General features: G+C 61.9%; 53 protein-coding genes and 1 riboswitch (1 of these 54 cut by a window edge). Of the genes, 26 read left to right on the top strand and 27 right to left on the bottom strand.

What is annotated here, in order from left to right; all coding sequences use genetic code 11:
- The 6 genes from Q4577_RS18550 to repA form a co-directional block, all read right to left on the bottom strand.
- Positions 1–301: transposase (locus Q4577_RS18550; protein ID WP_303567641.1), on the bottom strand; the 301-nt coding region annotated here is incomplete at its 3' end.
- A gap of 58 nt (positions 302–359) precedes the next feature.
- On the bottom strand, positions 360–1,811 hold the full coding sequence (locus Q4577_RS18555; RefSeq protein WP_303471667.1) for an NAD-dependent succinate-semialdehyde dehydrogenase: 1,452 nt from the start codon (positions 1,809–1,811) through the stop codon (positions 360–362).
- Positions 1,812–1,828: 17 nt separating this feature from the next.
- Entirely contained in the window at positions 1,829–2,611 is a 783-nt protein-coding gene (locus Q4577_RS18560) for a 2-keto-4-pentenoate hydratase (RefSeq protein ID WP_303471670.1), read from the bottom strand.
- 369 nt (positions 2,612–2,980) lie between these two features.
- The gene (gene repC, locus Q4577_RS18565) at positions 2,981–4,273 is read right to left on the bottom strand and encodes a plasmid replication protein RepC (RefSeq protein ID WP_303471672.1); all 1,293 of its coding nucleotides are present in this window, start codon (positions 4,271–4,273) and stop codon (positions 2,981–2,983) included.
- Positions 4,274–4,432: 159 nt separating this feature from the next.
- A complete protein-coding gene (gene repB / locus Q4577_RS18570; protein WP_303471674.1) occupies positions 4,433–5,428 on the bottom strand; it encodes a plasmid partitioning protein RepB in 996 nt (331 codons plus the stop codon).
- 103 nt (positions 5,429–5,531) lie between these two features.
- Positions 5,532–6,743, bottom strand: coding sequence for a plasmid partitioning protein RepA (gene repA / locus Q4577_RS18575; protein WP_303471677.1), 1,212 nt, complete (start codon positions 6,741–6,743; stop codon positions 5,532–5,534).
- A 620-nt stretch (positions 6,744–7,363) separates the two neighbouring features.
- On the opposite strand from repA, the gene Q4577_RS18580 reads away from it, so the two are divergent.
- From Q4577_RS18580 to Q4577_RS18590, 3 genes are read left to right on the top strand one after another with little or no spacing between them, the layout of a single operon-like run.
- Complete coding sequence (locus Q4577_RS18580; RefSeq protein WP_303471679.1) at positions 7,364–8,068, top strand: ABC transporter permease; 705 nt, start codon at positions 7,364–7,366, stop codon at positions 8,066–8,068.
- Positions 8,062–8,775, top strand: a complete 714-nt coding sequence (locus tag Q4577_RS18585; RefSeq protein ID WP_303471790.1) for an ATP-binding cassette domain-containing protein — start codon at positions 8,062–8,064, stop codon at positions 8,773–8,775. The genes Q4577_RS18580 and Q4577_RS18585 overlap by 7 nt, the downstream gene beginning before the upstream one ends.
- Positions 8,772–9,608: a substrate-binding domain-containing protein gene (locus Q4577_RS18590; protein ID WP_303471681.1), complete on the top strand. Its 837-nt coding sequence runs from the start codon at positions 8,772–8,774 to the stop codon at positions 9,606–9,608. The genes Q4577_RS18585 and Q4577_RS18590 overlap by 4 nt, the downstream gene beginning before the upstream one ends.
- A gap of 30 nt (positions 9,609–9,638) precedes the next feature.
- Here the strand turns inward: Q4577_RS18590 and Q4577_RS18595 are convergent, their stop codons facing one another.
- Positions 9,639–10,526: a LysR family transcriptional regulator gene (locus Q4577_RS18595; RefSeq protein WP_303471683.1), complete on the bottom strand. Its 888-nt coding sequence runs from the start codon at positions 10,524–10,526 to the stop codon at positions 9,639–9,641.
- 135 nt (positions 10,527–10,661) lie between these two features.
- Here Q4577_RS18595 and Q4577_RS18600 point away from each other — a divergent pair, with 135 nt between their 5' ends.
- From Q4577_RS18600 to uxuA, 7 genes are all read left to right on the top strand, one after another.
- Positions 10,662–11,417 (top strand): HAD hydrolase-like protein, encoded by a 756-nt coding sequence (locus Q4577_RS18600; protein WP_303471685.1) that lies wholly within the window; start codon positions 10,662–10,664, stop codon positions 11,415–11,417.
- Complete coding sequence (locus tag Q4577_RS18605) at positions 11,414–12,340, top strand: ABC transporter permease (RefSeq protein WP_303471688.1); 927 nt, start codon at positions 11,414–11,416, stop codon at positions 12,338–12,340. Before Q4577_RS18600 ends, Q4577_RS18605 begins: the two co-directional genes overlap by 4 nt.
- Positions 12,341–12,351: 11 nt before the next feature.
- Positions 12,352–13,227, top strand: coding sequence for an ABC transporter permease (locus tag Q4577_RS18610; protein ID WP_244691190.1), 876 nt, complete (start codon positions 12,352–12,354; stop codon positions 13,225–13,227).
- Between the two features lie 74 nt (positions 13,228–13,301).
- Positions 13,302–14,855 carry an ABC transporter substrate-binding protein gene (locus Q4577_RS18615; RefSeq protein WP_303471689.1) on the top strand — a complete coding sequence of 518 codons (1,554 nt, stop codon included), beginning with the start codon at positions 13,302–13,304 and terminating at the stop codon, positions 14,853–14,855.
- Positions 14,856–14,921: 66 nt separating this feature from the next.
- A complete protein-coding gene (locus Q4577_RS18620) occupies positions 14,922–15,767 on the top strand; it encodes a metallophosphoesterase (RefSeq protein ID WP_303471691.1) in 846 nt (281 codons plus the stop codon).
- 2 nt (positions 15,768–15,769) lie between these two features.
- Positions 15,770–17,437, top strand: coding sequence for an ABC transporter ATP-binding protein (locus tag Q4577_RS18625; protein WP_303471693.1), 1,668 nt, complete (start codon positions 15,770–15,772; stop codon positions 17,435–17,437).
- Positions 17,438–17,536: 99 nt separating this feature from the next.
- Positions 17,537–18,742: a mannonate dehydratase gene (uxuA, locus tag Q4577_RS18630; protein ID WP_303471695.1), complete on the top strand. Its 1,206-nt coding sequence runs from the start codon at positions 17,537–17,539 to the stop codon at positions 18,740–18,742.
- A 73-nt stretch (positions 18,743–18,815) separates the two neighbouring features.
- Here uxuA and Q4577_RS18635 read toward each other — a convergent pair whose 3' ends face one another.
- The 6 genes from Q4577_RS18635 to chvE all read right to left on the bottom strand — a co-directional run bounded on the left by Q4577_RS18635 (position 18,816) and on the right by chvE (position 26,404).
- Positions 18,816–19,733, bottom strand: a complete 918-nt coding sequence (locus tag Q4577_RS18635) for a dihydrodipicolinate synthase family protein (protein ID WP_244691185.1) — start codon at positions 19,731–19,733, stop codon at positions 18,816–18,818.
- A 25-nt stretch (positions 19,734–19,758) separates the two neighbouring features.
- A complete protein-coding gene (locus tag Q4577_RS18640; protein ID WP_303471698.1) occupies positions 19,759–20,688 on the bottom strand; it encodes a Gfo/Idh/MocA family protein in 930 nt (309 codons plus the stop codon).
- On the bottom strand, positions 20,688–22,430 hold the full coding sequence (gene araD, locus Q4577_RS18645; RefSeq protein ID WP_303471701.1) for an L-arabinonate dehydratase: 1,743 nt from the start codon (positions 22,428–22,430) through the stop codon (positions 20,688–20,690). Before araD ends, Q4577_RS18640 begins: the two co-directional genes overlap by 1 nt.
- 99 nt (positions 22,431–22,529) lie before the next feature.
- Positions 22,530–23,732 carry a multiple monosaccharide ABC transporter permease gene (gene mmsB, locus Q4577_RS18650; protein ID WP_303471703.1) on the bottom strand — a complete coding sequence of 401 codons (1,203 nt, stop codon included), beginning with the start codon at positions 23,730–23,732 and terminating at the stop codon, positions 22,530–22,532.
- 12 nt (positions 23,733–23,744) lie between these two features.
- Entirely contained in the window at positions 23,745–25,265 is a 1,521-nt protein-coding gene (gene mmsA, locus Q4577_RS18655; protein WP_303471706.1) for a multiple monosaccharide ABC transporter ATP-binding protein, read from the bottom strand.
- Positions 25,266–25,339: 74 nt separating this feature from the next.
- Entirely contained in the window at positions 25,340–26,404 is a 1,065-nt protein-coding gene (gene chvE / locus Q4577_RS18660) for a multiple monosaccharide ABC transporter substrate-binding protein (protein WP_303471709.1), read from the bottom strand.
- A 151-nt stretch (positions 26,405–26,555) separates the two neighbouring features.
- Between chvE and Q4577_RS18665 the strand changes: the two genes are divergently transcribed.
- Positions 26,556–27,485: a LysR substrate-binding domain-containing protein gene (locus Q4577_RS18665; RefSeq protein ID WP_303471711.1), complete on the top strand. Its 930-nt coding sequence runs from the start codon at positions 26,556–26,558 to the stop codon at positions 27,483–27,485.
- A gap of 78 nt (positions 27,486–27,563) precedes the next feature.
- On the opposite strand, the gene Q4577_RS18670 is transcribed toward Q4577_RS18665, so the two are convergent.
- A complete protein-coding gene (locus tag Q4577_RS18670; RefSeq protein WP_303471713.1) occupies positions 27,564–28,277 on the bottom strand; it encodes a hydratase in 714 nt (237 codons plus the stop codon).
- Between the two features lie 225 nt (positions 28,278–28,502).
- Between Q4577_RS18670 and Q4577_RS18675 the strand changes: the two genes are divergently transcribed.
- Positions 28,503–28,763, top strand: a complete 261-nt coding sequence (locus Q4577_RS18675) for a type II toxin-antitoxin system Phd/YefM family antitoxin (protein WP_303471715.1) — start codon at positions 28,503–28,505, stop codon at positions 28,761–28,763.
- Positions 28,760–29,167: a type II toxin-antitoxin system VapC family toxin gene (locus Q4577_RS18680; RefSeq protein WP_303471718.1), complete on the top strand. Its 408-nt coding sequence runs from the start codon at positions 28,760–28,762 to the stop codon at positions 29,165–29,167. Before Q4577_RS18675 ends, Q4577_RS18680 begins: the two co-directional genes overlap by 4 nt.
- Before the next feature lie 2 nt (positions 29,168–29,169).
- On the opposite strand, the gene Q4577_RS18685 is transcribed toward Q4577_RS18680, so the two are convergent.
- The 7 genes from Q4577_RS18685 to tpiA form a co-directional block, all read right to left on the bottom strand.
- Positions 29,170–30,225 carry an ABC transporter permease gene (locus Q4577_RS18685; protein WP_244691177.1) on the bottom strand — a complete coding sequence of 352 codons (1,056 nt, stop codon included), beginning with the start codon at positions 30,223–30,225 and terminating at the stop codon, positions 29,170–29,172.
- Complete coding sequence (locus tag Q4577_RS18690) at positions 30,222–31,814, bottom strand: sugar ABC transporter ATP-binding protein (RefSeq protein ID WP_303471721.1); 1,593 nt, start codon at positions 31,812–31,814, stop codon at positions 30,222–30,224. Before Q4577_RS18690 ends, Q4577_RS18685 begins: the two co-directional genes overlap by 4 nt.
- Complete coding sequence (locus tag Q4577_RS18695) at positions 31,814–32,458, bottom strand: DUF2291 family protein (protein WP_303471723.1); 645 nt, start codon at positions 32,456–32,458, stop codon at positions 31,814–31,816. Before Q4577_RS18695 ends, Q4577_RS18690 begins: the two co-directional genes overlap by 1 nt.
- Before the next feature lie 75 nt (positions 32,459–32,533).
- Positions 32,534–33,481, bottom strand: coding sequence for a D-ribose ABC transporter substrate-binding protein (locus Q4577_RS18700; RefSeq protein WP_244691174.1), 948 nt, complete (start codon positions 33,479–33,481; stop codon positions 32,534–32,536).
- Positions 33,482–34,226: 745 nt separating this feature from the next.
- Entirely contained in the window at positions 34,227–34,721 is a 495-nt protein-coding gene (locus Q4577_RS18705) for an FCD domain-containing protein (protein ID WP_303471727.1), read from the bottom strand.
- 292 nt (positions 34,722–35,013) lie between these two features.
- The gene (gene tal, locus Q4577_RS18710; protein WP_303471730.1) at positions 35,014–35,958 is read right to left on the bottom strand and encodes a transaldolase; all 945 of its coding nucleotides are present in this window, start codon (positions 35,956–35,958) and stop codon (positions 35,014–35,016) included.
- A 179-nt stretch (positions 35,959–36,137) separates the two neighbouring features.
- The gene (gene tpiA / locus Q4577_RS18715; RefSeq protein WP_303471732.1) at positions 36,138–36,887 is read right to left on the bottom strand and encodes a triose-phosphate isomerase; all 750 of its coding nucleotides are present in this window, start codon (positions 36,885–36,887) and stop codon (positions 36,138–36,140) included.
- Between the two features lie 179 nt (positions 36,888–37,066).
- Between tpiA and Q4577_RS18720 the strand changes: the two genes are divergently transcribed.
- Positions 37,067–39,442 (top strand): Tex family protein, encoded by a 2,376-nt coding sequence (locus Q4577_RS18720; RefSeq protein WP_303471735.1) that lies wholly within the window; start codon positions 37,067–37,069, stop codon positions 39,440–39,442.
- A 53-nt stretch (positions 39,443–39,495) separates the two neighbouring features.
- Here Q4577_RS18720 and cobS read toward each other — a convergent pair whose 3' ends face one another.
- The 3 genes from cobS to cobU are packed head-to-tail and all read right to left on the bottom strand — an operon-like array spanning position 39,496 to position 41,771.
- Complete coding sequence (gene cobS / locus Q4577_RS18725; RefSeq protein WP_303471737.1) at positions 39,496–40,263, bottom strand: adenosylcobinamide-GDP ribazoletransferase; 768 nt, start codon at positions 40,261–40,263, stop codon at positions 39,496–39,498.
- Positions 40,260–41,264 carry a nicotinate-nucleotide--dimethylbenzimidazole phosphoribosyltransferase gene (gene cobT, locus Q4577_RS18730; protein WP_303471739.1) on the bottom strand — a complete coding sequence of 335 codons (1,005 nt, stop codon included), beginning with the start codon at positions 41,262–41,264 and terminating at the stop codon, positions 40,260–40,262. The genes cobS and cobT overlap by 4 nt, the downstream gene beginning before the upstream one ends.
- 3 nt (positions 41,265–41,267) lie before the next feature.
- Positions 41,268–41,771 carry a bifunctional adenosylcobinamide kinase/adenosylcobinamide-phosphate guanylyltransferase gene (gene cobU / locus Q4577_RS18735; RefSeq protein WP_303471742.1) on the bottom strand — a complete coding sequence of 168 codons (504 nt, stop codon included), beginning with the start codon at positions 41,769–41,771 and terminating at the stop codon, positions 41,268–41,270.
- 80 nt (positions 41,772–41,851) lie between these two features.
- Here cobU and Q4577_RS18740 point away from each other — a divergent pair, with 80 nt between their 5' ends.
- From Q4577_RS18740 to cobD, 4 genes are read left to right on the top strand one after another with little or no spacing between them, the layout of a single operon-like run.
- Complete coding sequence (locus Q4577_RS18740; RefSeq protein WP_303471792.1) at positions 41,852–42,448, top strand: histidine phosphatase family protein; 597 nt, start codon at positions 41,852–41,854, stop codon at positions 42,446–42,448.
- Complete coding sequence (locus Q4577_RS18745) at positions 42,445–43,239, top strand: propanediol utilization protein (RefSeq protein WP_303471744.1); 795 nt, start codon at positions 42,445–42,447, stop codon at positions 43,237–43,239. Before Q4577_RS18740 ends, Q4577_RS18745 begins: the two co-directional genes overlap by 4 nt.
- Positions 43,239–44,213, top strand: coding sequence for an adenosylcobinamide-phosphate synthase CbiB (cbiB, locus tag Q4577_RS18750; RefSeq protein WP_303471747.1), 975 nt, complete (start codon positions 43,239–43,241; stop codon positions 44,211–44,213). The genes Q4577_RS18745 and cbiB overlap by 1 nt, the downstream gene beginning before the upstream one ends.
- Positions 44,213–45,196 carry a threonine-phosphate decarboxylase CobD gene (gene cobD / locus Q4577_RS18755; RefSeq protein WP_303471749.1) on the top strand — a complete coding sequence of 328 codons (984 nt, stop codon included), beginning with the start codon at positions 44,213–44,215 and terminating at the stop codon, positions 45,194–45,196. The genes cbiB and cobD overlap by 1 nt, the downstream gene beginning before the upstream one ends.
- A gap of 24 nt (positions 45,197–45,220) precedes the next feature.
- Here the strand turns inward: cobD and Q4577_RS18760 are convergent, their stop codons facing one another.
- Positions 45,221–46,666 carry a cobyric acid synthase gene (locus Q4577_RS18760; protein ID WP_303471752.1) on the bottom strand — a complete coding sequence of 482 codons (1,446 nt, stop codon included), beginning with the start codon at positions 46,664–46,666 and terminating at the stop codon, positions 45,221–45,223.
- 265 nt (positions 46,667–46,931) lie between these two features.
- Positions 46,932–47,558 carry a cob(I)yrinic acid a,c-diamide adenosyltransferase gene (gene cobO, locus Q4577_RS18765; RefSeq protein WP_244691161.1) on the bottom strand — a complete coding sequence of 209 codons (627 nt, stop codon included), beginning with the start codon at positions 47,556–47,558 and terminating at the stop codon, positions 46,932–46,934.
- A gap of 40 nt (positions 47,559–47,598) precedes the next feature.
- Positions 47,599–47,822, top strand: a riboswitch (cobalamin riboswitch).
- A 107-nt stretch (positions 47,823–47,929) separates the two neighbouring features.
- Between cobO and Q4577_RS18770 the strand changes: the two genes are divergently transcribed.
- From Q4577_RS18770 to cobJ, 7 genes are read left to right on the top strand one after another with little or no spacing between them, the layout of a single operon-like run.
- The gene (locus tag Q4577_RS18770; protein ID WP_303471756.1) at positions 47,930–48,304 is read left to right on the top strand and encodes a DUF1636 domain-containing protein; all 375 of its coding nucleotides are present in this window, start codon (positions 47,930–47,932) and stop codon (positions 48,302–48,304) included.
- Positions 48,305–48,307: 3 nt separating this feature from the next.
- The gene (cobW, locus tag Q4577_RS18775; RefSeq protein WP_303471759.1) at positions 48,308–49,354 is read left to right on the top strand and encodes a cobalamin biosynthesis protein CobW; all 1,047 of its coding nucleotides are present in this window, start codon (positions 48,308–48,310) and stop codon (positions 49,352–49,354) included.
- The gene (gene cobN, locus Q4577_RS18780; protein ID WP_303471762.1) at positions 49,354–52,617 is read left to right on the top strand and encodes a cobaltochelatase subunit CobN; all 3,264 of its coding nucleotides are present in this window, start codon (positions 49,354–49,356) and stop codon (positions 52,615–52,617) included. Before cobW ends, cobN begins: the two co-directional genes overlap by 1 nt.
- Positions 52,614–53,777: a precorrin-3B synthase gene (gene cobG, locus Q4577_RS18785; RefSeq protein WP_303471765.1), complete on the top strand. Its 1,164-nt coding sequence runs from the start codon at positions 52,614–52,616 to the stop codon at positions 53,775–53,777. Before cobN ends, cobG begins: the two co-directional genes overlap by 4 nt.
- Positions 53,777–54,406 carry a precorrin-8X methylmutase gene (locus tag Q4577_RS18790; RefSeq protein WP_303471767.1) on the top strand — a complete coding sequence of 210 codons (630 nt, stop codon included), beginning with the start codon at positions 53,777–53,779 and terminating at the stop codon, positions 54,404–54,406. Before cobG ends, Q4577_RS18790 begins: the two co-directional genes overlap by 1 nt.
- Before the next feature lie 5 nt (positions 54,407–54,411).
- On the top strand, positions 54,412–55,152 hold the full coding sequence (locus Q4577_RS18795; protein WP_303471769.1) for a precorrin-2 C(20)-methyltransferase: 741 nt from the start codon (positions 54,412–54,414) through the stop codon (positions 55,150–55,152).
- The gene (gene cobJ / locus Q4577_RS18800) at positions 55,149–55,901 is read left to right on the top strand and encodes a precorrin-3B C(17)-methyltransferase (RefSeq protein ID WP_303471771.1); all 753 of its coding nucleotides are present in this window, start codon (positions 55,149–55,151) and stop codon (positions 55,899–55,901) included. Before Q4577_RS18795 ends, cobJ begins: the two co-directional genes overlap by 4 nt.
- Here cobJ and Q4577_RS18805 read toward each other — a convergent pair.
- Positions 55,859–56,641, bottom strand: coding sequence for a cobalt-precorrin-6A reductase (locus tag Q4577_RS18805; protein WP_303471773.1), 783 nt, complete (start codon positions 56,639–56,641; stop codon positions 55,859–55,861). The genes cobJ and Q4577_RS18805 overlap by 43 nt on opposite strands.
- Between Q4577_RS18805 and cbiE the strand changes: the two genes are divergently transcribed.
- A protein-coding gene (gene cbiE, locus Q4577_RS18810) for a precorrin-6y C5,15-methyltransferase (decarboxylating) subunit CbiE (protein WP_303471775.1) crosses the window boundary here: on the top strand, positions 56,640–57,223 show its 5' portion. The gene runs 610 nt beyond the window's last position; 584 of the gene's 1,194 nt are visible here — the first part of the coding sequence; its start codon is at positions 56,640–56,642; its stop codon lies off the right edge, out of view. The two genes, Q4577_RS18805 and cbiE, sit on opposite strands and share 2 nt — an antisense overlap.

Here is a 57,223-nt window from a genome sequence, read left to right on the forward strand (position 1 = left end):
CATCCACCGCACGCCATAACCACTGCTTCACGCCGTTGATCGGAACGACGACTTCGTCTAGATGCCATTTGTCTGCAACGGTGGGACGGTCACGCTTTATGCAATCGGCGAAATGCCGGCCAAATCGATTCACCCATTTGCGCACGGTTTCCCGGCTGACGGTTACACCGCGTTCAGCTAGCAGGTCCTCGACGTCCGCCGTGCTGAGCGCGAAGCGATGATAGACCCATACGGCATAAGCCACGACTTCACGGGGGAAACGGTAGCCCTTCAGGCGCGGCATCTCAGCTGGTATCCTCATGATAGAACGCTAGACGTACCAAGATGCGGCAGCAAGTTGGCAATGCCCCCGAAACGGATCAGGCGGCAGGCACTTCGAATTCGGCGTGCGTCGTTTTGAACGTCAGATATTCGTTGATCACCATCTGCCCGCCTTCGATGCCAACACCAGAGTGTTTGACGCCGCTGAAAGGCGCCTCGTAATGCGACAGCAGGAAATTGTTGATCCCCACCATGCCCGACTGCAACTCAGCCGAGATCCGCCGCGCAACCACTTCGGACCGGGTAAAGGCATAGGCCGCAAGACCGTATTGCGTGCTGTTGGCCCGCGTGATGGCATCCCCAAGATCGGAATAGGTGGTCAGTGACGCGACCGGACCAAAGGGTTCTTCTGACATGATCTCGGCGTCATCCGTGACGTTTTCCAGAACCGTGGGCGCAAAGAAGAAGCCCTTGTTCTGTTCCCGTGCCCGCGTGCCGCCAAGCAACAGCGTTGCGCCGCGCTCTACCGCGTCGGATACCAACCGTTCCAGTTTGTCCAGCTGCGCCGGGCTGGCCATCGGACCCATGGTTGTTGCCGCGGACATCGGATCGCCCATCTGCACCTTTTCGGCCTCGGCCATGAAGACATCGGTGAATTCGTTTGCCACGGCCTCATGCAGGAAGAACCGGCTGGGCGATCCGCAAATCTGGCCGGTGTTCATGAATTTGAACTTCGCCGCCAGTTTCGCCGCCGCAGGCACGTCAGCATCGGGACAGATGATCAGCGGCGCATGACCGCCCAATTCCATCGACACCCGTTTCACTGTCTTTGCCGATTGCGCCATCAACAACCGCCCGACACGCGTCGAGCCGGTAAAAGAGATTTTGCGCACCGCATCCGAGTCCATCAATGCCGGCGAAACCCCCTGTGGATCACCTTGCAGGATCTGAACCACCCCCGTGGGCAGCCCCGCCGCCTGACAACATTCGCCAAGGATGGTGCCGACCAGCGGCGTCTGTTCCGACGGGCGCAGGATGACCACGCACCCGGCCGCAAGCGCCGGTGCCAGCTTGCGCGCGGGCAGGCCAAGCGGGAAGTTCCACGGGCTGAACGCGGCGACGATTCCCACAGGCTCCGGCGTGATGCTGAGATGCCCGCCAAACCGCGAGGTGATGGTCTGGCCGAAAATCCGCTCTGCCTCGCCTGCCATCCAGACAAATTGCTCGGCTGCGGAATCGGCTTCGCCGACGGCCATGGAATGCACCCGCCCCATTTCGGTGGCGATGGCACGGCCGAAATCTTCGCGGCGTTTGACAATCTCTTCGGCAATGCGTCGCAGATATTGCGCACGCTTCCAACCGGGCAATGCCGACCATTCGGCAAAGCCGGCCTCGGCATAGGCCAGCGCCTGCGCCACGTGATCGGGGCTGCAGCACGGCACATCATAAAGGGTTTCTTCGGTCGCAGGGTTGACCACGGCCATCGGCGGCAAATCCGAGGCCGTGCCCCAAGTGTCACCAATAAGATATTTGGGTTGTTGTGCGGACATTATATGCTCCTGAAAGGTCAAGAAAAGGAAAGAGAAACGGTGCCAAGCGGACCAAAATCCGCCTCAAGCCGGTCGCCGGGATCGGCCCAGACCGGACGGGTAAAGGAGCCCGAAAGCACCATATGCCCGGCGTCCAGCCCGCCGTCGTAAGTCGCCAGCTTGTTGCCCAGCCATGCAACGGCATTGGCCGGATGATCCATGACACCGGCGGCAATACCGGTTTCTTCGATCTCGCCATTGCGGCGGAACAACGCGCCGGCCCAGCGCCAATCAATCTCGTCCGGGCGGAACCGCTTGGTTCCCAAAACCAATCCCGCCGCCGCGCCATTGTCGGCAACGGTGTCAAAGATGCGCCGGGGCTCGGTCACCCTTGCGTCAATGATCTCGATCGAGGGCACAACAAATTCGGTCGCCGCCAGCACATCGTCCAGCGTCAGACCCGGCCCGCGCAACGGCGATTTCAGGATGAAGGTCAATTCCGGCTCGACCCGGGGCACGCAGAAATCGGAATGCGCCACCGTGGCATCGTCTTCGATCAGCATGCTGGCAAAGACATGGCCATAATCCGGCTCGTCGATTTTCGAAGCCGCGCGCATGGCTTTGGACGTCAGCCCCACTTTGTGGCCGATCAAGCGATCACCTGATTTGGCGCGGTTGGCGGCCACTTCGCGGCTGATGGCATAGGCGTCTTCGATTTCTATTTGGGGATAGGTCGCGGATAGCCGTTCGGCCTGAACCCGGGTTTGTTCGGCCTGAAACAGCGCTTTTGCCGCTTGTGATCTCTGGCTTTGGGATAACATCGGTAATCTCCTCTTTTACCGATATTCTTACCTCAGACGCAAACATAATATCAATAGGAATTTCTCGTGCCCCAAGTTTTGCTTCTGGGTGAGGTGCCCACCCGGGCCGATATTCCTGGCGCGCGGCCTTGCTGAATGGGCGCATGCGCGGGTGCGCCAGCCACCCGACCAAAACGCCACACTGGCCGGAGTTTCTGTTGAAACAGAAGTGACCGAGCTTGGGACTTGGGTTAGGTTCGGGGCATCGTCGGATCAGTAGCGATCAAAGCCCAGATCGCCGCGGCGCTTTCACCCCAGAATTCCCTGATAAAGCGCCCCATCTCGGCGGCCACATTTACGTCCGATAACCTTCCCCCAAACAGAATCTGATCAGGCGGCTTTTCTGTTCAGCCTGCCATAGAAACTACGCTCCAGATGCAGCTCCCCTACCCCGGCTTTCCTGACAATTCCGCGCAGGTATCCGCTTGGCGAGGTGACCTCTCCGGCGTTGTGTTTTTCGAAGACCAGCGCAAAGGCGGTTGTGGCCAATTGGGGGCCCAGCCGGTCTTTGGCAAGGTTCCAGACACGTTCCGAAACCCCGATCATCGGGGCCAATTGGCTGGCAACGCGGTTGTAATCGGTCCAGTCGCGTAGGAACCCGCCGATATTTCGCGCCCAGGATGCAAATTCCGGACAGGCCTGCAAGATCGTTGCCAGATCCATGGCCTTGGGCGTTTTTTGAGTTTGGCCAAGCGAAACGCATTCTTCGCTGGCCGCTTGCTTCTCAGGAATTGTATAAACGTCAATCGAAGCGTGATTGATGTTTTCCAAGCGATTACCGATTACTGATTTAGGTTGATTTGTAGTTTGTATGTGGGGGCCGGAAATGACCCGCTTGGGGGCCATTTCTTGGGGATTTTTAGACAGTTGTCCCGAAGTTGTCCCGAGGGTCCTTTCAGTGTTTTCTTCAGCTTCGATCACGGTTGTCGCGCCAAGATAGGCGGCTTCGACCTGCGCCTGTAGATCGGTGAACCGATGGAGGATCTTTGCCAGGTGGTCCGACGCGATTTTGCGTTTCGGGAGCTGGGCAAGCAGACCTTCAAACAGCTGGTTCAACTGTGCCCAAGGGCCGCTGAGCGCGCCGGTGACGGCGGTTTCGATCCGCGTACGGATCATGCGGCGTGCAATGGTGATCCGGCGTTTCAACTGCTGGCAAAGCTCACGTTCGGCCCGCAATTCGGCTTGCAACTGTTCGAACTCTTCGACGCGGGCGGACAGGGGCGAGAGGTCGAAACCATAGGCCTCGACAATGATGCCGTCGGCATTCCTGCGCCCCCAGCGTTTGCCATTTGGACTGTCTTTGAAACAGATGACACCGATTTCTGCCAAACGCCGGGCATGACGTTTGAGCGCAGACAAGGAAAACCCGGTCTGTTCCATAAGATAGGCGTTTGACGCCCAGACAATCGGCCGCCGCCCCTCTTCCCAGTCCTGCGTCTGGGTGAAGGCCGCCAGCGTGTCCAGCAACAGCATATCGCCCGGCTTAAGACCGATATGCGCCCCAACCCGTTTGACGGCCACAAAGGCCTTTGTTTTGGGTACACCTACCCGTTCACCGGCTTGGGCATGCTGCTCTGCAACCCCAAGACCCGGTGTCGGCTTGCGCCAACCTGTATGTTTCATGCCTGTATCTCACCTCCGGTTATGTGGAGGCAAAAGAAAGCCGTTCGCTCAGAAGCGTTCATCGTTGACAGTGCATGCTGCGAGACTTATATTAAAGGCGACCAAACCATTAGATCAGCTCTCAGGCCACACCGCTTGGGGGCTTTTCTTTTGCCTAAATCATTGGCCCGACTGCTCCTCTTTTGTTGCGAGGAAATCGCTGTAAAGCTTGTCCAGCTGCCCAGAGATAAAATCCCCGAAGGCGGCTGAATCCTGTGCTGTCAGCGAAATATTATATGCTTTTCCCGACCGGCCAACGACGCCCTTGATGCGGCCCTTGCCAGCGGTCCATGTCCGTTTCTTGGGCTGGGCGCGGGCTTTCTTGCGTTTGGGCGCTCTGCCCGCCTCGGCCAGTTTGCTGTGCAGAAACTCGAACCGTGCATCGCTGTCGAGGTCTTGAAATTCCTCGGATGCCAAAGCGCCATCCAGCACGGTTTCATTTGCCGGTTCCGCGGCCAGCTTCTTGAAATCTTCCCAACGGTCGCGGCCAATTTGTTTGGCCGGTCCGATCCGTTCAATCACGGGACGCGGGACATTTTGCGCGACCGACAGCATGCGCGACAAAAGCGTGCCATCGATGGTCAGCGCGGATTGGATCACATCCTTGGCCTGCCCGATGTCCAACAGGTTCTTGGCGAACAGCGCCTTTTCAATAAACGAAAGATCGGCCCGCGCGGTGTTTTCCTGACCCTGCGCCAGAATATGTGCGACGTCATCCATGGGTTTGACAACGGCACGAACCTTGCGGTCCAGTGCTGCGGCGACCCGAACGCGCCGGTGCCCAAACACGATCATATAGCGACCGTTCACGGTGGGATGCGGACGCAGCAAAACCGGCGTGTCCTGGCGCCCGGCGGCAATGGTTTCCTTCAGCTCATCAAAGGCGGCATCATCATCGCTGAGGCGATCCGACACAAAGGATACGTCGATCAATTGCGGGTCGATTTCGACGATGGTTTCCCCTTCGAGCAGCCGCTTCGAATTCTCGGCGAGACTGTCGATCGACACCTTCATCGACTTCGATGCGCCCCGCATGGCATAGCCAGAGCGCCCAGCATCCTTTGGCTGGTCCGAAGAGCCGGCCATCACATTTTTCAAAAGGTCTTTGCGCGCCATCAAACCGTCTCCTTCTGGGTGATCCTGGCGGTCAAGTCATGGGGCAAACAGCGCTTTGCACGGCTGTCAAACCCGGCAATCTGCACGGCTGTCAAAGCGGTCCTCATTCCCGCCCCCATGCCTTGTGGATCAGATCGGCGATCTCGTCGTTGACGTCGTTCAAGGAGCCGATTGCCCGGTCATAGGTCGTGCGTACAAACTGCGACCGCTCGACCTCATAAAGGGTCTGCTTGGTAATCCCGGCGTCGGAAATCGCCGTTGATTTCAGAACCGGCGCGGTCAGCATCTGATTTGGAAACATCGCTTGCAGGAAACCGACCATCTGCTTCTGGGGGCCGTCGGTGGGTTCGAACCGGGTGACGAGGTATCGAAACCATTTAAGCCGCATATCGGCCCCGGCGTCGCGTATCGTTTTCATGATGCCGCCAAGCATGAGCAAAAACTGACTCATCGACATGACGTCCAGCATCTGTGGGTGAACCGTAACAATGACCGAGGACGAGGCGGTCAATGCGGTGAGCGTCAGATAGCCGAGCTGCGGCGGGCAATCGATCACCACCACATCATAACGATCATCGATCTCTTCGAGCGCGCGGGAAATCCGGGTAAAGAACAACCGCCCTTCGTGGGGATCGGCGCTCGTCAGGGCGACGGGGGTGTCGTATTCATATTCCTGCAATTCCAGACTGGCCGGCACGATGTCCAGATTGGGGAAATTGGTGGGGCGGATGACATCGGCGATGGGTTTGCGGTGTTCGTCATAACGCAGCGTTTCATAGAGCGACGGCACATTGTCGAGCTCTGGTTGAATGCCATGCAGCGCGGTCAACGAAGCCTGAGGGTCGAGATCTATTGCCAGAACGCGATGCCCTTTCAGCGCAAGGTGCTGCGCCAAATGGGCGGCGGTTGTGGTTTTCCCCGAGCCGCCTTTGAAGTTCACGACCGACACAACATGCAGCTCTTCGCCTTCGCGCCGGTCGGGCACATAGCGCCGCTTTCCCGGGCGGCCATGTTTGTCCAGATAGGCGCGCAATTCCAGCATCTGCTCGGCGGAATAGCTGCGCCGGCCCGACGAAGAGGTTTCCGGTTCGGGCCCCTTGCCTTCGAGATGCAGTTTCTTGATCGTCGATTGCGTGACCCCAAGATAATAGGCGACCTCGGCCAGTGAAAACTGGCGTAGACCTTTTTGGGCGTTCGGGGGATATTGTTCCTGCCGCAACATATTGAGTCGATCCGAGATCAGCTCTCCTTGCTGGAGGATGATCTCATCGAAGGATAGATCCTTCGTGTCGGCCTCAAAAGACCTGTCCTGCATGTGCCGCCCTCTAAATATCGCTTTTTCAGCGAATTCGCTTGTTAAAGTGTTATCTACACGGAAAAATGAGTCTTAACAACGATTATTGCTCTTGCCATTTGCCGACGGAGTTCGCGGGCCAGAGTGGGTGTTGGCGCAATGGATAGCGAAAGATCAAAGCCAATGCGCAAGATCTAGGGCCATTTGCGGTGTCCTGACAATCTGGAACGGCATCGTTTATTTCGGGATCTCATGTAAGGCATTGAAATCAAGTAGATTTACAGGTTTGCACGGCTGTCAAAGTTGCTGATCGCATCTTGCGGGTTTTATCCTCGCGCGCGCAAATTGGGTGGGGCAGGGGTGTTGCTTGGCCAGTGATAGCAGTCGGGGCTAAACACATACACCTAGGAAAGCGGCGCGTATTGATGGCTTCGATCACGGGCCATGCGGCGCGCCGCGTCCTGCGGATGGATCGGGCGGAGGCAAGGCGGGCCTGCCGATTCTCGGCTCAGATCTCGGGCCGGAAACTGCTCATGGGCCAATATTGGACCCTTGCGGCGGTTTTCAAACCGGGACCGCGTTGATAGACCTCCGGTATTCGCCGCGCCGGGACGGTCTGGGCGCAATCGGATGGGGGCAGAATGGACACTCTCTGGGGCGGGCTGACCAAGGCCTTTTGGCTGGTGGTGACACGCGACAGCGACCTGTTGGAAATTGCCCTGCGCTCTTTGCAGGTGACCGGGATCGCGCTGGCCATTGCTTCGATGATCGCCTTGCCGCTGGCCGCATTTCTGGCGGTGCGCCGCTTTCGCTATCGCCGCGCGGTGATAGCGCTGCTCAATGCCTTGATGGGATTGCCGCCGGTGGTGGTTGGGCTGATCGTCTACCTTCTGCTTTCGCGCTCCGGGCCGTTGGGGGTGCTGGGGTTGTTGTTCACGCCGACCGCGATGGTGATTGCTCAGGTCATTATCATTGTGCCGTTGATCGCCTCGATTGCCCATCAATCCATCCGCGACCTTTGGCAGGAATATCATGACCTGCTGATTTCCATGAACGTCACCCAGGGCCAGAAAATCCGCACGCTGTTGTGGGATTGTCGGCGGGCGTTGTTGACCGCATCATTGGCCGGATTTGGCCGCGCCATTGGCGAGGTCGGGGCGATCATGATTGTGGGGGGCAATATTGACCATGCAACCCGGGTGCTGACCACGGCGATTGCGCTGGAAACGGGCAAAGGCGACTTTGCCCTGGCGCTGGCACTGGGCTTTGTGCTGATCGCCTTGGCCATTCTGATCAACCTGGCCATTCATGTCCTTAGCCGCACAGAGCGCGAGGGCCGCTGGTGACCCTTTTCCCCGTCACGCTGACTGCGGCGCGCGCACAGCGCCATGGCAAGACGCTGGTCGGGCCCATCGACCTTGGTCTGGATGGGGCTGGCGTGACGGCGGTGATCGGGCCCAATGGCGCGGGCAAGACAACGTTCCTGCGGTTGCTGCACGGCACAGAGCGGCTCTGCTCTGGTACGATCCGCTGGCATTGCAGCACCGAAGAGGCCCGCCACCATCAGGCTTTTGTGTTCCAGCATCCGGTGATGTTGCGCCGCACGGTCTTGCAGAACCTTTGCTATCCATTGACCCTGCGGGGCACCCCCCGACGTGCGGCCGAGGATCAGGCGCGGGATTGGGCGGCGCGCATTGGTCTGGGGGATATGCTGGACCGTCCGGCGCCGATGTTGTCCGGCGGCGAGCGCCAGAAACTGGCGCTGGCGCGGGCGATGATCACCGATCCGGCGCTGTTGTTCCTGGACGAGCCCTGCGCCGCGCTGGATGGTCGCGCCACGCGCGAGATCGAAGAAATTCTGCACACCGCCAAGTCAAAGGGCATGCGGCTGATCCTTGCCACCCATAACATGGGCCAGGCCCGGCGTCTGGCCGATGATGTCGTTTTTCTGCTGCGGGGCAGGGTGCATGAAACCGGCACCGCGACGGATTTTTTCAACCAACCAGCCACGCCGCAGGCGAAGGCATTTCTAGAAGGGGATATTGTCGAATGAAACGACATTTGGTGTTGGGGTTTGCGTTCACCCTGTTGGGCGGCGGCGCGTTTGCGGCAGAAGATATGAAGATGGCGGTCACAACCTCCTTTCACAACTCCGGGTTGGCAGAGGTTCTGCTGCCAGAGATCAAGGCCGATCTGGATCTGGATGTGCATCTGCTTGTTGTGGGCACCGGACAGGCGATCCGCCTGGGCGAGGCGGGGGATGTTGATGCGATCCTTGTGCATTCCCGTGCCGCAGAAGAGGGTTTTGTCGCCGAGGGCTATGGCACCCATCGTCGCGAAATCATGTACAACGATTTCATCTTTGTGGGTCCGGCGGATGATCCGGCGGCCATTGGCACCGCCCTTTCCGCCACTGCGGCCCTACGGCGAATTGCAGAAACCGAGGCGGTTTTTGTGTCACGTGGCGACGACAGCGGCACCCATAAAAAAGAGCAAAACCTGTGGTCCAATGCCGGGCTTGATCCCGAGGAATTTGGCGATTGGTATCGGGCGGTGGGCGCGGGCATGGGGGCTGCGCTGAACACTGCGGTCGGGTTGAATGGCTACATTCTGTCGGACCGGGCAAGCTGGCTCAACTTTGGCAACAAGGGCGACATGGCGCTGGCCTATGCCGGCGATCCGGTGCTGTTCAACCAATATGCCTATCTGCCGGTGAACCCGGACCGGCATGCGCATGTCAAACATGACCTGGCTGAACAGCTGGAGCAATGGTTGGTGTCGGACCGGGCAAAGGCGCTGATCGACGGTTATCAGATCAACGGCGAGGCGCTGTTCGTGTTCAACGCCGATGCAGAAGCGGAGGCAGAGGCGGCACCGGCGCAATAGCCCGATCCCGAATGCAAACACCGCCCCGCGCTACTGCGCGTCGCGTGGCATGTCGAACCCCATGGCGGTGGCAAAAAAGGCCTCGATGATCGGGTTTTGGTTGTCCTTCAGGCTGAACACCGTTTCATGGGTGGCAATGCCCTGCATTTCGACGATCGGCAGCCGCGCAACGCCGTCTGTGCGGCTGGTGCTGGCGCGCCACATGAAACCGATGCCAAGGCCGTTCACCACCGCCTCGTACAGGCCATCGCGCGCATCAAGGGTCAGGAACGGCTGAGGGGTCAGCCGCGCCTGGGCAAACATCTTTTCCACCGCACGTTGGGTTGATGACCCGGACGACCGAAAGATCAGCGGCTCTTGCGCCAGGTCGGCGGCGGTGACCATGGATTTCTGCGCCAAGGGATGCGCGGCCGGGGCGATGGCGATCACCTCGGACCGGGTCAGATGTTCGCGGCGAAACCGTGGATCATTCGGCACATCCGGCAGCACCCCGATTTCACATTCATGGGTGCGGACCGCGCGGGCGATTTTTTGATGTGACCCGGTTTCCACGTCCAATGTGACACCGGGATAGGCGCGGTGAAAGGCGGCGATCACCGCCATGCCGGGCATCGCATTGCCAAGCCCGATGGCAATCCGCCCCTCGCGCAGCGACGACCGACTGCGCAACAGCCGCTCCGCCTCGCCCTGGGCCTCGGCGGCGCGTTCCGCCAGATCACAGATTTTCAGGCACAGCGCCGTCGGCAAAAGCTGGCCGGCTTCGCGCAGGAACAGCCGGACCGCAAAATCGGCCTCCAGCGCGCGCACCTGACCGGACACATTGGGTTGCGTCACCCCCAGGGCACGGGCCGCCGCGGAATAAGATCCGGTCTCTGCCACCGCACGAATGGCGGCCAATCGGGTGGAGCTCAGGGTCATTTTGACAGATTCCAAAGTCTGACTTTGCTTCTCTCCAAGTCTAGCTTTGCTTTGTAGCAGGAACATTACAAAGCGCCGTCAGATGTCACCGCAAGAAGCGGGGTCGTTGCCCTGCACCCGTCAGGAGACAATGACTTGGACGATGTAACGACGCTTGTTCCGTTGACGGAACGCTATCCGGTGCTGGATGCCAATGCGGTGGCGCAGGCGGATCTGGTTCTATGTGATCTGGATGGCTGCTTGATTTCAGAAGGGCGTCGTTTCGCGGATACCGCGGATTTTGTCGCGGCCTGCGGCGCGCGGCTGTGGATCGTGTCGAATGCATCGGACACCACGGCGGTCGCATTGTCGCAACGGCTGGGCGACATCGGCATAGCGGTGCCCCCCGCGCGCATTCTTTTGGCGGGGGAAACCGCGCTGGATTACCTCGCGCGGGTGGAAGAGATCAAAAGCATTGCGCTGTTTGCGGATAATGCATTGATAGATTTGGCAAAATCTCTTGGTATTGACCCGGATGCGCAAGACCCGGATGCGATTTTGCTGTGTCGCCACACCAGTGTGACGGTCGACACCATGGGGCCGATCCTGGCGCTTGTTGCGCGCGGCGTGCCGCTTTGGGTGGCGAACGAAGATCTGTCCCATCCCGGACAGGACAATCAACCAGTGGCCGAAACCGGGGCCCTGCTGGCGGCGCTGCGCGCGATCAAGCCGGATTTGACATGGCGCAGCCTGGGCAAGCCCGATCCGATGATGCTGACCATGGCATTGGCGCGCAGCGGTCTGACCGCCGACGACGCGGTGTTTGTCGGTGACAATGCCCTGACCGATGGCCGCGCCGCCGCGCGGCTTGGGATGAAATTCATTCACATCGAAAGGAGGCCCCGCCGATGATCCCCTATGTGACGCGTATTCTGGTGAAATCCGTGGTGACGCTGTTTGCCATTGCCACGGTGACCTTCATCGCGACCCGTTTGTCGGGCAATCCGATTGACACCTTTCTGGGCGACGGGCTGACCACCGAAGGGCGGGCGGAGCTGATCCGATACTTCCAGCTGGATGGCAGCCTGTGGCAACAATATCTGGCGTTCCTGCGCGGGGCGTTGTCGGGGGAATTCGGTCTCAGCTTTGTGGATCGCCGCCCCGTGACCGAGGTTGTCGGCGACCGGCTTTGGGCGTCGGGGCAACTGTTGCTGGCCTCGGTCGGGCTGACGGTGGCGCTGTCGATCCCGCTGGGCATTCTGGCGGCGCTTTATCGCAAAAGCTGGGTCGGATCGGCGGTGATGATGCTGGCCTTTACCGGCTATGCGGTGCCGTCCTTTATCCTGTCGATCGTGATGATCCTGGTATTTTCCTATTGGCTCAACTGGTTGCCGGTGGTGGGCAATGCCACCTTTGCACATTTCATCATGCCGACCATTGCCATGTCGGGGGTGTTGATTGCGGCGCTGACGCGGTTCACCCGCAACGCAATGCTGGATGTGCTGGGCCAGGATTTCATCCGCACCGCCCGTGCCAAGGGCCTGCGCGAGGCGCGTGTCGTGTTGCGCCACGGGCTGGGCAATGCCGGGGTCACGGTGATTTCGGTCATCGGCCTTCAGGTTGCGGGATTGGCCGCTGCGGGCAGCGTCGTGGTCGAAAGCATCTTTTCCTGGCCGGGCATTGGCCAGCTTTTGGTCAATGCCGCGCTGATCCGGGATTACCCGGTGTTGCAATTCGGGGTGATCACCGTGGCCGTCGCGGTCGTGATCATCAATGCCGTCACGGACCTGTCTTATGCGCTGGCAGACCCGCGCATTCGACTTGCCCGCAGCTGAGGAGAGACAAAATGGCCATTCTCGCAGATCCGATGACGCGCCCCCGGCGCAAGACCGGACGCACGGATTTCATCCAGAAAATCGCCATCGGGCTGGCGGTGCTGTTGGTTGCCTTGGCGGTGTTTGCGCCGGTGATCCTGCCCTTTGGTCCGCTGGATCAAAGCCTGCTCAGCCGTCTGCGCCCGCCATTGGGGTTTGAGCGCTATCTGTCCGGGCATTTTGCCGGCACGGATGAATTGGGCCGGGATGTTCTGGCGCGGGCCTTGCATGGTTTGCGACTGACGCTGATGCTGGCCTTTGCCGGGGCGCTGATCGGGTTGGTGATCGGCGGCACGCTGGGGCTGATTGCCGGGCTGCGGCGCGGTTGGGTCGAAGACGCGATCATGTCGCTGGTCGATATGCAGATCGCGATCCCCTTTACTCTTGTCGCGCTGTTGATCCTGTCGCTTCTGGGGTCAAGCCTGACGGTGCTGGTCATGGTGCTGGGCATCGCCGGATGGGAACAATATGCCCGGATCGTGCGGGCCGAGGTGCGCCGTCTGTCGGCGTTGCCCTTTATCGAGGCCGCCTGGACCGCCGGGGCAGGGCCGATCTATGCCGCATGGCGTCATGTCCTGCCCAATCTGGTGTCGCCCCTGGTGGTGCAGTTCACGCTGGCGCTGTCGAACATCGTGATCCTGGAAAGCACGCTCAGCTTTCTTGGGCTTGGCGTGCAACCGCCGCAACCTTCGCTTGGCTCGATGGTGGGGCTGGGGCGGGATTACATGCCCACCGCGCCGTGGATTGTGCTGACACCTGCGGTGCTGATCGTGGCGCTGACCTTTTCCGTGCAGATCCTGGGCGATTGGCTGCGTGACCGCGCCGATGTCCGGCTGCACGACCGTTAACAACATCAAAGAGCCGCGCCAAAGCGGCCCAATGCTGACCTAGACCAGACGAAACCCAAAACCGGAGAAATCCCATGTACCGTTTGATGCTGACCACTGCCCTTGCTGCTGCACTGCCGCTGGCGGTTGCTGCACAGGAAATCACCGTTGGCGCCGCCAATGTGTCTTCTTACCTTGATCCCGGCCGTGACCATTCCAACGTCGGATCGCAGTTCTATTACAACAGCTTTGACACGCTGATCGACCGCGACCACAGCAAACTGGACCCGGAATGGGTGCCGGCGCTGGCCACGTCGTGGGAGCTGATTGAACCGACCATCATGGAATTGAAACTGCGTCAGGGCGTGACATTTCACAATGGCGACGCGATGACCGCCGATGATGTGATCTTTTCGCTGAACCGGATGATGCAGGCGACGTTCCCGCCCTATGTCGTGCGGGCCAAGGACCGTCTGGCAAACTTTCCCATGGCGGAAAAAATCGACGAAACCACGATCCGCATCCATGCCAACCGCGAAGAGCCGCTTTGGGAAACGCTGATTTCCTTGCAGCAGGTCATGATCATTCCCGAAGCTTACACCAAGGCGCTGACCGGTGATCCCGAAGTGGCCGAAGACAGCGATTTTGAAGCGTTCGCCCTGGCCCCGGTCGGCACTGGCCCTTACAAGGTTGAAACCTTTCAGCCGGGTGAAAAGCTGGTTTGGGAACGGTTTGACGACTTCTGGGGCGAAACCGCGCCGCTGGAACGGGTGAATGTGGTTCAGATCGCCGAAACCGCCAGCCGCATCACCGCGCTGAAAACCGGCGAAGCGGATATTGTGACCAATATCGCGCCCGACCAATTGTCGCTGATCGACAATGACCCGGCGATGAAAACCGCAGGGTCGGCGACGGCGCTGTTTCATGTGATGATCATGAACCAGAACCACCCCAAACTGGAAGACCCGCGCATCCGTCAGGCAATGAGCCTGGCCATCGACCGTGACGCGCTGAACGAAGCTTTGTGGCTGGGCAAGGCGGTTGTGCCATCGACCCACACCATGGCGGAAATGGGTGCGTTGCATCAGCCGGATCTGGTGACTTTTGAATATGATCCCGAACGGGCCAAGACATTGCTGGCCGAAGCCGGGTATGACGGGTTCGAAATTCAGTTCGACACCGCGCCGACCTATTACACCAACGGTTTGTTGGCGGCACAGGCGATCATGGAAATGTGGGCCAATGTCGGCATCAAGGGCAAGGTCAACGTGCAGGACCAATGGTCCGGCAATGATCCCGAGATGATGGCGCGCAACTGGTCCAACCCGATGTATTTCGCGGACCCCTTTGGATCGTTTGGCGTGATGTGGGCCCCCGATGGGCCATCGCAAAGCGAAGGCCGGTTCAACACCGATGCGGAATATGCCGAAATGTGGGATCGGTTCCGCTATTCCACCGACGTCGAAATCCGCAAGGCGGCCTATGTCGAGCTGATGGACCGGGTCAAAGCCGATCCTGCGGTTCTGCCGCTCTATCGTCCCTTTGAAAGCTGGGGCATGAAAAATTCCATCAACTGGGCGCCGATGCCGGGTCACATCCCCTATGTGCTCGATTTCCGCGCGGGCAGCATCACGCTGGCCGGCAGCTAAGCTGCGTCACCCCAAAAGGGTCGGGCGTTCGCGCCCGGCCTGTCCCCATCCCCAGGAGCCAAATCCATGACCCGGATCGCCATTGTCACCGATATTCACCACGGCACGCCGTCCCACACCAAACGCGGCGATACCGCGATTGAACTGCTGACCCAGTTCTGTGACTGGGCCAATGCCGAAACACCGGATCTTGTGCTGGATCTCGGGGATCGCATTTCCGATATCGACACCGAAACCGATTTGCGGCTTGAGCGCGAGGTCGCCGAAGTTTTCAAACGGCTGGCCATGCCGGTGCATCACATCTGCGGCAATCATGACCGCGACCACCTGAGCGTGGCGGACAACGAAGACATCCTCGGGGTCGCGCTTGGCAATCAGGTGGTCGATCTTGGCGATTGGCAGCTGGCGCTGTGGCGCGCGGATGCCAGGATTCATCGCGCCCAGGCCCCCGTCGGCTTTGAGCTGCCAGAAGCGGATTTGCTGTGGCTGTCGCATATGGTGCAACGCGCCGACAAACCCACGCTGGTCGCCAGCCATGTGCCGGTGTCCGGTCACAGCCAGATCGGCAATTATTACTTTCAACGCAATGCCAGCGTGTCGACCTATCCCCAGGCCGAGCGGGTGCGCGATGTTCTGGGGCAGGCGCAGGTGCCACTGGCCTGTATTGCGGGCCATGTGCATTGGAACACCCTGACCACCGTCAATGGCATTCCGCATCTGACCCAGCAAAGCCTGACCGAAAGCTTCACCACCGGTGGCGAACCGGCGCGGGCCTGGGGCATGCTGGAACTGGGCGATACCCTGCATTGGCAGGTGTTTGGCGATGATCCGTTCGAGGCCCGGGTCACACCGGCGCGCCAACGCTGGACCACGCCGCTGGCGCCCTTTGTCACCCGGCTTGCGGCGGAATGATGATGACACCCCTCAATCCCCCTGTGTTGTCGGTCCGCGATCTGCGGGTTGGTTTCGGTGAGACCGAGGCGGTGCATGGTCTGTCCTTTGACATTCACCGTGGCGAAACCCTGGCGCTGGTCGGGGAAAGCGGGTCGGGCAAAAGCGTCACGGCATTGTCGATCCTGCGCCTGATCGAACGCGAGGGCGGGCAGATCACCGGCGGCTCCATTCGGTTGGGCGACACCACGCCAGAAGAGATCACCACATTGCCCCCGGCGGCGCTGCGGGCCCTGCGCGGTGACCGGATCGCGATGGTGTTTCAGGAACCGATGACCTCGCTCAATCCGGTGATGACCATTGGCGCGCAACTTGCCGAGGCATTGCGCCTGCATCGGGGATTGCGCGGCGGTGCGGCGCGGGATGCGGCGCGTGCCGCGTTGGAACGGGTCAAACTGCCCGATCCCGAAAAGCGATTGGATCAATATCCGCATGAGCTTTCTGGGGGCCAGCGCCAGCGGGTGATGATCGCCATGGCGCTGAGCTGTGAGCCGGAAGTGTTGATCGCGGATGAACCGACAACCGCGCTCGACGTCACCACCCAGGCCGAAATCCTGCGGCTGATTGCATCCTTGCAGGCCGATATGGGCATGGCGGTGCTGTTTATCACCCATGATCTGGGAATTGTCGCCGAAATCGCCGATCGGGTGGTGGTGATGAAGGATGGTGTAAAGGTCGAAGAAGGCCATACCGCCGATCTCTTTGCCCATCCCCGCGCGCCCTATACCCGGCAATTGCTGGCGGCGTCGCCGCGGCTGGGGGAAGGATCGCCAACCCCGTTGGATGGGGCAAAACCGGTGTTGCAGGTCACAAACCTGACCACGCGCTATGGCGGTGGCATGTTTTCGCGGGCCGGGTCTGTGGCGGCTGTGCGGGATGTGACCGTCACGCTGGGGCAGGGGGAAACATTGGGCCTGGTGGGGGAATCCGGGTGCGGAAAATCCTCGCTCGCGCGGTCGATCATGCGGCTGGTTGAACCGTCGGCCGGTGAAATTGCCCTGCTGGGCACCCGCATCGACGGCCTGTCCCGCGCGGCGCTCAAGACGCATCGCGCCCATATCCAGATGGTGTTTCAAGACCCCTATGCCTCGCTCAACCCGCGCATGTCGATTTGTGACGCGGTGACCGAACCGGCGTATCTGCGCGGGATGGTCGCGGGCAAGGCGCGGCGCGATCTGGCGGTTGATCTGTTGGCGCGTGTGGCGCTGCCTGCGGATGCGGTTGACCGCTATCCGCATCAGTTTTCCGGTGGCCAACGCCAGCGGATCTGCATTGCCCGCGCGCTTTCGGTGCGACCCCGGATCATTGTCGCGGACGAGGCCGTGTCGGCGCTGGATGTGTCAAACGCCCGGCGGGTGACCGATTTGCTGGCGGATATTCAACAGCGCGACGGGGTGTCGATGCTGTTCATCAGCCATGACATTGCGGTGGTCGAACGGGTCAGCCACCGCATTGCGGTGATGTTGAAAGGCGAGATCGTCGAAACCGGGCCAACGCAACAAATCCTGAACGCGCCACAACATCCCTATACTCAGCGGCTTTTGTCGGCGGTGCCACGGTTGGAGCACCGGCGCGCCGCGCAACGGCGGGCAGACGTGTCCAAGCAGGCAAACACTTTGGAAACGGCTTAGGACGGCGCAGGGGGCGAACCGCAGCAGGGCCCACTTGCATACTAGTCACAACTTTTCCAAGGTGCTAAGTACGTGGCAAATTGGTAAGGAAGGCAAGCGATGAAACAGACGTGGCGGTGGTTCGGTCCCAAGGATCTGGTGTCGGTGGATGACATGCTTCAGGCCGGGGTGCAGGGGGTTGTGTCCGCGCTGCATCAGGTGCCGACCGGCACCGTCTGGACCCCCAAGGATATTGCCCAACGCCAGCAAGAGATTGCCACCATGGCGTCCGGTGCGCCCTCGGGTCTGGCCTGGGACGTGGTGGAAAGCCTGCCGGTGTCGGAAGACATCAAAAAGCAAAAAGGCAACTGGCGCGACCATATTGCCAATTACCACACCAGCCTGGAAAACCTCGCCTCTGCCGGGATCGAGGTCGTGTGCTACAATTTCATGCCGGTGCTGGATTGGACGCGCACGGATCTGGCCTATGCTTTGCCAAACGGGGCGACCTGTATGCGGTTTGACCTGGTGGATTTTGCGGCGTTTGATCTGTTCATTCTGGAACGGCCCGCGGCGCAGGACGATTACACCGAAGCACAGCGCGCGGCGGCCTCGGCCCGGTTTGCTGCATTGGATGATGCCGCCAAGGCGGCACTGGCGAAAAACGTGGTGTTCGGACTGCCCGGCGCGGCCGAGAATTTCACGCTGGACGATGTGCGCGCCCATCTGGCGGAATATGACGCCGTCAGCGAAGATCAGCTGCGCCAGAATTTGATAGATTTCCTGAGCGAAGTGGTGCCCACCGCCGAACGTCTGGGGGTGCGGCTGTGCTGCCATCCGGATGATCCGCCGGTGCCGCTGCTGGGCCTGCCACGGGTCATGTCCACCGAGGCGCAGTATTCGTCGGTGATGGCGGCGGTCGACAGCCCGGCCAATGGCGTCACGCTGTGTTCCGGGTCGCTGGGCGCACGGCCCGACAATGATCTGCCGGGCATGATGAAACGGTTGGGTGACAAGGTGCATTTCCTGCATCTGCGCAATGTCAAACGGCAAAGCGACGACATCTTTGGCTCGTTCTATGAAGCAGAGCATCTGGGCGGTGACACCGATATGGTGGCGCTGGTCGCGGCGGTTCTGGACGAAGAAGCGCGGCGGCGTGCGGCGGGGCGTTCGGATTGGTCAATCCCGTTCCGGCCGGATCACGGCCAGGACATTGTCGACGATCTGGGGCGGCGCGCCCAGCCGGGGTATCCGCTGGTCGGGCGGCTCAAGGGATTGGCGGAACTGCGCGGCGTGATTGCCGGGTTGTCGCATCGCGCGGCCTGAAGCAAAGCGGCCTGAACGAAAGTTTTCCGGCGGGGCATGAACCCCGCCGGAAAATGCATAATGTGGCGCCGGGTTATTTGCCCCAGCGCAGGGCAATCAGGTCCAGATCGCGCGCCAAGGACAGCAAACGGTCCTTCGTGCGTTCGGTCATCGGGCGCAGCGGGTGGCGCACATGGTCGCTGGAAATCACCCCGCCGGCCATGAACACGGTTTTACAGGCCCGCAGGCCACATTGCCGGTTCTCGTGGTTGATCAGCGGCAGACATTTTGTCCATTGCGCCAATGCCGCGTCATGATCCCCCGCCAGATAGCTGGTGACAATCGGGCGGATCTGTTCGCATTGCAGCCCGGAGGTCATCGTCGCGGTCGCACCGGCATCCAGATCGGCCAGCAGCGTCACCGCCTCTTCACCGTCCCATGGCCCCAGAATATGTTCGCCACCGGCCTCGATCAGCGCGGCCAGCTTGTCGGCGGCAAACGGGCATTCGATCTTGAAATAGCTGACGTTTTCCAATTCCCGCGCCATACGCGCCAGAAGCGGCACCGGCAGGGTCACGCCCGACAATGGCGCATCCTGTACCATGATCGGGATCGAAATCGCGTCGCTGACAGCGCGGAAATGTTCAACGATACCTTCGTCATCGGCACGCAGACCGGTGCCGTGATAGGGGGGCATCATCATCACCATGGCCGCGCCCATGGCATCGGCGGCTTTGGCCCGTTCGACCGCAATGCCGGTGGAAAAATGGCTGGTGGTGACGATGACGGGCACCCGCCCGGCCACATGTTCCAGACTGACCTGCATCAGCTGGGCACGTTCGTCGTCGGACAGCACGAATTGCTCTGAATAATTGGCAAGGATACAAATCGCATCCACGCCCTGATCAATCAGGCAATCGCACACCCGGCGCATGCCGTCGTAATCGACCGTGCCATCGGCCAGAAACGGGGTAGGGGCGACGGGCAAAATCCCGGTCAAAGGTTGGGTCATTGGTGGGTCTCCTGATATTCGGGTCTTACCATTCAAATGGCGCGACATTGGCCCGGCGGCCAAGGGTAAAGGCATCTGCGACATGGCGCATCGGGGAGAGGTCTGTGTCGCTCTCTCCGGCGGCGAGCAGATCGGCAAAGCGCACGTAAAGCGACGGGTATTCGCCGATTAGCGCTTTCCCGGCCTCCTGTGCGGCGCCGTCCATTGACAGGGTTGCGCCGCCTTCGGACAGGGTGGCCTTGCCGGTGGTGGTTTCGATATGAATATCCCAGCACGGCGGACCGGGGTGCAGCCAATCAAAGGTGCCGGTGACCTGTGCCCCGCCCGGATCATGAAACGTCAGATCAGCGGCCACTGGCGTATCGCGGTTTTCGGGGAAATGCAGGTCGGCCTTGGACAGGAAAATGCCGCGCGGCATGATTTCGGTCAGCACCGACAGCGCGTTGATACCGGGATCAAAGACACCCAGACCGCCGGCTTGCCAGATCCAGTCCTGACCGGGGTGCCAATAGCGCACATCTTCTTTCCATTGAATATCGACGCGGGTGATGACCTTGTCCGCCAACCAGCTGCGGGTCGCAGCCACCGACGGCGCGTGGCGTGAATGCCAGGTGGTAAAGAGGGTCAGCCCCTTTGCCGCCGCAAGGTCGATCAGATCATGCACCTCGCTCAGGGTTGCGCCGGGGGGTTTTTCCATCATGACATGGCGGCCGGCCTCAAGCGCGAGACGCGCATCGTCGTACCGGGCCTGCGGCGGCGTGCACAGCGACACACAGGTGACATCGTCATGTGCCGCCAGCAGGCTCTGAAGATTGCCATAGGCCGCCACGCCACCAACCTGGGCATTGCGGCTGGCGGTGGCGATCAGATCGAAATCGCTATTGGCGGCAATCGCCGGAAGATGTTGGTCACGGGCGATCTTGCCGACGCCTACGATTGCAATTTTATGGGTCATCAATGTGAATCCTTTGGTACGGCATTGCCGCGGTTACCGACAAGAAAGTCGAAATCCGCGCCGGTATCGGCGCCCTGAACATGGTCGTGGAACATGCGTTCATAGCCGTTGATCGGCACGTTGTCGGGGGCGGTCCAATCGGCCAGACGGCGCGCCAATTCTTCGTCGGAGATTTCCAGATGCAGACGGCGGTTGGCGACATCCAGTTCGATCATGTCGCCATCGCGCACCACCGCCAACGGGCCACCGCGCGCGGCCTCGGGTGCGGTATGCAGCACCACGGTGCCATAGGCGGTGCCGGACATGCGCGCGTCGGAAATGCGCACCATATCGGTGATGCCTTTTTTCAGCACCTTGGGCGGCAGGCCCATATTGCCGACCTCGGCCATGCCGGGATAGCCGCGCGGGCCACAGTTTTTCAGCACCATCACACAGGTTTCGTCGATGTCGAGCGCGTCATCGTTGATCTTGGCCTTGTAGTCGTCGATGTCCTCGAACACCACGGCGCGACCGCGATGTGCCATCAAATGCGGGCTGGCGGCCGAAGGTTTGAGCACCGCGCCATCGGGCGCAAGATTGCCGCGCAGAACAGCAATGCCGCCCTGTTGGGTCAGCGCCTTTTCCGCAGGCAGGATCACGTCCTCGTTCCAGTTCCGGGCTTCCTTGACCTCGTCCCAGACCGCGCCGCCGGACACGGTCAGCGCATCCTTGTGCAACATCCCGGCCTCGGCCAGTCTGCGCATGACCACGGGCAAGCCGCCGGCGTAGAAAAATTCCTCCATCAGGTATTTGCCCGAGGGCATCAGATTGACGATGGTCGGCACGTCGCGGCCCAGCCGGTCCCAATCGTCCAGCGTCAGGTCAATGCCGACGCGCCCGGCCATGGCCATCAAGTGGATGACCGCATTGGTCGACCCGCCAATCGCGCCATTGACCCGGATCGCATTTTCGAACGCGGCGCGGGTCATCACATCAGACGGTTTCAGATCATCCTTGACCATCTGCACGATGCGTCGCCCGGTCAGCTGCGCCATCACCCGACGGCGGGCATCGACACCGGGGATCGCGGCATTGCCGGACAGCGCCATGCCAAGCGCCTCGGCCATGCTGGCCATGGTGCTGGCGGTGCCCATGGTGTTGCAGGTGCCAGAGGACCGGCTCATCGCCTGTTCGGCCTCAAGGAAATCTTCTTGTGACATCTTGCCGGCCTTGATGTCCTCGGACATCTGCCAAAGCGCGGTGCCGCTGCCGACACGTTCGCCGCGGAACCAACCGTTCAGCATGGGCCCGCCGGTGACGACGATGGACGGCAGATCGGTCGAAGCCGCCCCCATGATCAGGCTTGGCGTGGTCTTGTCACAGCCGACCAGCAGCACAGCGCCGTCAATCGGCTGGGCGCGCATGACCTCTTCGACCGCGAGGGCGGCAAGGTTGCGATACATCATCGCCGTCGGGCGGAATGTGTTTTCGGATGCGCTGAACACCGGCACCTCAAGCGGGAAACCCCCGGCCTCCCAGACGCCGGCCTTCACCTTTTCTGCCAGATCGCGCAGATGCCCGTTACAGGGCGTCAGATCCGACCAGGTGTTGAGAATGCCAATCACCGGGCGGCCATCAAACAGATCGTCGGGATAGCCCTGATTTTTCAGCCAACCCCGGTGATAGATATTGTCGCGGCTGGTGCCGCCATACCATTCCTGCGAGCGTAGTTTTCGGGGCCAATTGGCGGGGGTAAAGGTCATATCTTCCTCTTTCGGGCGCGGGGGCCGGACCGGGATGCGCCCAGAGAGCACAGCCCAAGGCGGGCGGGGAGGGTGCGCCTCGACGGCGCACCGCTGCCTTTAGCCTTGTTTTTGTTTGTTGTAGACATCGAAGATCACGGCAGCGAGCAGCACGAGGCCCTTGATCACCTGTTGATAATCAATGCCGATGCCCATGATCGACATGCCGTTGTTCATCACGCCCATGATAAAGGCACCGACAACCGCGCCGACAATCTTGCCCACGCCGCCGGACATCGACGCGCCGCCGATAAACACCGCCGCGATCACGTCCAGCTCGACCGCGAAACCGGCCTTGGGCGTTGCGGTGTTCAGCCGCGCAGCAAAGATCAGACCCGCCAGCGCCGCCAGCAACCCCATGTTGACGAAGGTCAGGAACGTCAGCCGTTCGGTGGGGATGCCCGAAAGTTTCGCGGCCTTTTCATTGCCGCCAAGCGCATAGATCCGGCGGCCAATTGTCGTCTGTTCGGTCAGAAAGGCATAGATGATTGTCAGAATGCCCATGGTGATCAGCACGTTTGGCAATCCGCGAAAGGTCGACAATTTGTAGATCACGAACAACAGCGCGCCGGCCACAATCACATTGCGGGCAATGAAGAACGCTGTCGGTTCGTCCTCGATCCCATAAGCCTTGTTGCGGGCGCGTTTGCGCAGACCCATCCAGACGCTGGCGCCGGCGGCAATGATCCCGACGGCAAGGGCCGTGGCATTGGGCCGCCCGACGCCAAAGACATCAGGGACAAACCCCGTCGACAGAAGCTGAAAGGATTTCGGGAAGGGACCGACAGATTGCCCCTCAAGCAGCCAAAGCGACAGCCCGCGAAACACCAGCATGCCCGCCAAGGTCACGATAAAGCTGGGGATTTTCCAATAGGCAACCCAATACCCCTGGGCCGCACCGATCAGGATGCCAACCACCAGACAGGCAAGAATGGTCAGGCCGACCGGCACCTCCCAGTTGACGATCATCACCGCCGCAAGCGCGCCGACAAATCCCATGACAGAACCGACCGAGAGGTCGATATTGCCCCCCACAATGACCACCAGCATGCCAAGCGCCATGATGATGATATAGCTGTTTTGCAGAAACAGATTGGTGATGTTCACCGGCTTCAAAAGCGTGCCGTTGGTGACGATCTGAAAAAACACCATGATCGCAATCAGCGCGAACAAAAGCCCATATTCGCGCAAATGTCCGGCGAGATAGCCGGCAATCCCGTTTTCGGGTTTTGCGGCCTGGTCCTGAGGGGCGGAATCGGTCATTTCACGGACCTCCTATTCGGTTACGATGAGCGACATGATGCGCTCTTGGCTGGCGTCTTCGGCGGAAAGCTCGCCGACGAAACCGCCTTGGTTCATGACATAGACACGATCGCACATGCCCAAGAGTTCCGGCATTTCAGAGCTGATCATCAGCACGCCTTTGCCAGCGGCAGAAAGATCATTGATGATGCCGTAGATTTCGAATTTTGCACCCACGTCGATGCCGCGGGTTGGCTCATCCAGGATCAGAACCTCTGGCCCGGTGAACAGCCATTTCGACAGCACAACCTTCTGCTGATTGCCGCCAGAGAGGTTCATTACCTTCTGGAACACGCTGGGCGTGCGGATGCGCATTGCGCCGCGATATTGTTCGGCGACCTTGGTTTCCTCGGCTTCGTTGATGACGCCTGATTTCGCCACATCCGGCAGATTGGCCAGGGTGATGTTGCGTTGAATGCTGTCTTCGAGGATCAGGCCAAGTTCCTTGCGGTCTTCGGTGACATAGGCCAGCCCATTGCGGATCGCGGCGGCGACGGTGGATGTGTCGATGTCCTTGCCGCGCAGTTTGACGCTGCCGGTGATGTTGCGGCCATAGCTGCGGCCAAACAGGCTCATCGCCAGTTCGGTGCGCCCGGCCCCCATCAGCCCGGCAATGCCGACAACCTCGCCGGCGCGGACATGGAAATTGATGTCGCGGATCACCTGACGGGTGGCATGTTCGGGGTGCCAGACGTTCCAGTTCTGCACTTCCAAAAGCTTGTCCCCGGCGCGGCGTTCCCGTTCGGGATAGCGCGCCGACATATCGCGACCAACCATGTCATGCACGATGCGGTCTTCGGTGATCGGTTCCTTTTTCGCGTCCAGCGTCGACACGGTTGCGCCATCGCGGATCACGGTGATGGTATCGGCAATGCGGCGCACTTCGTTCAGTTTGTGGCTGATGACAATCGAGGTCACGCCCTGTTCCTTGAGTTCCAGCAGCAGATCCAGCAACGCCTGACTGTCGGATTCCGACAGGGCGGCGGTGGGTTCGTCGAGGATCAACAGGCGCACATCCTTGGACAGCGCTTTCGCAATCTCGACCAGCTGTTGTTTGCCAACCCCCAGACTGTCGACCATGGCAGAGGGTTGTTCGGCCAGCCCGACCTTTTTCAACAGCGCCTCGGTCTTGCGGAATGTTTCCGGCCAGTTGATGATCCCGCCCTTGGCGTTTTCATTGCCGACAAACAGGTTTTCGGCAATCGACAGCAGCGGCACCAGCGCCAGTTCCTGGTGAATGATGATGATGCCCAGCTTTTCGCTGTCAGAGATCCCGCCAAATCCGGCGATCTGGCCATCGTAATGGATTTCGCCGTCATAGCTGCCCTGCGGGTAAACCCCGGACAACACTTTCATCAATGTGGATTTCCCGGCTCCGTTTTCGCCGACAAGTGCATGAATTTCGCCTTGCGCGACCTTCAGATTCACATTGTCCAGCGCCTTGACCCCCGGAAAGGTCTTGGTGATGTTGCGCATTTCCAGCAGCGTCTGCACGAGCGGCCCCCTCCCAAGGTTTGGTGGCGCCCGGCCCGCAGAAGCGCGGGCCAGGCGGTATTTGGATAATGCGATTACAGGTCGTCTTTGGAATGATAGCCCGAGTCGAGGACAATCGCCTCGTAGTTGGAGCCATCAACCGAGACCGGTTCCAGCAGGTAAGAGGGGACAACCTTGACGCCGTTGTCATAGGTTTCGGTGTCGTTGATTTCCGGCTCGCCGCCTTGCAGCAATGCCTCGACCATGCCCACGGTCACGCGGGCCAGTTCACGGGTGTCCTTGAAGACGGTCGAATATTGTTCGCCCGCAATGATGGATTTGATGGATTGCAATTCGGCGTCCTGGCCCGACACAATCGGCATTTCCAGATCGCCAGAGCCATATCCGACACCTTTGAGCGACGACAGGATGCCAATCGACAGCCCGTCATAGGGGCTGAGCACACCATGCACGGTGGTGTCGGTGTAATGTGCCGACAACAGGTTATCCATACGGGCCTGTGCGACCGCACCATCCCAACGCAGCGTGCCGACAGTGTCCATGCCCATCTGGCCCGACACGATGTTGATTGTGCCGTCGTCGATCAGCGGTTGCAGCACCGACATGCCACCATCATAGAAGAAATAGGCGTTGTTGTCGTCGGGTGAACCGCCGAAAAGTTCGACATTCCACGGCTTCACATCCGGGAACCGCGCCTTCATGCCATCGACAACGCTGGTTGCCTGTTGCACGCCAACCTTGAAGTTGTCGAAGGTGGCGTAATAGTCGACATATTCGCTGTCACGGATCAGACGGTCATAGGCGATGGTCTTGATTCCGGCGAAATGCGCGTTTTCCAGAGCGTTCGACAATGTGGTGCCGTCGATGGCCGCGATGACCAGAACATCCACACCTTTGGTGATCATGTTTTCGATCTGGTTCAGCTGGTTCGGGATGTCATCTTCGGCGTATTGCAGGTCGGCGGTGTATCCGGCCGCTTCAAATTGTTCGACCATGGATGTGCCGTCGGAAATCCAACGCGCCGAGGATTTGGTCGGCATGGCGATGCCAATTGTGCCTTTGTCCTGGGCGATTGCGGGCGCGGTCAGAAGTCCAACGCCAAGGGCCAGGGCGCTGAGCCCCGTTGTGAAAGTCTTCATGGTATCCTCCCATTGCGCACGTGAAATGATCTGTGCGTCTTGTTCTTTGGAATCCGACGTGGTGTCGAACATGTCGCAGTTTGGCGTTTTTTGCATAACCGTCAAATGATACCTGTGACGTCTTACATGCATTTTCTGGTATAATGCTGGGATGAAGACACCGATTTCCCATTTCCGGCTGCGGCATTTGCGGTTGGTGCATGCCATCGCCGAAACGGGCCAGATCTCGCTTGCGGCGCAGCGGCTGGTCATCACGCAACCTGCGGCCTCGCGGACCCTGTCCGAGGTCGAGAGGCTGGTGGGGGAGCCGCTGTTTGATCGTCACTCCAAGGGGATGCGGTTGACCCTGATCGGCGAGGTGGTCGCCAGCCATGCCAGCACCGTGGTCGGCGATCTGGAAGGCATCGCACAAGAGGTCGAGGCCTATCGCCGGGGCCGGGCCGGGGTGGTGCGGATCGGGGCGGTGACCGGCGCGGCGGTTGGCGTTGTGGTGCCGGCGGTCCAGAATTTGAAGCGCACGGCCAAATCCGCCACGGTCAGCATTGATGTCGCGCCAAGTGTCGATTTGATGGAACGTTTGTTGCGTGGGGATCTGGACGTTGTGTTGTGCCGCATGTCGCGCGACATGGACAGCCAGCTGTTGCAGGTCCGCCCCGGTCGGGTCGAGGAACTTGGATATCTGGTGCGGGCCGGTCACCCGCTGGCGGATCGCACCGGGCTTGGCCTTGGCGAACTGGCAGAGTTCAGCTGGGTCATTCAGGGGCGCGGGATGCCAATCCGCGAGGCGGTGGAACAAGCGTTTCTGAACGGTGGGCTGGCCATGCCCAAGGACATTGTCGACACCGCATCCTTGCTGGTGGCTCTGGCCTGTTTGCACGATAGCGACGCAGTTGCCGCCGTGTCCAAAGAGGTTCTGAACCTGCTGGACACCGGGGGCGGCGGGCGATGGGCGACGCTGAACATGAAAGAGAGCCTGGTTCTGTCGCCCTATCAATTGGTGCGCAAGCGCGACCGCCCGATCACGCCGATCTGTCAGCGGCTGGTCGACCTGCTGGAGGTCGAGCTGGCCAACCGTGGCTGACGTCGCGGCTGGTGTTTTTATCGGTATTTCGGATGCGCACGGCCCATGATTATCGTCGCGGGCCGCCCGCAACGCGGGTTATGTCAAACGGCAGCTGACCTCGCCAAAACCGGCGATATGGCCAACCACATCGGTGCCCGCCGGAAAGAATTCACAGCCCGACAGCGACCCGGTGATCACGATCTGACCTTTTTGCAAGCCGCCGCAATGGTCGCCAAGATTGTCACACAGCAGGGCAAGGTTGGTCAAAGCCGAGGCGCCAAACGGGACGGTTGCATCGCCGTCAACAATCGTCTTGTCGCCACAGCGCAGGCTGGCGGTGACGGTACCGAAATCGCTGCCGTCCCAAGCGTCCAGCGCGGGGCCAACAACAAGCCCGCAGTTCAATTGCATGTCCGCCAGTTTCTGCATCGGGGTCGGCGCGCCGCTCATGCGGGTGTCGACCAGTTCGATCATCACGCGCGGGCGAAAGAAATCCTGCGGGCGGGTCAGGGCGTCAGCGGTGTAATCGGCGATCAATTCGAAACCGATTTCCAGCTCGATCCCCATTTGATCGCGGGTCGTCACCGATGTGCCGGGCTCTATCGTGGCATTGGCCGGGATCGGCGCCATGATCGGCGGGCCATCTTCCTGACGGGCGACTTTGAACCCCGATACTTCGCCAATCGCGTTTTGCACCTTGGCCTGAATTTCCAGCGCCTCGGTGTAATTGGGTTCAAAGGCCGGTGTCACGCGGTCGCCGGTGCGGCGGGCGTCAATCAGGGCGGTCGCGAAATGATCAGTAGAAGACATTGCGGTACTTTCAGCTATTAAAGACGGAGTGAATGATTTCTCGGCGCGACATTCCGTGATCTGTCGGCAATGCGCAAGCGGGCAGGTGCGCAAGCTGGCCCTTGGGTTGGCATAATTGCTGACGCATTGGCTGATACACCGGCTGATACACGGGGCTTGAAATTCTGCCGCTTTGCGCCTATCTAGACAGGTAGCTAGCCAGTTGTTGCCGCGCAGGAGGCCGGAATGCTTACATTGCAAGATGCCAAAAACCGATTCAGCGCGGTGGTCGAAGCGGCACTGTCCGGTCGCCCCCAGGCCGTATCACGCCGGGGCAAGCCCGCGGTTGTGGTGATCTCGGCCGAGGAATATCACCGGCTGGTCACCGCGGCCAAGGCCGAACGCGAAAGCTTTGCCGATCACCTGCTGGCCTTTCCCGGCACCCATCCTGGCACTGAGACCGACGTGCCGCGCGCCAAGGTGCGCCCGCGCGATGTGGCGTTTTGATCCATATCCTCGACACCAATGTGATTTCCGCCCTGCGCCGCAGCGAACGCGCGCCAAAGGTGGCGGCATGGCTGTCACAGGCCACTGAAAGCACATTATACCTAAGTGTCATCACCCTGGGCGAGATCGAGCGCGGCATCTGTCTGCAAGAACCGAAAAACCCGGAATTCGCCCATGATCTTCGGCTTTGGCTGGACCGCACGGTTGCGGTGTTTTCCGACCGGATACTGGATTTCACCGCCGAAGATGCGCTGATCTGGGGGCAGCTGTCGGCGCGGCTGGGACATCCCGGTGCGGATTTGATGATTGCCGCTCAGGCGATTGCCCGCGACGGTGCGGTTGTCACGGGCAATACCTCTGATCTTCTGCCGACCGGGGCCAGGGTGGTCGACCCGTTTGCCTGATCCTAGCTGATCGCGGCCTGTTGTTGCAGGGCGACGCGCGCCTGCACCCGTTCCTGGGCCTGGTCGATGACCACGGCGGCAATGATCACCAGACCTTTGATCACGGTTTGCCAGAAGCTGGACACGCCCATCATCACAAGCCCGTCGGACAAGACGCCAATCACAAAAGCGCCCACAATCGTGCCGCCAATCCGCCCGCGTCCGCCCGCCATGGATGTCCCGCCAAGCACAGCGGCGGCGATGGCGTTCAGCTCGAATGTGTTGCCGGTGGCGGGGTGGGCCGCAACCAGTTGCGACGAGATGATGATGCCGACCAGCGCGGCACAAAGGCCCGAGAACATATAGACAAAGAATTTGACCTGATTGACCTTGACCCCCGACAGCCCCGCCGCGCGTTCATTGCCGCCAACCGCATAGATGAACCGCCCCAGCGGCGTGCGCGTGGCGATATAAGCAGCGATCAGGCCGACAGCGATTAGCATCCAGATCGACACCGGAATGCCCAGCACATCGCCAGAGCCGATAAAACGGAACGTGTCCGATCCATAATCCGCGTTGCCGTTCAGGTTGGGGAAGGTGCGGCCATCCGACGACAGCATCGCCGCGCCGCGCGCCACATAAAGCGTGCCAAGCGTGGCAATGAAGGGTGCGACGTTTAACCGGGTGATCAAAAACGCATTGATCGCCCCGATAAACACCCCGACCACACATACCATCAAACAGATTTCCAGGGTGTTGAACTGGATCGACCAGCCAAGGCCAAGATCTATGCCGTTCAACAGAAGATACCCCGCGACCATGCCGCACAAGCCGACGATCGAGCCCACCGAAAGATCAATGCCGCCGGATATGATCACAAAGGTCATGCCAATCGCCAGAAACGCGTTTAGCGCGACGTGTTTCGACATGATCACCATGTTCGCCGCCGAAAGGAAGTTCGGGGCAAAGATCGAAAAGAACACCACGACAAGGATCAGGGCGATAAATGTCCGGGCCTTGAGCAGAACCAGCAGCGCATTGGTGCTGCTGGCGGGGGCCGAAGCGCTGATATCCGTCATGTGGCGGGTTCCTTATGTGGGGTCACCGGTGATGGTCCGGCAGTATTTTCATGTACAGAATGGGCCACCGGCGCGTGGCCGATCGCCGATGCGGCGATCAATGCGGTGTCGGTGGCGGTGTCTTTGGTGAATTCGCCGGTGATCCGGCCGTTCGACATGACGACAATCCGGTCGGACAGGCCCAGCACCTCTTCCAGATCCGAGGTGACAAAGACGATGCCCAGACCCTGCGCCGCCAATTCGCGCATCACGCGAAACACCTCGGCCTTGGCGCCGATGTCGATGCCGCGCGATGGTTCGTCCATCAACAGCACTTTGGGTTTGGTCATCAGCGCCTTGCCGATCACCACTTTTTGCTGGTTGCCCCCCGACAGGGACGAGACCGGATTTTCCGGCGAGGCGATCTTGATCACCAGCTGTTTGACGTAATCCGCCACGGTGCGCTTTTCGCGTGGGCGGTCCAGATGGCCATAATTCGACAGATCGCCGAGCGAGGACAATGTCATGTTTTCCCGGATCGACAGGATCTGCACCAGACCGTCGGATTTGCGATCCTCGGGGATCAGGGCCAGACCCTTGGCGATGCGGTCCGCTACATGGCGCGATTTCACCGGTTCACCGGCGACATGCACCGTGCCGGTGGCATGTGGATAGCGGCCCATGACGGATTCCACAAATTCGGTGCGCCCCGCGCCCATAAGACCATAAACCCCAAGGATTTCGCCCGCGCGCAGTGACATCGACACGCCATCGACGGTGAAACCACCGGTGGTGTTGGGCAGGCGAATGTCGGTGGCGCGAAACACCTCCTCGCCAAAAGGCTGGTCCAGCGTTTTGGGGAAATCCTTGCTTGCGTCGCCGATCATGTTGCGCACGATCCACGGCACATCGACGCCCTGCATCGACCGCGCGCCGGTGATTACGCCATCGCGCAGCACGGTGATATAGTCGCCAACGCGGATCAGCTCCTCCAGCCGGTGCGAAATATAGACGATACCGACGCCATCGCGTTTCAGATCGTCGATCACCCGGAACAGGATTTCGACCTCGGATGCCGACAGCGCCGAGGTCGGCTCATCCAGGATCAGGATGCGGGCATCTTGCGCCAGACTTTTGGCAATCTCGACAATCTGCTGCTGGCCGACCTTTAATTCCCCGACCAGAGCATCGGGATCAATGTCATGTTCCAGCCGCTGCATCAGTTTGCGGGTGGCGGCGCGCTGACCGGCCTTGTCGATGTCGATGCGCAACCGGGTCTTTTCGCGCGCCATAAAGATATTGTCGGCCACCGACAGGTTGGGAAACAGGTTCAATTCCTGAAACACAATGCCGATGCCGCGGGCGGCGGCCTCTTCTGTTGTTGTCAGGCGCACTTCCTCGCCTTCCATCGTGATCGTGCCGGATGTCAGGGTCTCGACCCCGGCGATCACCTTCATCATGGTGGATTTGCCAGCGCCGTTTTCGCCGACCAACACGTTGACCGCGCCCATGCGCAGATCAAAATCCGCCGCCTTCAACGCGACCGTGCCGGGATAGACCTTTGTGCCCTGCCGAATGCTGAGACCGATGGGATGTGCGTCCTCTGCCATCAGTCCACCTGCAACGCGGTTGGCACCAATTCGATCTTGTCACCCTTGTTGCGCAGGGTGAACACGCCTTCGAATGTGGCGGTTTTGCCCGTCAGGTCGCCGGTTGGCAGGGTCACGGCCTCGTGGGCGATCGTATTCAGGGCGCGTGCCAGTTTGGCAAATTCGATCTGATCGCGGAAATCAGTAAAGACAAGGAAGGGCATGGCATCGCGCAGCGCCGTGCCGCGGATCACCGGGCCAAGCTGAACCGTCACATCGGCGGTGCCATCCGCATCCGTGTCCACCAGCAATTTGGCGGCGCGGCTTTCGGTGTTGGCCTCGACAATCATGCCACTGCCGGACAGGGCAAAATTCCACGGGTTGGCCTCGCCCTCGGGGCGCAGACCATGCGCCGGGCCGGCCACATCCAGACCATCCGCCAGCGCGGCGCGAAACGTCGCCATGTCGACAAGATGCTCGGAAATGGTCGGCAGAACCTTGGGTTGCCAGATTTCATCGGCAAAGGCGGCCATACGCGCTTCGTCTGTTTGTTGTTCGGCGGCGGCGGATTCCGAATCCGGGTCCGGGGTCTTGACGATCTTGCAACCGCTCAGCGTAAGGGCAGCACAGCCCAAGACCGCCATGGACGTCAAAATGGGACGCATAAGGCGCTTCCTTTGGTAACTTGAACGGGCCTCATTGCAGAGGCGCATCAAGGCCCGTTGACTTCAGGGGTGGTCTCAGCCTTCGAGCGCGAAGGTTTCCAGCTGCGCGGCGTTGTCGGCGTTGATCAACACGCAGTCCATCAGCTGTTTCTCATCCATGCCGGTGGTGCCGTCGGTCAGATATTTGTCGGCCTGTTCGACCGCGATCTGGGCCTGACGATAGGCCGGTTGCAGGACCGTCGCCTTGATCCCGCCCGCCAGGATCGAATCGCGCACATCGTTTGAGCCGTCAAAGCCGACCACAATCACATCGGTGCGACCGGCAGCCTCAAGCGCCGCCCATGCGCCCATGGCCATGGTGTCATTGCCACAGATCACGCCCTTGATGTCGGGATTGGCCTGCAGGATGGTTTCCATCTTCTCATAGCCTTCGGTCTGGGACCAATTGGCCGATTGCTGTGCGACCATGACCAGATCGGGATATTGATCAATGATGTCATGATAGCCGGACGACCGGATGCCGGCGTTGGTGTCCGCCTCGCGGCCGACCAATTCGACGTAATTGCCAGTCTCGCCCATCAGCATGACAAATTCTTCGGCGCCCAGCTGGGCCCCTTGATAGTTGTTGGACACGATCTGGCTGACGGCGATGCCGGATTCCTTGATTTCGCGGTCGATCAGGAACGACGGAATGCCGGCATCCTTGGCGCGCTGCACCGGGGCGACGGTGGCATCAGCACCGGCATTGTCGAGGATAATGGCATGTGCGCCGCGTGCGATGGCGGTGTCGAACAGCTCGGATTGTTTGTTGGGATCATCGTCATGCACCATGATCAGGGTCTCATAGCCCAGTTCAATGGCACGCGCTTCGGCGCCGACGGCCTCGGCTTTGAAAAACGGGTTGTCGTGGCTGGGGGTGATGATTGCGATCAAACCTTTGCCCTGGGCAAAGACCGGGCGGGCCACGGGCAGCACCGCTGTGGCGGCCATGGCGGACATGAATATGCGGCGATTGATGGTCATGAAAATCTCTCCTCCTGATGTACGGCTTATCTCCCGCCGTCGCCGAGAGGGTGTGAGTTAATCATCGTGTTGTCAAGTGGTATGATGACCGTGTATGTCATGAGCCGACCACAGAACCCCCGCACAGGGGCGCAGCCCCGGCGACACCGGTCGACACCGGGCCGCCGAATGAACATTTCAAAAAGGGGGGGCGTTATGGGGCAAGCCCCTTACCAGATGTGTGGATTGCAACTCGCGCAGTACCACACGACAAGACGCCATTTTCACATCGCTCTCGCAGATTTCTGCGAGAGCGTATTGCATTTCCCTCATGCCCTGCCCAAATATACTTTGAGTTTCAGAGTTCGGCTCTCGTGACTCTGGGTATCCCTCTCGGGGATGTCGCAACGTGGCTCTTCGTTTCTTGGCTCTGCATTGACTGGTTCAAGGTCATCACTTCGCATCTGGGAGGAAACATGGATAAACTCATGACAGCTACAATCAATACTGGACTGGATACTCTGGCGGCGCTGCGGGGCCTTGGAAACGATAGAGTGCCACGGACAAGCGACATATCGAGTGTAAGAGCCTAAGGTCCAAAGCCGGAAGCCGCCGGGCGGTTCGAATCCGCCACCCCGCACCAATTTACGCCCCGGCCACAGGCCGGGGCTTTTCTTTTGTATCGTCCACAGGTCGAATAACTCTAACTGTGGACGATACAGAGTTCACTGCGCTTCGCTATAAACACATCTGGTAAGGGGCTTAGTTACGGGGCCGGGGGCGCCTGTGGGGCGGGCCGTGGCAGGCCAAGCGCGAAGGATTGCGAATTGTCGATATGCCAGCACAGCGCCTGTTGCGTGGCGGCGGCGTCGCGGGCGGCCAGCGCTGTCAGAATCCGGGCGTGTTCCTGAATCACCCGTTGCGCATTGTCGTTGGTCACCTGAAGCCGGGCTTGAACGGCCATGCGGATCTTGATCGCGGTCACCCGGTAGATATTGTCCAGCAATTGGTTGCCAAGACAGGCGACAAACCGTTGATGCATGGCCCAGTCTTCGCGTTGGATGGTATCGACCAACTCTGCCGTTGCCGCCGCGGTCGGGGCGTCATGCAGGGCCGCCTCAAGCTGATCCTGACGGCTTTGCAGAGCTGCGATTTCGCCGTCGCTCAGATGGGCAATCATGGCCGACACGGCGGTATTTTCGATCATGCGCCGCACCTGATAGGCGTCGCGCACGAAATCCACATCCAGATGGGGAATCATCAATCCGCGCTTGGGCACCGTGACCAGAAGTCCCTCTGATTCGAGACGCGGAATCGCCTCGCGGATCGCGCCAAGCGTCAGAGATGTTCTTTTTGTCGCTCGCGGAGCGGCGTGATTTGGCGCGTTTCACCGTGGATCATATGGCGGGGCGGGTGCCGGTTGTGGCCTGAGGTCAAATCTCGGGCGGTTGCGTCGTGGTGAAAAGGCCGCCAGAAAACCGTTGGATATGATCCTCGGTTCTCTGGCGGCCTTTGTTTTATTGGCTGGCCGTCAGCGACGGCTCAGCGGGTGATCAGGCCATGCGATCCGCGATCAATGCGATCAGTTTCTTGTGGTCCGCATCAAAGTTGCGGATGCCTTCGGCCAGTTTTTCGGTCGCCATGGCGTCTGCGTTCATCTCCCAGCGGAAGGTCGCTTCGTCCATCGCAATCTTGCTGCCGCCGGTGGCGTTGTCAGGCGACAATGCGCGGGGCAGGGTGCCGGTTTCCGCGCCCAATTGTTCCAGAAGTTTCGGCGCGATCGTCAGCCGGTCACAGCCCGCCAGCGCCTTGATCTGGTCGGTGTTGCGGAAAGATGCGCCCATGACCACGGTGTCGATGCCGTTGGATTTGTAATAATCATAGATCTTGCGCACCGATTTGACGCCGGGATCTTCGTCCGGGGCATAGCTTTCGACGCCTTCGGATTTTTTGTACCAATCGGTGATCCGGCCGACAAAAGGCGAAATCAGGAACGCCCCGGCATCGGCGCAGGCCACGGCCTGGGCCATGGAAAACAGCAGCGTCAGGTTGCAATCGACGCCTTCGTCCTGAAGCACTTCGGCGGCGCGGATGCCTTCCCATGTCGAGGCGAGTTTGATCAGGATGCGTTCCTTGCCGACGCCACGTGCGGCGTAATCGGCGATGATGGCGCGGGCGCGGGTCAGCGACGCTTCGGTGTCAAACGACAGACAGGCGTCAACCTCGGTCGATACGCGGCCCGGAACAAGTTTCGAGAGTTCAACACCAACGGCCACGGTCAGCGTGTCACAGACCTGGGCGGCGCTCAGACCGGCCTTTTGCCCAGCTTCGATTTCGCGCACGATCAGCGCCTCGGAGGCCGGGTCTTTCAATGCGCCCAACACCAATGACGGGTTGGTGGTGCAATCTACCGGGGCATGGGTTTTGACCGCTTCGACTTCTCCGGTGTCAGCGACCACAACGGTCATGTCCCTCAGTTGATCAAGAATAGTGGTCATTTTACGTCTCCTCTGCGCGAATGCGGGCGCGATTTTGGTGTGGAAGGCCCCCGGTCGAACTGCACACGGGGGCGTTCTTTGTCTGGTTCGGCATGGCTGTGATGTTAGCGCTCACACCTTTAGCCTGTCCGAAGCGATTGCGAAATGCTTTTCGACAAAAGACCGCTCAGCGCCTGACATCAGGACGCGGCGTCGAGCGCCTTGACGATGCCGGAAAAATCCGCGGCCTTGAGCGAAGCACCGCCAACCAATGCGCCGTCAACATTTGAAACCGCAAAGATTTCCGCCGCATTTCCCGGTTTGACCGACCCACCATAGAGCAGCGACAGGCTGGCGGCCTCGGCCCCCAGTTGCTGTGACAGCGCATCCCGCATGAAGTCATGCATTTCGCCAATCTGTTCCAATGTCGGTGTGCGTCCCGTGCCAATGGCCCAGACCGGTTCATAGGCGATGACGGTGTTTTTGCCGGTCACACCCTTTGGCAGCGATCCGGCGATCTGTGCGCCGACAACGTCCAGCGCGCGACCATCATCGCGTTCTTCTTCGGTTTCCCCGACACAGACAATCGCCACCAGACCGGCGGCATGGGCGGCGGCCGTCTTGGCGGCAACCATATTGTCGGTTTCACCGTGATCGGCGCGGCGTTCGGAATGGCCCAGAATAACATGGCTTGCCCCGGCATCGGCCAGCATCGGTGCCGATACATCGCCGGTGTGGGCGCCGGATTTATTGGCATGGCAATCCTGCCCGCCCACCAAAAGATTCGCCCCGTCAGCCCAGGTTTTCATGGCCGCCACCAGCGTTGTCGGTGGGCAGAGCAGCACCTGACAGCTGACATCCGCAATCTCCGGCAGCAACGCCGCAACCTCGGACGCTGACGCGTTGGATCCGTTCATCTTCCAGTTTCCGGCAGCAAGCTTGTTCGTCATGATTTTCCCTTATCAGCAGCCAATGCCACCTTCCCCTAGCAGATTGCCGAGGGCGCAGAAAGTGGAGGTCGGCACAGCGCGCCAGATTGTCCGCTAGATCACTGCCAGATCAACGAAGGGGCTGGCGCGGGCCGGGCGGGGCCGGTATCACTATGGTCCCGCATGACAGGAGCCTGACCTTGGACCAGATCGCAGACCGCATTGCCCGCACCATTGCCACCGAAATCGCCGCCAGCCCGACCCAGGTGACAAGCGCGGTCGAATTGTTGGACGGCGGCGCGACGGTGCCGTTTATCGCGCGGTATCGCAAAGAGATGACCGGCGGGCTGGATGACACGCAATTGCGGACGCTGGGCGACCGGCTGGTTTATCTGCGCGAGATGGAAAAGCGGCGGGCCAGCATCCTTGATTCGATCAAATCGCAGGGCAAGCTGACCGATGCGCTGGCGCGGTCGATTGCCGGCGCGACCAGCAAGGCGACGCTGGAAGACATCTATCTGCCGTATAAACCCAAACGGCGCACCAAGGCGATGATCGCCCGCGAAAACGGGCTGGAGCCGCTGTTGCGCGCCATTCAAACCAATCGCGGTGCGGCGCCGGAAACTCTGGCACAGGGCTATCTGGGCGAGACTGTCGAAACGGTCAAAGCGGCGCTGGACGGCGCGCGCGACATTCTGGGCGAAGAGCTGACGGAGAACGCCGACCTTCTTGGCCGTCTGCGCGATTACATGATGAAAGAGGCGGTGATCACCGCCAAGGTCCAGAAGGGCAAGGAAGAGGCCGGCGCCAAGTTTTCCGATTATTTCGATCACAGCGAGAAATGGGCCAATATCCCCGCCCACCGGGCGCTGGCGATCATGCGTGCCGCGAAAGAGGAAATTGTCAGCCTCGGGATCGAGCCAGAGCCCGAGACCGGCCCAGAGCGTGCGGTCGGCATTGTCGCCCATGCCATCGGCATTCCCGGTGATGGACCGGGGGATGCCTGGCTGCGCGATGCGGCGGGTTGGACATGGCGGGTCAAGTTGAGCCTGACAATGTACATGGACCTTTTGACCGATCTGCGTCGCCGCGCCCATGACGAAGCCATCCGGGTGTTTTCCCGCAACTTGAAGGATCTGTTGCTGGCGGCCCCTGCGGGCAGCAAGGCGACCCTGGGGCTTGATCCCGGTATTCGCACCGGGGTCAAGGCGGCGGTGGTGGATGCCACCGGCAAGCTGCTGGATCATGCGACGATGTACCCCTTCCCGCCAAAGCGGGATTTGCGCGGGGCCGAGGAACAGGTGCTGCACCTGATCCGCAAACATAACATCGAGCTGATCGCCATCGGCAACGGCACCGCCAGCCGCGAAACCGAACGGTTTGTCGCGGATGCGCTGAAACGGCTGCCCGCCGGTCCCAAGCCAACCAGCGTTGTGGTGTCCGAGGCCGGGGCCTCGGTCTATTCGGCGTCGGAATTGGCGGCCAAGGAATTCCCCGATCTGGATGTCAGCATTCGTGGCGCGGTGTCGATTGCCCGCCGTCTGCAAGATCCACTGGCGGAATTGGTCAAGATCACGCCGGAAAGCATCGGCGTCGGCCAATATCAGCACGATGTTGACCAACGGCAATTGGGCAAGGCGCTTGAGGCGGTGGTCGAAGATGCGGTGAACGCGGTGGGCGTGGATCTGAACACGGCATCCGCGCCGCTGTTGGCACATGTCGCCGGGCTTGGCCCGTCATTGGCGGCCAATATTGTGGCGCATCGCGACAGCGAAGGGGCCTTTGCCTCGCGCAAGGCATTGAAAAAGGTGGCGGGTGTCGGCCCCAAGGCGTTTGAGCAATGCGCAGGATTCCTGCGCATTCGCGACGGGGCGGAACCGCTGGATGCGTCGTCCGTGCACCCCGAAGCCTATGATGTGGCGCGTCGGATTGAAAAGGCTTGTGGCCGCGACATCCGCCAGATCATGGGGCAAGAGCAGCTTTTGTCCGGTCTGCGGGCCGAGGATTTCGTCGATGCCAGTTTCGGTCTGCCGACGGTGCGCGATATTCTGGCCGAGATGCAAAAGCCGGGCCGTGACCCGCGCCCGACCTTCAAAACCGCAAGCTTCGCAGAAGGTATTGACGCGATCACCGATCTGAAACCCGGCATGTCGCTGGAGGGCACGGTGACCAATGTGGCGGCCTTTGGTGCCTTTGTCGATGTCGGCGTGCATCAGGACGGTCTGGTGCATGTCAGCCAATTGGCCGACCGGTTTGTCAAAGACCCGCATGAGGTGGTGAAAGCCGGCGATGTGGTGCGTGTTCGCGTGACCGAGGTCGACGTTGCCCGCAAACGCATCGGTCTCAGCATGCGCAAGGATGGCGGTGCCGGTCAGGAGGGTGGCCAGAATACGGGCCAGAGAGCCGGACAAAAATCCGGCTCAGGTCGCGGCAAGCCCGATCAGAATTCCCGTGGGCCGTCCGGGCCAAAGGGGCGCAAGCCGCATAATGCTGGTGGCCACGACCGGAACAAGCCCGCCGATCCAGGGCAAAGCGCGCTTGGCGCGGCTTTGCTGGATGCGATGAAAAAGCGTTAGGATCGCGCGCCGCGGATGTTCTGACGCAAGTAAAACAGCAGGCTGGCGGTGGCCTATCGTGCCGCCAGCGCAAGCAACCCGGCGATTTCGGTCACCTGCTGGGTTGCGCCCAGCACATCGCCGGTCTGACCGCCAAGGCGCGTCAGGGCGAGCCGGGCGATGATGAACAGCGCCAGCGCCTGAACCGGCAGGATAAATAATGGGGCGGGTGATCCGCCGAAAAAGGCCAGCGCCAGCACCGGGACAAGCCCCAGGATCAGCGCCAGAAATACGGCGGAACGGCCCACCCCGGTTGCGCTTTGGCCCAGACCGTCGGCGCGTGCCGCCGGCAAAAGCGCCAGCGCCAAGGTGACGCAGCTGCGGCTGCTCATCGCGACAGCAAGGATCGCGCCACAGGTAAACGCGGGACTGGCGAACGCGGGATTGGCCGCCAGCACCGCCAGCGCCTGCCAACGCAACCCGATCGACAGAACCAACGCGAGCGTGCCGTAGCTGCCAATCCGGCTGTCGCGCATGATCTCCAGCCGCCGGGCCCGGTCCTGCCCGCCCCAGACGCCATCGACCATATCGGCCAGCCCGTCTTCGTGCAGCGCGCCGGTCAGCAGAACCTGCGCGACCAGCGCCCCACCTGCGGCCAGCGACGGCGGCAGACCAAGGCCAAGCAACACAACCAGCACAGCGGCGCTTAGCCCGCCGACCACCAGACCCACCAACGCAAAGGCCCAGGCCGCGCGCCCGATTGCCGGCACAGGTTCGGCCAATCGGGGCAGGGGCAGCCGTGTCATCAATACCAGCGCGAGATGGGCCTCGCGTCGGATCATGCCGCGCTGACCCCGGCCTGTGCAAAGGTCGCCATGCCATTGTGACAGGCCAGCGCAGAACGCAGGATGCCAAGCGCCAGCGCCGCGCCCGAGCCTTCGCCAAGGCGCATGTCAAATTCCAGCACAGCCCGTTTGTCGAGCGCCTTCAGCAGGCGGCGATGACCCGGTTCTGCCGACATATGCCCCACCAGACAATGATCCAGCAGCCGTGGGTCAACGGCATACAACACCGCCGCCGCCGAGGTGCAGATGAACCCGTCAAGGATCACCGGAATGCCCTGTTTGCGCGCGGCCAGAACCGCACCACAGATCGCAGCCTGTTCCCGCCCGCCAAACGCGGCCAGAACGTCGATCGGTGACTTGTCACCATGCAGGGCCAGCCCGGCCTCGATAGCGGCGATTTTGCGCGCCACCCCGGCCGCATCCGATCCCGTGCCCGGCCCCACCCAATCGGCGGCTGTGCCTTTGAACAGCGCGCAGGCCAATGCGGCGGCAATGGTGGAATTGCCGATCCCCATCTCGCCCAGCAACACGACATCCGCGCCCGGATCGACCGCCGCTGCACCGCGGTTCATCGCGTCCAGCGTTTCGGCCTCGGTCATGGCCGGGCCTTGGGTGAAATCGGCGGTTGGCCGATCCAGATCCAGCGCGATCACATCCAGATCCGCGCCATTTGCTCGGCACAGCTGATTGATTGCTGCGCCGCCCTGTTCAAAATTCACCACCATCTGCGCAGTGACCTCTTGCGGAAACGGGTTCACACCCTGGGCACAGATGCCGTGATTTCCGGCGAAAACAAGGGCCTGCGCCTTGGTGATGTCGGGGCGATCCGTGCCGCGCCATCCCGCCATGAAGATCGCCAGATCCTCAAGCCGTCCCAGCGCACCGTGCGGCTTGGTCAGCGCGTCCTGGTGGGCGCGTGCGGCGGCCTCTTGGGCGGTGTCGGCTTCGGGCAGGTGGTCGGCAAGGGTTGCGACCTCGGATAGTTTATTGAGTTTCATATGTTACTTCACTTTCAGTGGCAGGCCGGAGACAGACAGGATCACCTCGTCGGCTTGGGTCGCGACCCATTGGTTAAGCGTGCCCGCCGCATCGCGAAAACGCCGTGCCAGCGGATTGTCCGGCACGATCCCCATGCCCAGTTCGTTGCTGACGAAGACAACCGGATGGTGCAGATCGGGAAGGGCGGCCAGCATGTCACGCGCCCGGCTTTCCCAGTCCATTTCTGCAAGGATCAGATTGCTCAGCCATAATGTCAGGCAGTCAACCAGACGCGGGGCGTCATCGGTGTCGCGCAAGGCCGCCAGCAGATCAAGCGGGGCCTCATGCGTGTGCCATTCGGGGCCACGCCGGTCGCGGTGGGTGGCAATACGCGCCGTCATTTCCGCATCAAATGCCTGGGCTGTGGCGATGTAATGCGCCTTGGAGGCGGTCTCTAGAACGCGTTTTTCCGCCAGGACGCTTTTGCCGGACCGCGCCCCGCCAGTGATCAGAACTATGCGCGCCATTGGTGATCTGCATCCTGCCTCTTGTTCCCCGCCGGTCGATAAAGCAGAAACAGCCGGAGTGAGAAAGGGACAATATCGTGATGGATGCCAGCGCCGGGACCGAATTGATTTTGATCCGCCATGCGCCGGCCTGTGACGGCGGTTGTCTGGCCGGGCGGCGTGATGTCAGCGCGCGTATTCCGCCCGACAGGGTTCTGGCCGATCTGCGTCTGCGCATTGGCGCGGCGCGGTTGGTGGCCAGCCCGGCTTTGCGCTGTTTGCAAACCGCCGCGGCGCTTTGGCCCGATCAAACACCTGCGCAGGATGCCCGCCTATGGGAGCAGGATTTCGGATCATGGGAGGGCGTGGCCTATGGCGATCTGCCCGATCTTGGCCCGCTTGCGGCGTCTGACTTGGCCCGGCATCGCCCGCCGCAGGGCGAAAGTTTCGCCGATCTCTGTGCCCGGGTTCAGCCCGCGCTGACAGACTTGGCCGGGCAGGGCGGCCGGATCGCGGTGGTCGCCCATGCCGGGGTGGTGCGCGCCGGGCTGGCCCATGCCCTGGGCTCGATCCCGGCTGCGTTGGCGTTTCAGGTGGCCCCGTTGTCGATCACGCGGCTTGTCGTGCCATCGGGCGCGGCGGGCTGGTCCGTGGCTTGTGTCAATTCTGTGGCTGGCGTCAATCTGGGCGCACAATGACAGATCTATGTGTCGCGGGCCATTTCGGCGAATGGATGCAGGGGCGGATTGGCTGTGATGGGCCGGTGGCGCTGGTCACCTTGCCCTGTCCGGCGCTTGGCGTGCGGCTGTGGCATTATCCGGCGGCGCAGGGTCTGCGGCTATATGGGGTGGGTCTGACGGCACAACAGGTGCGTCGGTTCCTGACGCCGCTTGGGCTGCGCTTGCGGGGGACGATCCGCATGCGTGCGTTGGCGCAACTTGGCTTTGGCACCGGCGTGTCCAGCGCGCGACTGGTGGCGCTGGCGCAGCTTGCCGGGTGGCGGGGCCGGCCATTGGATCTGGCGCGGGCCTGCGTCCGGTTTGAAGGTGCGTCCGATCCGCTGGCCTTTGCCGCCCCGTCGCGTCTGCTATGGGCGTCGCGAGTGGGCGATTGTCTGGCTGATCTGCCGGGCCAACCCCGATATGAGATCCTGGGTGGGTTTTGGGGTGGTGCGCGCTGGACCGAGCCGCAGGATCAGGCCTTTCCTGATATTTCCGACCTGATCGCACCATGGAGGCAGGCCCGAAACCTGCCTGATATCGCGGCCCTGGCCAGCGAAAGTGCCGCGCGGTGTCAGGCGATGCGCGGGCCAGAGGGCGATCCAACCCCGGATCTGGCGCGCGACTTGGGCGCGCTTGGCTGGCTGCGCGCCCATACCGGCTGTGCGCGGGGGCTGATCTTCTCGCCCGGCAACGTGCCGTCGACCGGGGCAGAGACCCTGCGCGCCGCAGGGCTGCGCCATGTCCTGCAATTTCGTGGAGGCGCGTGATGAACTTTGCCGCGATGATGTTGATTGCGATGGCGCTGGATGTGGCGATCGGCTGGCCAAAGCCGGTGTTCCAAAGGATCGGCCACCCGGTGACATGGCTTGGCGCTGTGATTTCCGGCCTTGAACGGCGGTTGAACCATCCGGGCGCAGGGCGGCGCGCGCGCGGCACGCTGGCCGCGCTGCTGGTGATTGTCTTGGCGGCGTTTTGCGGCGCGCTGCTGCAAAGCCTGCTGCCCTCGGGCTGGCTTGGGATCGTGATCGGCGGTGTGCTGGCATGGCCGTTAGTGGCCCTGCGCGCGATGCATGAACATGTTGTTGCCGTCGCCGACCCGCTGAACGCCGCGCTGAGTACCGACCCCCCGGACACAGATGCACTGGCCGAGGCGCGTTACGCGCTGTCAATGATCGTCGGGCGCGATCCTGCGCAGCTGGACACCGCCGGGATTAGCCGCGCGGCGTTGGAAAGTCTGGCCGAGAACAGTTCGGACGGAATTGTCGCGCCGCTGTTTTGGGGGGCCGTGGCCGGGCTGCCCGGCATTGCCGCGTACAAGGCGATCAACACGCTGGATTCGATGATTGGCCACCGTACCGAACGGTATGAGGCGTTTGGCTGGGCGGCGGCGCGGATCGACGATCTGGTGAATCTGATCCCGGCGCGTCTGTGTGGCGGATTGTTTGCACTGGCTGCGGGGCGTTTTGGTCTGCGGGCGCTGCGGGTGATGGTGGCGGATGCGCGGGCCCATCGGTCGCCCAATGCCGGCTGGCCCGAGGCGGCCATGGCCGGCGCGCTGGATGTCCGCCTGTCCGGGCCGCGAATCTATGGCGATCATATCGCCCGGGAACCCTGGCTGAATGCCGATGCCCGCGATCCAGAAGGGGACGACCTGCGCCGGGGGCTTGCGCTTTATCGGCGGGCCATGGGATTGGGGGCGCTTGGGCTGGCGTGTTCTGCGCTGATAATCTGGAGTTTCTGATGCGCGATCACGGCGGCAATATCGATTTTGCACAGGCACATTGGGGCCGCAGCGATTGGATTGATCTGTCCACCGGCATCAACCGCCAGCCTTGGCCGGTGCCCGCGCTGCCCGCATCGGTCTGGACCGATCTGCCCACCCAAGCGGCGAAGTCGGCCCTGTTGGCGGAGGCCGCCCGCGCCTTTGCCAGCGATGCCCCCTGTGTTGCCCTGTCGGGCGCGCAACAGGCGATCCAATTGGTGCCGCAGCTCGCGGCGCCGGGCGCGGCGCGGGGGCGGGCGCGCATCCTTGGCCCGACGTATAATGAACATGGCGCGGCACTGGCGGCCAATGGGTGGCTGGTGCAGGAGGTCTCTGCACTGGCGGATCTGGCCGGGGCGGATCTGGCGGTTGTGGTCAATCCCAACAACCCCGACGGGCGCCATCACGACCGCCAGACGCTTTGTGATCTGGCCCGCGATGTCGGCCGGCTCGTCGTTGACGAAAGCTTTGCCGATCCGGTGCCAGAGCTGTCCCTGGCGGCGCAGGCCGGATCGCTTGCCCACGGCGGTCAGTTGATTGTGCTGCGCTCCTTCGGCAAGTTCTGGGGGCTTGCGGGGCTGCGGCTTGGCTTTGCCTTTGGGGATCGCGCCACCGTGGCACGGTTGTCCGAATTGGCTGGTCCCTGGCCGGTTTCGGGGGCGGCGCTGGAAATCGGACGCGCGGCCCTGGGCGATCACGACTGGCATCGTGCCACGGTGGCGCGACTGGCACAGGAAACCGGTCGGCTTGATACCCTGGCGGCGGGCGCGGGTTGGACCCTGCTGGGCGGGACGCATCTGTTTCGCACTTACGTCACCCCAGACGCCGAGACCGCCCGCGACCACCTCGCCCGCGCCGGAATCTGGAGCCGGATCTTTCCCTATGCGCCGCAATGGATTCGCCTTGGCCTGCCGGGAACGCCGATTGAATGGGCGCGCCTGGAACAGGCTTTGACCCTGTAAGGCCCGAACAGGGCCCTGACCCGTTCAGCGCGCCAGTTCCAACAGCCCCGCAACATCCAAATGGGCCTCCAGATGATCGGCCAGCGCATCCAACGCGGCCTCAACCCGCCCCTGATGACTGTCACCCGAGGTGGCGATGCCAATGGCACCAAGGTAGGCCGCACGAAACGCATCCGCGACAAACAGCCCGTGCAAATAGGTGCCGGTCACCCGACCGCAGGGTGAAATCGCGCCTTCGGGCGCACCGTTGATATGGGCAAATGGCCGGGCGCGATCCGGACCGTCCGAACGTCCGATATGAATCTCATACCCCTCGACCGCAAGGCCCGAGGCCGCATGACGCGCCGTGACCTGCGACAATTGCTTGTTGGGCTGCATCTCGGTTTCGATATCCAACAGACCCAAGCCTTCGGTCGCGCCGGGGGCCCCTTCGATCCCTTCGGGATCGCGGATGGCATGCCCCAGCATTTGATAACCGCCACAAATCCCCAACACATGCCCGCCACGCCGGTAATGGGCCATCAGATCAATATCCCACCCCTGAGCGCGCAGAAATGTCAGATCGGCACGGGTCGATTTCGTGCCAGGCAGGATCACCAGATGGGCGTCGCCCGGAATTGCACTGCCCGGCGGGACCATCACCAGATCAATACCAGCCTCACCGGCAAGCGGATCAAGATCATCAAAATTGGCGATCCGGGACAGCATAAGACAGGCGATTTTCACCCCGCCCTGCTTTGGCGCACGGGCCAGATCCAAAGCATCTTCGGCAGGCAGCACATGCGCCTGCGAAAACCAGGGCAGCACGCCATACCCGCGCCACCCGGTGCGCGCCGCGATCAGACGATAGCCATCATCGAACAGGGTCGGATCGCCGCGAAATTTGTTGATCAGAAATCCCGCGATCATCGCGGCGTCGCCGGGGTCCAAAATCGCCTGGGTGCCGACAAGCTGTGCAATCACCCCGCCGCGATCTATATCGCCAGCCAAAACGACAGGCACCCCCGCGGCACAGGCAAAGCCCATGTTGGCGATGTCATTGGCACGCAAATTCACCTCGGCGGGCGAGCCTGCGCCTTCCACGATCACCAGATCATGGCGCACCTTCAACCGGGCAAAACTCTCCAGCACCGCCCCCATCAACTGTGGCTTCAACGCGCTGTAATCGCGGGCCCGTGCCGTGGTCAGATGCCGCCCCTGAACCACCACCTGCGCGCCCGTGTCACTTTCGGGCTTGAGCAGAACCGGGTTCATATCCGTCAGGGGTTCAATCCCGCAGGCCAGGGCCTGCAAGGCCTGCGCACGCCCTATTTCGCCGCCATCCGCGGTTACGGCGGCGTTGTTGGACATGTTTTGCGGCTTGAACGGAGCGACCGAAAATCCGCGCCGCAGGGCCGCACGACACAATCCCGCGACCAGCATGGATTTGCCGACGTTTGACCCCGTGCCCTGCAGCATCAGCGCGCCCATCAGATCCCGCCGCGACATTTGGAGAGGCCGGGATTGCCTCCGGCGGGGATATTTTTTTCCAAGAAGAAAGCCAAAGTGTGGCACCGCGCCTCGGGCCGGACAACCGGGGGAGACGCGGTGCTTTCTCCTTGGGCGGTCATCGGGATCCCTCCCTGTACCGCAGAGACATTTGAGCATTTCATCCTTAAGAAACCCTTACTTTCTTCTTGGTGAAAATATCCCGGGGGAGGCGCAGGGCGCCGGGGGCAGAGCCCCCATATTTCGCCTAGAATTCCACGCCGGCCTGCGCTTTGATCCCGGATCGAAACGGGTGTTTGACGAGGGTCATTTCAGTCACCAGATCGGCCGCCTCGATCAGGGGTTCCGCCGCGTTGCGGCCGGTCAGTACAACATGGGTCATTTCCGGTTTCTCTGTGCGCAGGAACGTCAGGACCTCGTCGATCGACAGATAGTCATAGCGCAGCGCGATGTTGATTTCGTCCAGCAGCACCATGCGGATTTCCGGGTCACGGATCAGTTCCTTGGCCTTTTCCCAACCGGCCTGTGCGGCGGCGATGTCGCGGGCGCGGTCCTGGGTTTCCCAGGTGAAGCCTTCGCCCATTGCGTAAAACTGGCAGAGATCGCCAAAATGCCCGGTGATCAGGCTGCGCTCGCCGGTGTCCCATGCGCCCTTGATGAATTGGACAACAGCGCAGGGCATGCCATGCGCGATACAACGCAGAATCATGCCAAACCCGGACGAAGACTTGCCCTTTCCCGGTCCGGTGTGGACAATTATCAGCCCTTTCTCACCTTCTTTCTTTGCCATGATCTTGTCGCGCGCGGCCTTTTTCTTGGCCATTTTGGCGCTGTGGCGGGCAAGAGTTTCGGGGCTGTCGGTCTGGTCGGGCATGACGGTCTGTCCTCGTGCTTGACAAAAGGGATGCGCTCGCGCACTCAGGGCGCACGTTGGTTCCTGTCCTTATGGCAGGCGAAGAGGGAATGCGACAGGGTTTGCGATTTGAAAGATCGCCCGTCCAAGCGCAGCCGCCCCCGCGACCGTGACCGGAGAGGTCATCCAAGCCACTGGCCCACACAGGCCGGGAAGGTGGATGACCATGGGGGCTCCCCCCGATATCCGCAAGCCGGGAGACCTGCCAGCGTTGATGTTTACGGGCAGACGGGGTGTTTCTGCGACCGGATGGGTGACTCTGGTCGTGTGTCTTGTGCGCTCGGTTTTATCCTCTGGACTTTCCCCTGATGCCCTACAGAGGGAAAGTTGCGATGACGGCCATTCTAAGTGTCTGTGTGACCTGCCGAGAGGCAGGGTCCGACCCCGAGGACGGCATCCGCCCGGGCGCGCATTTGCGCGACAGGCTTGAGGCGCTTGAATGCCCCGAAGGGGTAGAGATCCGCGCAGTGGAATGCCTGTCCGCCTGCAAGAACGGCTGTGCTGTCGCGCTCTCGGCGCCGGGCAAGTGGAGCTATGTCTATAGCCATATGAGCCCCGAAAACGCCGCCGACATTCTGGAAGGATCCGCCGCCTATGCGGCCACGGCCGACGGTTTGGTGCCCTGGCGTGAGCGCCCGGTGATCTTTCGCAAACAAAGTCTCGCACGTATTCCGCCGCTTTTGGCACAGCCCGATCCACAGGAGTAGATCATGTCCGATCTGACCAAGATTCCCGTCACAGTCATCACCGGTTTTCTCGGCGCGGGGAAAACCACGTTGATCCGCCACCTGATGGCCAATGCGGGCGGGCGCAAGCTGGCCGTTCTGGTCAATGAATTTGGCACCGTTGGCGTCGATGGCGACATCTTGCGCCAATGTGCTGATGAAAATTGCCCCGACGAAAACATCGTTGAGCTGGCCAATGGCTGTATCTGCTGCACCGTCGCGGATGAATTTATTCCCACAATCGAGGCGCTGATGGCGCGGCCGCAGAAGCCGGATCATATCCTGATCGAGACCTCTGGGCTGGCGTTGCCCAAACCTTTGCTCAAGGCGTTTGACTGGCCTGCGATCCGGTCACAGATCACGGTCGACGGCGTGATTGCCCTGGCCGATGCCGAAGCTGTGGCAAGCGGGCGTTTCGCACCGGATGTGGCGGCGGTGGATGCGCAGCGGCAAGCTGACGACAGTCTGGATCACGAAACGCCATTGTCAGAAGTGTTCGAGGATCAGATCAATTGCGCCGATCTTGTGTTGTTGTCCAAGGCGGATCTGGCCGGAGAGGCCGGTATGGCCGCGGCCCGCGCCGTGATCGAGGCCGAGGCGCCACGCAAGTTGCCGATGCTGGCGCTGACCGAAGGGGTGATTGATCCCGACGTCGTGCTGGGTCTGGGTGCCGCCGCCGAGGATGATCTGGCGGCCCGGCCCAGCCACCATGATGGCACCGATGACCACGAGCACGAGGATTTCGACACCGTGGTGATCGAGCTGGGCGAGATCGAAGATCCAGAGCACCTCGTCGCGGCAATCGCACGTCTGGCGCAGGAGCAGAAGATTTTGCGCGTCAAGGGCCATGTGGCGGTGGCGGGCAAGCCGATGCGGCTGTTGGTGCAGGCTGTCGGCGCGCGGGTCCGTCATCAATTCGACCGCCCCTGGGGCAGCGATCCGCGCCGCTCGGCGCTGGTGGTGATCGCCGAGCATGACGATCTTGACCCGGATGCGATCCGCACGGCCCTGGGCCAGGCTCTGCCTGCCTGATGCATATCGTCTTTCGCGAAAGCCACGGTCTGGAAGAGACCGAGACGCCCATGGATCTGGGGCAAACCCCCGCCGATCTGGTGGCGCTGTCCTTTTCGGACAGTGATCTTGGGGCTTTCGCGGCGGGCTGGCATCGCGCCAATGGGGGCTTGCCCAGTTTGCGGCTGGCCAATCTGGTGGCGCTGCGCCATCCGGTTTCGGTGGACACCTATGTCGAGTCCACGCTGGCCGGGGCCAAGGGTATTCTGGTGCGTCTGATCGGCGGCGAGGCCTATTGGCCCTATGGCTTGGCCTCGCTTCAGGATCTGGCGCGGCGCAAGGGGATTGCGCTGGCGGTTTTGCCCGCCGATGGCCGCGACGATCCACGTCTTGATGCGCTGTCGACCCTGCCGGTATCGTCCCTGCGGCGGCTCAAGACGCTTTGCGATGCGGGGGGCGCAGTGGCGGCGCAGGCGGCGCTGGCGCAAATGGCGTTGGCCTCCGGGTTTTATGCCGGGCCGGTGTCCGGCGACAAACGCCTGCCGGCTCAGGGGTTTTATCATCCCGATCTTGGCCCGCTCGACACGTTGGAGCCCCGAGGCAAGGACAAACGACCGCTGGCGCTGGTCAGTTTCTATCGGTCATACTTGAGTGCGGCGGATATGGCGCCGGTCGATGGTTTGATCGCGGGTTTGGACCAGCGCGGGTTTCAGGCCTATGGGGTTTTCGCGACCTCGCTAAAGGCGGCGGGTATGGCGGATTGGCTGCATGCGGCGCTGGGGTCACGCCAGCCGGATCTGGTGGTGAATGCCACCGCATTTTCGATGCAGGGGGCCGATGGCGCAACGCCCTTTGATCGTTATGGCTGTCCGGTGTTTCAGGTTGCACTCTCGACCGCGCAACGCAAGGACTGGGCAGAGTCGGAACGCGGGCTGTCGCCGTCTGATCTGGCGATGCATGTTGTCCTGCCCGAGGTTGACGGGCGGCTGCATGCGGGCGTCGTGTCGTTCAAGGCCCCCGGCGCGCGGGACCCGGATCTGCAATATTCGCGCTTTGCCCATCGTGCCGATCCCGCGCGGATTTCGGCCGCGCTGGATCGGATCTGCGCCTGGCATCGGCTGGGCCAAACCCCGGTGGCGCAGCGCAAACTGGCACTGGTGTTGTCGACCTATCCGGGGCGCGATTGGCAGATGGCGCATGCGGTGGGTCTGGATGCGCTGGCCTCAAGCGACGGGGTGCTGACCGCGCTGGCGGATCAGGGGCATTCCGTGACCCCCGGCGCTGCGGCGCGCGATCTGGACACGGCGCAGATCAGCTGGCCGCTGGCCGCCTATCGTGCCGCGCTGGACGCTTTGCCGAGCGCATTGCGGGATGACCTGACCGCGGTCTGGCGCGCGCCCGAAGACGACCCCGCCTGTGTCGCGGGGGCCTTTCGCTTTGCGGCGATTGACCGGGGGGGTGTCCTGTTGGCGCTGCAACCCGAACGCGGGGCGCAGGACAATCGCGAAGAGATCTATCACGATCTCGCCCGCACGCCGCGCCATGGCTATGTCGCTTTTTACCTCTGGCTGCGCGCCATGGGGATCGACGCGCTGATCCATATGGGCGCGCATGGCACGTTGGAATGGCTGCCGGGGAAATCGGTGGCGCTGTCGGCAACCTGTTGGCCAGAGGCGCTGATCGGGGCCTTGCCGGTTGTCTATCCGTTTATCGTGAATGACCCCGGCGAGGCCGCACAGGCCAAGCGGCGCATTGGCGCGGTGACATTGGGCCATATGCCGCCGCCGATGCGTGCCGCGCAGCTGCCGGTCGGGATGGCCCGGCTTGAACGCCTGCTGGATGAATATTCCACCGCCGACGGGCTGGATCCGGCGCGGCGCACGCGGCTGATCGGGGCCATCCGTGACGAGGCGGATGCCAGCGGTGTCAGCGCCGATCTTGGCATTCCTGCCGCCGCCAGCCCGGCCGAGGTGATCACCCGCGTCGACCGGTTTGTCTGTGACATCAAGGAGAGCCAGTTCGGCGACGGGCTGCATGTCTTTGGCCAGGGGGAATGTGGCACAGAAGAGCTGGCCGGGGTGTTCACCGCACTGGCGGGGCGGCGGGTGGCCGCCGGCCCTTCGGGCAGTCCCGCGCGTGGACGCCGCGAGGTGCTGCCGACCGGGCGCAACATGTATTCCGTCGATCCACGGGCCGTGCCGTCCCGTGCGGCCCATGCCCAGGGCGTGAAACTGGCCGAAGAGCTGCTGCGCAAACATTTGCAGGACCACGGAGATTGGCCGCAGGGGTTGGTGGTTGATCTTTGGGGGTCGGCAACGATGCGCACCGCAGGCGAGGAATTCGCCATGGCGCTGCATCTTGCCGGGCTCAAGCCGGTCTGGGACGATGCGGCGGCGCGGGTGACCGGGGTCGAGGTGATCCCGCTGGCCTTGCTTGGGCGGCCGCGCATTGACGTCACCCTGCGCGTGTCGGGGCTGTTTCGCGATATTTTCCCCGGATTGGCGCAATTGTTCGAAACCGGGGCAGAGGCGCTGACCGCCCGTTTGGTCGCGGGCGAGGAAAGCGGCGCGGACAATCCCTATGCCACGCGGATTGCGCGTGTCTTTGCGCCCCGCCCCGGCCAATACGGTCTGAACATGGGGGCGGCGCTGGATGATTTCACGCCAGAGGCGCGTTTGGCGGCGGGCGAGGCATGGATCGCGGCCTCCAGCCATGCAATTGCCAAGGATGGCAGCCTGCGCCCCGATCGTGACGCGCTTGAGACCCGTTTGCGCGGTGCGGACAGTTTCGTGCATGTGCAGGATCTGGCGGAAACCGATCTGCTTCTGGCATCGGATTATGCCGCGCATGAGGGCGGGTTTGCCGCCGCTCTGGCCAATCTCGGGCAGGCGCGTCCGGCGCTTTATCATCTGGATGCCACCCGCCCCGACAGCCCGCGCGCCCGCAACCAAAGCGAAGAGATCGCCCGCGTTGTCCGCGCCCGCGCCGCTGATCCGGCCTGGGCCGAGGGCATGATGCGGCACGGGTTTCGCGGCGGGGCCGAGATTGCGGCGACGCTGGATCACCTTGCCGCTTTTGCGCATCTGGCACAGACCGTGCCGGCGCATCTGTTTGACCTCTATTTCGAGGCGACGTTGGGACGTGACGCCGTGGTCGAGTTCATGGCGCGTGACGCACCCGAAGCGCTGGCCGCGCTGCAGGATCTGTTTCGCCGCCTGCGCGAAGCCGGTCTTTGGGTCACCCAGAGCAATTCGATCATCGCCCGGCTGGAGAGCGCCACATGACCGCGCGCATCTATGGCCGCTGTCCCAGCGCGCGGCATCCAATGGCCAGCGGTGATGGGCTGGTGGTGCGGCTGCGACCACGGAACAATCGGTTAAGCCGCGATCAGGCGCATGCCATTGCGGCCGCGGCGCGGCGCTTCGGCAACGGCATGATCGACTTGCCCGCCCGCGCCAATCTGCAACTGCGCGGGGTGCGCACAGAAAACCATGCGGCGCTGATTGACGCGCTGGTGCCACTGGGGCTGATCGAACCAGAGGGTTCCGAAGACACGCAGGTGCCGCGCAACATCCTTGTCACGCCTTTCGCGGATGCGGCGACCTATGCGCTGGCTGACGCGCTGCGGCGCGCATTGGTCACGGTGCCGGATCTGTCGCATAAATTCGGCTTCATGCTGGATTCCGGGCCGGCCCCGGTCATGCGCGATATTTCGGCTGACATCCGGCTTGAACGTGGTGCCGATGGCGGTTTGATCCTGCGTGCAACCGGGCTGGAGCTGGGCGCAGCCGTCACCGAGGCGCAAGCGCCAGAAGCGATGTGCGATTTGGCGCGCTGGTTTGTCGAGGTCGGGGGGCTTTGTGACGGCAGGGGCCGTATGGCACAGGTGATCGCGCGCGGCGCACGCCCCGACGCGGCGCTGCGTCCCACCCACACCCCCGCGCCCGCGCCAATGATTGCGAATGCGCCTGTTGTGCCGGGGCTGGTCCCGCAGGGCGCGTTGGTGGGATTGGAATTTGGCCTGCTGCATGCCGACACGCTGGACCGGCTGGCGGCGCTTGGCCCGCTGCGTCTGACGCCGTGGCGGATGCTGCTGATCGAGGGCTTGCGCGCAATGCCACTGTGCCCCGATCTGGGCGGTCTGATCACCGATCCGGGCGATCCGCGGCTGCGTGTCTTTGCCTGTACCGGCGCGCCGGGGTGTTTGCAGGGGCAGGGGGATGTGCGTGCGCTTGCCCGCCGCCTTGTGCCCAATCTGGCCTCGGACAAGGTTCTGCATCTGTCTGGCTGTACCAAAGGCTGTGCCGGGCCGGGGCACGCCGATCTGACACTTGTTGCCACCCCTGCGGGGGTTGATCTGGTCCGGGGCGCGCGCGCGGGTGACACGCCGGTCCGACACGGGCTGACGACCCCTGATATCCTGCAATTACCGGAGTTTTCGTGATGGCCCATGTTTATGAAACGGATGGCGCAACGATCTATGCGCAATCCTTTGCCACCATCCGCGCCGAGGCCGATCTGGCCCGGTTCACGCCCGAAGAAGAGCCGGTGGTCGTGCGCATGATCCATGCGGCGGGGCTGGTCGGATTGGAACGTGATGTGCGGTTCAGCCCCGGCATGGCGATTGCGGCCCGTGCCGCGCTGGAACGTGGGGCGCCGATCCTGTGCGACGCCCGTATGGTCAGCGAGGGGATCACGCGCGCGCGCCTGCCTGCCGACAATCCGGTGATCTGTACCCTGCATGACCCAGAGGTGCCCACACGTGCGCGCGACATGGGCAATACCCGGTCGGCCGCCGCGCTGGAGCTGTGGCGCCCGCATCTGGCGGGGGCGGTGGTGGCCATCGGCAATGCCCCGACAGCGCTGTTTCATCTGCTCAACATGCTGGAAGATCCGGCGTGTCCACGTCCGGCGGCGATCATCGGCTGTCCGGTCGGATTTGTCGGCGCGGCGGAATCCAAGGCCGCATTGATCGCGGCCCCGCCGGTGCCTGCGGTGATTGTGCAGGGGCGGCTTGGCGGTTCGGCCATCACAGTGGCGGCGCTGAATGCGCTGGCCTCGCGCAAGGAGTAAGCGACATGGGACGTATTATCTGTGCCGGTCTTGGGCCGGGCGATCCCGACCTGATGTCACGCCGCGCCGACCGCGCAGTGCGTGGTGCCAGCGATATCGCCTATTTTCGCAAGAAAGGGCGATTTGGCCAGGCCCGCCGGATTGTCGAGGGGATGCTGCCCACCGCTGTTCGTGAACATGCGATGGAATATCCTGTCACCACCGAAATCCCATTTGACAGCCCGGAATACAACCAGCTGCTGGCAAGGTTCTATGATGACTGGGCGGCGCGGCTGACCACGCTGGCGCAAGACCGCGATGTGGTGGTGTTATGTGAGGGTGATCCGTTTTTCTACGGCTCGTTCATGCATCTTTACACCCGCCTGCGCGACCGGTTGGAGATCGAAGTGATCCCCGGCATCACGGGCATGACGGGCTGTTGGACCGCGATTGGCGAGCCGATGACATGGGGCGACGACGTAATGTCCGTGCTCATGGGGTCGATGTCAGAAGATCAATTGGCCGCCCAGATGCAGGGGGCCGATGCAGTGGTGGTGATGAAAACCGGCCGTAATCTGCCAAAGATCAAGCGCGCGCTGGACCGCGCCGGGCGGCTGTCACAGGCCTGGCTGGTCGAGCGCGGCACAATGCCCGATCAACGCATCGCGCGGCTGATCGACACCGACGAAGGCGATTGCCCGTATTTTGCAATCGTGTTGGTGCATGGTCATGGCCGCCGTCCAACCCTGGTCGAGGCCGCGCAATGAGCGGCTGGGTGGTTGTGGCCGGGCTGGGACCGGGGGCAGAGGATCTGGTGACGCCAGAGGTGCGCGCCGCGCTGGATCAAGCCACGGATATTGTGGGTTATATTCCCTATGTCGCCCGCATAGCGCCCCGTCCGGGGTTGCGGTTGCACAGCTCTGACAACCGGGTCGAGCTGGACCGCGCCCGTCATGCGCTGGAGATGGCGGCGCAGGGGCTGCGCGTGGTGATTGTGTCTTCGGGTGATCCGGGGGTGTTTGCCATGGCCTCGGCGCTGTTCGAACAGGTAGAGGCCAGCCCGGAGGCCGCGCAGACCGAGATCCGTATTCTGCCGGGCATCACCGCAATGCTGGCGGCGGCGGCGCGGGTCGGGGCACCGCTGGGCCATGATTTCTGTGCAATCAACCTCAGCGACAATCTCAAGCCTTTTGCGCTGGTTGAACATCGCCTGCGCCATGCGGCGCGGGGTGATTTCGCGATGGCGTTTTACAACCCGCGATCCAAGGCCCGCCCGCATCAATTTGCTCGGGTGCTGGACATCCTGCGCGAGGAATGCGGGCCGGATCGGCTGATCATCTTTGCGCGGGCGGTGTCGACCGCACAGGAGACGGTGCAGGTTGTCACCCTCGATCAGGCGACACCGGATATGGCGGATATGCGCACGGTGGTTCTTGTCGGCAACAGCGCCACGCGCCGCACCGGCGATTGGGTCTATACGCCGCGCGGGGCCACATTGTCCGGGGTCACCCCATGATCGCGCAACCACTCAAAGACCCCCGCCGTCGTGTCGCAGGTGGCGCGCGCAGGCAGGTCGGGGCGGTCTATCATGATGACCTCGATCCCCAACACCCGCGCCGCCAGCAACTTGGCCTCGGCACCGGTGCCGCCGGAATTCTTTGCCACGATGTGGCTGATCGCATGACGGCGCAACAGGGCGCTGTCGTCGGCCTCGGTAAAGGGGCCGCGGGCGATGACAACCTCGGCATGGCGCAAGGGCAGGGGCGCGGCGGGTGGATCCACCAACCGCACAAGGTAGTGGTGATGCGTCTGCGCGGCAAACAGATCAAGCTGCTGCTTGCCGATGGCAAGGAACACCCGCGCGGGGGGCTGTGTCTGTGGCGGCGGCAGGGCGCTTGGCGCGTCCTGCACGCTTTGGACATGCCGCCAGCGATCCCCGGCACCCGGTTGCCACGGCGCACGTTCAAAACCCAGCAAAGGCGTGCCGGTCTCGGCACAGGCGGCAATCGCGTTCTGGCTGATCCGGGCGGCAAAGGGATGCGTCGCGTCGATCACATGGCTGATCTTTTGGGCGCGGATATAGGCGGCCAGCCCGGCGCTGCCGCCAAATCCGCCGATGCGCGTTGGCAGCGGCTGGGCCGCCGGGGCCAATGTGCGTCCGGCATAAGAGAAGGTCGCCGGGATCGGCGTGTCGGCAAGACGGCGGGCCAGCTGGCTGGCTTCGCTGGTGCCGCCAAGCAGCAAGAGGCGGGTCATGTCTGATCCTTGGCTGAATGTGATCGGTCTGGGCGAAGATGGCCTGTGCGGGCTGTCGGATGCAAGCCGCGATGCAATTGCGCAGGCACAGGTGATCTTTGGCGGGCCGCGCCATCTTGATCTGGTGCAGGCCGGCACGCGCGGTCGGCCCTGGCCGGTGCCGTTTGATCTGGCGCCGGTGCTGGCATTGCGCGGACAGCCTGTGGTGGTGCTGGCCTCGGGGGATCCGTTCTGGTTTGGCGCCGGCAGTATGCTTGCGCAGCGGCTGGCCCCCGACGAATGGCGCGCCCATCCGGTGGCGGGTGTGGTGTCGCTGGCCTGTGCGCGCCTGGGTTGGCGGGTCGAAGAGACCCGTGCTCTGGCCCTGCATGCGGCAGAGTTCACCGCCCTATCTACGGTGCTGCATCGCAGTGCAAAGATCCTGGCCACCCTGCGGGATGAGGCGGCGCCAGACGCATTGGCGCAATGGCTGACAGCGGCGGGGTTTGGCGCGGTGCGGATGCATGTGCTCGAACGGCTTGGCGGTCCAAAGGAGCGCCACCGCCAGACCCGCGCAGATGACTTTCAGCTCGACGGGATTGC

This window comes from Marinovum sp. 2_MG-2023 (assembly GCF_030548265.1).
Classification (GTDB): Bacteria; Pseudomonadota; Alphaproteobacteria; order Rhodobacterales; family Rhodobacteraceae; genus Marinovum.

Bases quoted from the DNA above. Each gene is read 5' to 3' on its own strand.
- Q4577_RS18555 (WP_303471667.1), bottom strand. From the start codon at position 1,811: ATGTCCGCACAACAACCCAAATATCTTATTGGTGACACTTGGGGCACG.
- Q4577_RS18560 (WP_303471670.1), bottom strand. From the start codon at position 2,611: ATGTTATCCCAAAGCCAGAGATCACAAGCGGCAAAAGCGCTGTTTCAG.
- repC (WP_303471672.1), bottom strand. From the start codon at position 4,273: ATGAAACATACAGGTTGGCGCAAGCCGACACCGGGTCTTGGGGTTGCA.
- repB (WP_303471674.1), bottom strand. From the start codon at position 5,428: ATGGCGCGCAAAGACCTTTTGAAAAATGTGATGGCCGGCTCTTCGGAC.
- repA (WP_303471677.1), bottom strand. From the start codon at position 6,743: ATGCAGGACAGGTCTTTTGAGGCCGACACGAAGGATCTATCCTTCGAT.
- Q4577_RS18580 (WP_303471679.1), top strand. From the start codon at position 7,364: ATGGACACTCTCTGGGGCGGGCTGACCAAGGCCTTTTGGCTGGTGGTG.
- Q4577_RS18590 (WP_303471681.1), top strand. From the start codon at position 8,772: ATGAAACGACATTTGGTGTTGGGGTTTGCGTTCACCCTGTTGGGCGGC.
- Q4577_RS18595 (WP_303471683.1), bottom strand. From the start codon at position 10,526: ATGACCCTGAGCTCCACCCGATTGGCCGCCATTCGTGCGGTGGCAGAG.
- Q4577_RS18605 (WP_303471688.1), top strand. From the start codon at position 11,414: ATGATCCCCTATGTGACGCGTATTCTGGTGAAATCCGTGGTGACGCTG.
- Q4577_RS18610 (WP_244691190.1), top strand. From the start codon at position 12,352: ATGGCCATTCTCGCAGATCCGATGACGCGCCCCCGGCGCAAGACCGGA.
- Q4577_RS18615 (WP_303471689.1), top strand. From the start codon at position 13,302: ATGTACCGTTTGATGCTGACCACTGCCCTTGCTGCTGCACTGCCGCTG.
- Q4577_RS18620 (WP_303471691.1), top strand. From the start codon at position 14,922: ATGACCCGGATCGCCATTGTCACCGATATTCACCACGGCACGCCGTCC.
- Q4577_RS18625 (WP_303471693.1), top strand. From the start codon at position 15,770: ATGACACCCCTCAATCCCCCTGTGTTGTCGGTCCGCGATCTGCGGGTT.
- uxuA (WP_303471695.1), top strand. From the start codon at position 17,537: ATGAAACAGACGTGGCGGTGGTTCGGTCCCAAGGATCTGGTGTCGGTG.
- Q4577_RS18635 (WP_244691185.1), bottom strand. From the start codon at position 19,733: ATGACCCAACCTTTGACCGGGATTTTGCCCGTCGCCCCTACCCCGTTT.
- Q4577_RS18640 (WP_303471698.1), bottom strand. From the start codon at position 20,688: ATGACCCATAAAATTGCAATCGTAGGCGTCGGCAAGATCGCCCGTGAC.
- araD (WP_303471701.1), bottom strand. From the start codon at position 22,430: ATGACCTTTACCCCCGCCAATTGGCCCCGAAAACTACGCTCGCAGGAA.
- mmsB (WP_303471703.1), bottom strand. From the start codon at position 23,732: ATGACCGATTCCGCCCCTCAGGACCAGGCCGCAAAACCCGAAAACGGG.
- chvE (WP_303471709.1), bottom strand. From the start codon at position 26,404: ATGAAGACTTTCACAACGGGGCTCAGCGCCCTGGCCCTTGGCGTTGGA.
- Q4577_RS18665 (WP_303471711.1), top strand. From the start codon at position 26,556: ATGAAGACACCGATTTCCCATTTCCGGCTGCGGCATTTGCGGTTGGTG.
- Q4577_RS18670 (WP_303471713.1), bottom strand. From the start codon at position 28,277: ATGTCTTCTACTGATCATTTCGCGACCGCCCTGATTGACGCCCGCCGC.
- Q4577_RS18675 (WP_303471715.1), top strand. From the start codon at position 28,503: ATGCTTACATTGCAAGATGCCAAAAACCGATTCAGCGCGGTGGTCGAA.
- Q4577_RS18685 (WP_244691177.1), bottom strand. From the start codon at position 30,225: ATGACGGATATCAGCGCTTCGGCCCCCGCCAGCAGCACCAATGCGCTG.
- Q4577_RS18690 (WP_303471721.1), bottom strand. From the start codon at position 31,814: ATGGCAGAGGACGCACATCCCATCGGTCTCAGCATTCGGCAGGGCACA.
- Q4577_RS18695 (WP_303471723.1), bottom strand. From the start codon at position 32,458: ATGCGTCCCATTTTGACGTCCATGGCGGTCTTGGGCTGTGCTGCCCTT.
- Q4577_RS18700 (WP_244691174.1), bottom strand. From the start codon at position 33,481: ATGACCATCAATCGCCGCATATTCATGTCCGCCATGGCCGCCACAGCG.
- Q4577_RS18705 (WP_303471727.1), bottom strand. From the start codon at position 34,721: ATGATTCCCCATCTGGATGTGGATTTCGTGCGCGACGCCTATCAGGTG.
- tal (WP_303471730.1), bottom strand. From the start codon at position 35,958: ATGACCACTATTCTTGATCAACTGAGGGACATGACCGTTGTGGTCGCT.
- tpiA (WP_303471732.1), bottom strand. From the start codon at position 36,887: ATGACGAACAAGCTTGCTGCCGGAAACTGGAAGATGAACGGATCCAAC.
- cobS (WP_303471737.1), bottom strand. From the start codon at position 40,263: ATGATCCGACGCGAGGCCCATCTCGCGCTGGTATTGATGACACGGCTG.
- cobT (WP_303471739.1), bottom strand. From the start codon at position 41,264: ATGAAACTCAATAAACTATCCGAGGTCGCAACCCTTGCCGACCACCTG.
- cobU (WP_303471742.1), bottom strand. From the start codon at position 41,771: ATGGCGCGCATAGTTCTGATCACTGGCGGGGCGCGGTCCGGCAAAAGC.
- Q4577_RS18740 (WP_303471792.1), top strand. From the start codon at position 41,852: ATGGATGCCAGCGCCGGGACCGAATTGATTTTGATCCGCCATGCGCCG.
- Q4577_RS18745 (WP_303471744.1), top strand. From the start codon at position 42,445: ATGACAGATCTATGTGTCGCGGGCCATTTCGGCGAATGGATGCAGGGG.
- cbiB (WP_303471747.1), top strand. From the start codon at position 43,239: ATGAACTTTGCCGCGATGATGTTGATTGCGATGGCGCTGGATGTGGCG.
- cobD (WP_303471749.1), top strand. From the start codon at position 44,213: ATGCGCGATCACGGCGGCAATATCGATTTTGCACAGGCACATTGGGGC.
- Q4577_RS18760 (WP_303471752.1), bottom strand. From the start codon at position 46,666: ATGGGCGCGCTGATGCTGCAGGGCACGGGGTCAAACGTCGGCAAATCC.
- cobO (WP_244691161.1), bottom strand. From the start codon at position 47,558: ATGCCCGACCAGACCGACAGCCCCGAAACTCTTGCCCGCCACAGCGCC.
- Q4577_RS18770 (WP_303471756.1), top strand. From the start codon at position 47,930: ATGACGGCCATTCTAAGTGTCTGTGTGACCTGCCGAGAGGCAGGGTCC.
- cobW (WP_303471759.1), top strand. From the start codon at position 48,308: ATGTCCGATCTGACCAAGATTCCCGTCACAGTCATCACCGGTTTTCTC.
- cobN (WP_303471762.1), top strand. From the start codon at position 49,354: ATGCATATCGTCTTTCGCGAAAGCCACGGTCTGGAAGAGACCGAGACG.
- cobG (WP_303471765.1), top strand. From the start codon at position 52,614: ATGACCGCGCGCATCTATGGCCGCTGTCCCAGCGCGCGGCATCCAATG.
- Q4577_RS18790 (WP_303471767.1), top strand. From the start codon at position 53,777: ATGGCCCATGTTTATGAAACGGATGGCGCAACGATCTATGCGCAATCC.
- Q4577_RS18795 (WP_303471769.1), top strand. From the start codon at position 54,412: ATGGGACGTATTATCTGTGCCGGTCTTGGGCCGGGCGATCCCGACCTG.
- cobJ (WP_303471771.1), top strand. From the start codon at position 55,149: ATGAGCGGCTGGGTGGTTGTGGCCGGGCTGGGACCGGGGGCAGAGGAT.
- Q4577_RS18805 (WP_303471773.1), bottom strand. From the start codon at position 56,641: ATGACCCGCCTCTTGCTGCTTGGCGGCACCAGCGAAGCCAGCCAGCTG.